60 protein-coding genes (2 of these 60 cut by a window edge) are annotated in these 55,961 nt (G+C 57.9%); 12 read left to right on the plus strand and 48 right to left on the minus strand.

Annotated features, from left to right (window positions below):
• Positions 1-678 carry the 3' end of a diguanylate cyclase gene (locus ACRZ9U_RS15935; protein WP_480902368.1) on the plus strand. Its footprint begins 729 nt before the window's first position, so the window shows 678 of its 1,407 coding nt (coding positions 730-1,407); its start codon lies beyond the left edge, outside the window; it ends in the stop codon at positions 676-678.
• Between the two features lie 4 nt (positions 679-682).
• Here the strand turns inward: ACRZ9U_RS15935 and ACRZ9U_RS15940 are convergent, their stop codons facing one another.
• From ACRZ9U_RS15940 to ACRZ9U_RS15955, 4 genes are read right to left on the minus strand one after another with little or no spacing between them, the layout of a single operon-like run.
• Entirely contained in the window at positions 683-1,156 is a 474-nt protein-coding gene (locus ACRZ9U_RS15940) for a periplasmic heavy metal sensor (RefSeq protein WP_170403951.1), read from the minus strand.
• Positions 1,153-1,497, minus strand: coding sequence for a hypothetical protein (locus ACRZ9U_RS15945; RefSeq protein ID WP_170403955.1), 345 nt, complete (start codon positions 1,495-1,497; stop codon positions 1,153-1,155). Before ACRZ9U_RS15945 ends, ACRZ9U_RS15940 begins: the two co-directional genes overlap by 4 nt.
• The gene (locus tag ACRZ9U_RS15950) at positions 1,490-2,104 is read right to left on the minus strand and encodes an RNA polymerase sigma factor (protein ID WP_170403958.1); all 615 of its coding nucleotides are present in this window, start codon (positions 2,102-2,104) and stop codon (positions 1,490-1,492) included. The genes ACRZ9U_RS15945 and ACRZ9U_RS15950 overlap by 8 nt, the downstream gene beginning before the upstream one ends.
• Positions 2,105-2,110: 6 nt before the next feature.
• On the minus strand, positions 2,111-2,566 hold the full coding sequence (locus tag ACRZ9U_RS15955) for an EF-hand domain-containing protein (RefSeq protein WP_170403961.1): 456 nt from the start codon (positions 2,564-2,566) through the stop codon (positions 2,111-2,113).
• A 221-nt stretch (positions 2,567-2,787) separates the two neighbouring features.
• On the opposite strand from ACRZ9U_RS15955, the gene ACRZ9U_RS15960 reads away from it, so the two are divergent.
• Both ACRZ9U_RS15960 and ACRZ9U_RS15965 read left to right on the plus strand, forming a co-directional pair.
• Positions 2,788-3,186 (plus strand): DUF983 domain-containing protein, encoded by a 399-nt coding sequence (locus ACRZ9U_RS15960; protein WP_170397024.1) that lies wholly within the window; start codon positions 2,788-2,790, stop codon positions 3,184-3,186.
• On the plus strand, positions 3,183-3,884 hold the full coding sequence (locus tag ACRZ9U_RS15965) for an NUDIX hydrolase (protein ID WP_170403964.1): 702 nt from the start codon (positions 3,183-3,185) through the stop codon (positions 3,882-3,884). Before ACRZ9U_RS15960 ends, ACRZ9U_RS15965 begins: the two co-directional genes overlap by 4 nt.
• Here ACRZ9U_RS15965 and ACRZ9U_RS15970 read toward each other — a convergent pair.
• From ACRZ9U_RS15970 to ACRZ9U_RS16130, 33 genes are all read right to left on the minus strand, one after another.
• A complete protein-coding gene (locus ACRZ9U_RS15970) occupies positions 3,881-5,548 on the minus strand; it encodes a ribonuclease J (protein WP_170403967.1) in 1,668 nt (555 codons plus the stop codon). The genes ACRZ9U_RS15965 and ACRZ9U_RS15970 overlap by 4 nt on opposite strands.
• Positions 5,545-6,324: a type III pantothenate kinase gene (locus tag ACRZ9U_RS15975; protein ID WP_170397028.1), complete on the minus strand. Its 780-nt coding sequence runs from the start codon at positions 6,322-6,324 to the stop codon at positions 5,545-5,547. Before ACRZ9U_RS15975 ends, ACRZ9U_RS15970 begins: the two co-directional genes overlap by 4 nt.
• Positions 6,325-6,336: 12 nt before the next feature.
• Positions 6,337-7,086, minus strand: coding sequence for a biotin--[acetyl-CoA-carboxylase] ligase (locus tag ACRZ9U_RS15980; protein WP_170403973.1), 750 nt, complete (start codon positions 7,084-7,086; stop codon positions 6,337-6,339).
• A 56-nt stretch (positions 7,087-7,142) separates the two neighbouring features.
• Positions 7,143-8,585, minus strand: a complete 1,443-nt coding sequence (gene nuoN, locus ACRZ9U_RS15985) for an NADH-quinone oxidoreductase subunit NuoN (protein ID WP_170397032.1) — start codon at positions 8,583-8,585, stop codon at positions 7,143-7,145.
• A gap of 15 nt (positions 8,586-8,600) precedes the next feature.
• Positions 8,601-10,145: an NADH-quinone oxidoreductase subunit M gene (locus ACRZ9U_RS15990; RefSeq protein WP_170403976.1), complete on the minus strand. Its 1,545-nt coding sequence runs from the start codon at positions 10,143-10,145 to the stop codon at positions 8,601-8,603.
• The gene (nuoL, locus tag ACRZ9U_RS15995) at positions 10,145-12,274 is read right to left on the minus strand and encodes an NADH-quinone oxidoreductase subunit L (protein ID WP_170403979.1); all 2,130 of its coding nucleotides are present in this window, start codon (positions 12,272-12,274) and stop codon (positions 10,145-10,147) included. Before nuoL ends, ACRZ9U_RS15990 begins: the two co-directional genes overlap by 1 nt.
• Positions 12,275-12,280: 6 nt before the next feature.
• The gene (gene nuoK, locus ACRZ9U_RS16000) at positions 12,281-12,586 is read right to left on the minus strand and encodes an NADH-quinone oxidoreductase subunit NuoK (protein WP_005984024.1); all 306 of its coding nucleotides are present in this window, start codon (positions 12,584-12,586) and stop codon (positions 12,281-12,283) included.
• A 4-nt stretch (positions 12,587-12,590) separates the two neighbouring features.
• The gene (locus ACRZ9U_RS16005; protein WP_170397038.1) at positions 12,591-13,193 is read right to left on the minus strand and encodes an NADH-quinone oxidoreductase subunit J; all 603 of its coding nucleotides are present in this window, start codon (positions 13,191-13,193) and stop codon (positions 12,591-12,593) included.
• Positions 13,190-13,600 carry a carboxymuconolactone decarboxylase family protein gene (locus ACRZ9U_RS16010; RefSeq protein WP_010442761.1) on the minus strand — a complete coding sequence of 137 codons (411 nt, stop codon included), beginning with the start codon at positions 13,598-13,600 and terminating at the stop codon, positions 13,190-13,192. The genes ACRZ9U_RS16005 and ACRZ9U_RS16010 overlap by 4 nt, the downstream gene beginning before the upstream one ends.
• Positions 13,597-14,091, minus strand: a complete 495-nt coding sequence (gene nuoI, locus ACRZ9U_RS16015) for an NADH-quinone oxidoreductase subunit NuoI (RefSeq protein WP_170397042.1) — start codon at positions 14,089-14,091, stop codon at positions 13,597-13,599. The genes ACRZ9U_RS16010 and nuoI overlap by 4 nt, the downstream gene beginning before the upstream one ends.
• Position 14,092: 1 nt before the next feature.
• On the minus strand, positions 14,093-15,130 hold the full coding sequence (nuoH, locus tag ACRZ9U_RS16020) for an NADH-quinone oxidoreductase subunit NuoH (RefSeq protein WP_170403982.1): 1,038 nt from the start codon (positions 15,128-15,130) through the stop codon (positions 14,093-14,095).
• A 204-nt stretch (positions 15,131-15,334) separates the two neighbouring features.
• Positions 15,335-17,356: an NADH-quinone oxidoreductase subunit NuoG gene (gene nuoG, locus ACRZ9U_RS16025; RefSeq protein WP_170403985.1), complete on the minus strand. Its 2,022-nt coding sequence runs from the start codon at positions 17,354-17,356 to the stop codon at positions 15,335-15,337.
• A gap of 2 nt (positions 17,357-17,358) precedes the next feature.
• A complete protein-coding gene (locus ACRZ9U_RS16030) occupies positions 17,359-17,763 on the minus strand; it encodes a DUF5333 domain-containing protein (RefSeq protein ID WP_255612031.1) in 405 nt (134 codons plus the stop codon).
• A gap of 98 nt (positions 17,764-17,861) precedes the next feature.
• On the minus strand, positions 17,862-18,218 hold the full coding sequence (locus tag ACRZ9U_RS16035; RefSeq protein WP_255612030.1) for a hypothetical protein: 357 nt from the start codon (positions 18,216-18,218) through the stop codon (positions 17,862-17,864).
• A 79-nt stretch (positions 18,219-18,297) separates the two neighbouring features.
• Positions 18,298-18,801, minus strand: coding sequence for a DUF3291 domain-containing protein (locus tag ACRZ9U_RS16040; RefSeq protein WP_170403991.1), 504 nt, complete (start codon positions 18,799-18,801; stop codon positions 18,298-18,300).
• Positions 18,798-19,214: an MAPEG family protein gene (locus ACRZ9U_RS16045; RefSeq protein ID WP_170403994.1), complete on the minus strand. Its 417-nt coding sequence runs from the start codon at positions 19,212-19,214 to the stop codon at positions 18,798-18,800. The genes ACRZ9U_RS16040 and ACRZ9U_RS16045 overlap by 4 nt, the downstream gene beginning before the upstream one ends.
• A 5-nt stretch (positions 19,215-19,219) precedes the next feature.
• Positions 19,220-20,518, minus strand: a complete 1,299-nt coding sequence (nuoF, locus tag ACRZ9U_RS16050; protein ID WP_170403997.1) for an NADH-quinone oxidoreductase subunit NuoF — start codon at positions 20,516-20,518, stop codon at positions 19,220-19,222.
• Positions 20,519-20,524: 6 nt separating this feature from the next.
• Positions 20,525-20,752: a DUF5337 domain-containing protein gene (locus ACRZ9U_RS16055; protein ID WP_170404000.1), complete on the minus strand. Its 228-nt coding sequence runs from the start codon at positions 20,750-20,752 to the stop codon at positions 20,525-20,527.
• 30 nt (positions 20,753-20,782) lie between these two features.
• Positions 20,783-21,883, minus strand: coding sequence for an NADH-quinone oxidoreductase subunit NuoE (gene nuoE / locus ACRZ9U_RS16060; RefSeq protein ID WP_170404003.1), 1,101 nt, complete (start codon positions 21,881-21,883; stop codon positions 20,783-20,785).
• On the minus strand, positions 21,883-23,106 hold the full coding sequence (locus ACRZ9U_RS16065; protein WP_010442773.1) for an NADH-quinone oxidoreductase subunit D: 1,224 nt from the start codon (positions 23,104-23,106) through the stop codon (positions 21,883-21,885). Before ACRZ9U_RS16065 ends, nuoE begins: the two co-directional genes overlap by 1 nt.
• Positions 23,106-23,231 carry a hypothetical protein gene (locus tag ACRZ9U_RS16070; RefSeq protein ID WP_480570709.1) on the minus strand — a complete coding sequence of 42 codons (126 nt, stop codon included), beginning with the start codon at positions 23,229-23,231 and terminating at the stop codon, positions 23,106-23,108. Before ACRZ9U_RS16070 ends, ACRZ9U_RS16065 begins: the two co-directional genes overlap by 1 nt.
• On the minus strand, positions 23,231-23,404 hold the full coding sequence (locus tag ACRZ9U_RS16075; RefSeq protein WP_170404006.1) for a hypothetical protein: 174 nt from the start codon (positions 23,402-23,404) through the stop codon (positions 23,231-23,233). Before ACRZ9U_RS16075 ends, ACRZ9U_RS16070 begins: the two co-directional genes overlap by 1 nt.
• Before the next feature lie 3 nt (positions 23,405-23,407).
• Positions 23,408-24,010 carry an NADH-quinone oxidoreductase subunit C gene (locus ACRZ9U_RS16080; RefSeq protein WP_170404009.1) on the minus strand — a complete coding sequence of 201 codons (603 nt, stop codon included), beginning with the start codon at positions 24,008-24,010 and terminating at the stop codon, positions 23,408-23,410.
• Positions 24,011-24,022: 12 nt separating this feature from the next.
• Complete coding sequence (locus ACRZ9U_RS16085) at positions 24,023-24,556, minus strand: NuoB/complex I 20 kDa subunit family protein (protein ID WP_010442777.1); 534 nt, start codon at positions 24,554-24,556, stop codon at positions 24,023-24,025.
• Entirely contained in the window at positions 24,547-24,912 is a 366-nt protein-coding gene (locus ACRZ9U_RS16090; protein WP_170404012.1) for an NADH-quinone oxidoreductase subunit A, read from the minus strand. The genes ACRZ9U_RS16085 and ACRZ9U_RS16090 overlap by 10 nt, the downstream gene beginning before the upstream one ends.
• Before the next feature lie 182 nt (positions 24,913-25,094).
• The gene (locus ACRZ9U_RS16095) at positions 25,095-25,877 is read right to left on the minus strand and encodes a crotonase/enoyl-CoA hydratase family protein (protein ID WP_170404015.1); all 783 of its coding nucleotides are present in this window, start codon (positions 25,875-25,877) and stop codon (positions 25,095-25,097) included.
• A 3-nt stretch (positions 25,878-25,880) separates the two neighbouring features.
• Positions 25,881-26,735, minus strand: coding sequence for a hydroxymethylglutaryl-CoA lyase (locus tag ACRZ9U_RS16100; RefSeq protein WP_170397063.1), 855 nt, complete (start codon positions 26,733-26,735; stop codon positions 25,881-25,883).
• Positions 26,736-26,814: 79 nt separating this feature from the next.
• On the minus strand, positions 26,815-28,743 hold the full coding sequence (locus ACRZ9U_RS16105; protein ID WP_170404019.1) for an acetyl-CoA carboxylase biotin carboxylase subunit: 1,929 nt from the start codon (positions 28,741-28,743) through the stop codon (positions 26,815-26,817).
• Between the two features lie 3 nt (positions 28,744-28,746).
• Positions 28,747-29,172, minus strand: coding sequence for an ASCH domain-containing protein (locus tag ACRZ9U_RS16110; protein WP_170404023.1), 426 nt, complete (start codon positions 29,170-29,172; stop codon positions 28,747-28,749).
• Positions 29,169-29,450 (minus strand): elongation factor Tu, encoded by a 282-nt coding sequence (locus ACRZ9U_RS16115; RefSeq protein ID WP_170404026.1) that lies wholly within the window; start codon positions 29,448-29,450, stop codon positions 29,169-29,171. The genes ACRZ9U_RS16110 and ACRZ9U_RS16115 overlap by 4 nt, the downstream gene beginning before the upstream one ends.
• A gap of 2 nt (positions 29,451-29,452) precedes the next feature.
• Positions 29,453-31,060, minus strand: coding sequence for a carboxyl transferase domain-containing protein (locus tag ACRZ9U_RS16120; protein ID WP_170404030.1), 1,608 nt, complete (start codon positions 31,058-31,060; stop codon positions 29,453-29,455).
• Complete coding sequence (locus ACRZ9U_RS16125; protein WP_170404033.1) at positions 31,057-31,521, minus strand: lysozyme inhibitor LprI family protein; 465 nt, start codon at positions 31,519-31,521, stop codon at positions 31,057-31,059. Before ACRZ9U_RS16125 ends, ACRZ9U_RS16120 begins: the two co-directional genes overlap by 4 nt.
• Positions 31,518-33,044, minus strand: coding sequence for an AMP-binding protein (locus tag ACRZ9U_RS16130; protein WP_170404036.1), 1,527 nt, complete (start codon positions 33,042-33,044; stop codon positions 31,518-31,520). The genes ACRZ9U_RS16125 and ACRZ9U_RS16130 overlap by 4 nt, the downstream gene beginning before the upstream one ends.
• Before the next feature lie 136 nt (positions 33,045-33,180).
• Here ACRZ9U_RS16130 and ACRZ9U_RS16135 point away from each other — a divergent pair, with 136 nt between their 5' ends.
• Entirely contained in the window at positions 33,181-33,786 is a 606-nt protein-coding gene (locus ACRZ9U_RS16135) for an OmpW/AlkL family protein (RefSeq protein ID WP_170404039.1), read from the plus strand.
• Between the two features lie 47 nt (positions 33,787-33,833).
• Here the strand turns inward: ACRZ9U_RS16135 and ACRZ9U_RS16140 are convergent, their stop codons facing one another.
• From ACRZ9U_RS16140 to ACRZ9U_RS16150, 3 genes are all read right to left on the minus strand, one after another.
• On the minus strand, positions 33,834-34,997 hold the full coding sequence (locus ACRZ9U_RS16140) for an isovaleryl-CoA dehydrogenase (protein ID WP_170404042.1): 1,164 nt from the start codon (positions 34,995-34,997) through the stop codon (positions 33,834-33,836).
• Positions 34,998-35,160: 163 nt separating this feature from the next.
• The gene (locus ACRZ9U_RS16145; protein WP_170404045.1) at positions 35,161-36,351 is read right to left on the minus strand and encodes an aminotransferase class I/II-fold pyridoxal phosphate-dependent enzyme; all 1,191 of its coding nucleotides are present in this window, start codon (positions 36,349-36,351) and stop codon (positions 35,161-35,163) included.
• 39 nt (positions 36,352-36,390) lie between these two features.
• The gene (locus tag ACRZ9U_RS16150; protein ID WP_170404048.1) at positions 36,391-37,062 is read right to left on the minus strand and encodes an HAD-IA family hydrolase; all 672 of its coding nucleotides are present in this window, start codon (positions 37,060-37,062) and stop codon (positions 36,391-36,393) included.
• A 134-nt stretch (positions 37,063-37,196) separates the two neighbouring features.
• Here ACRZ9U_RS16150 and glmU point away from each other — a divergent pair, with 134 nt between their 5' ends.
• Genes glmU through ACRZ9U_RS16165 form a run of 3 tightly spaced genes read left to right on the plus strand, consistent with a single transcriptional unit; the run spans position 37,197 to position 41,066 of the window.
• Complete coding sequence (glmU, locus tag ACRZ9U_RS16155; RefSeq protein WP_170404051.1) at positions 37,197-38,549, plus strand: bifunctional UDP-N-acetylglucosamine diphosphorylase/glucosamine-1-phosphate N-acetyltransferase GlmU; 1,353 nt, start codon at positions 37,197-37,199, stop codon at positions 38,547-38,549.
• Positions 38,550-38,552: 3 nt separating this feature from the next.
• Complete coding sequence (glmS, locus tag ACRZ9U_RS16160; protein WP_170404054.1) at positions 38,553-40,376, plus strand: glutamine--fructose-6-phosphate transaminase (isomerizing); 1,824 nt, start codon at positions 38,553-38,555, stop codon at positions 40,374-40,376.
• Between the two features lie 6 nt (positions 40,377-40,382).
• Positions 40,383-41,066: a DNA alkylation repair protein gene (locus ACRZ9U_RS16165; protein ID WP_170404057.1), complete on the plus strand. Its 684-nt coding sequence runs from the start codon at positions 40,383-40,385 to the stop codon at positions 41,064-41,066.
• Here the strand turns inward: ACRZ9U_RS16165 and ACRZ9U_RS16170 are convergent.
• A complete protein-coding gene (locus ACRZ9U_RS16170) occupies positions 41,054-41,467 on the minus strand; it encodes a hypothetical protein (RefSeq protein WP_170404060.1) in 414 nt (137 codons plus the stop codon). The genes ACRZ9U_RS16165 and ACRZ9U_RS16170 overlap by 13 nt on opposite strands.
• A gap of 91 nt (positions 41,468-41,558) precedes the next feature.
• On the opposite strand from ACRZ9U_RS16170, the gene moaA reads away from it, so the two are divergent.
• Both moaA and ACRZ9U_RS16180 read left to right on the plus strand, forming a co-directional pair.
• Positions 41,559-42,566 carry a GTP 3',8-cyclase MoaA gene (gene moaA / locus ACRZ9U_RS16175; protein ID WP_170404063.1) on the plus strand — a complete coding sequence of 336 codons (1,008 nt, stop codon included), beginning with the start codon at positions 41,559-41,561 and terminating at the stop codon, positions 42,564-42,566.
• 1 nt (position 42,567) lies between these two features.
• Positions 42,568-43,866, plus strand: a complete 1,299-nt coding sequence (locus ACRZ9U_RS16180) for a 3-deoxy-D-manno-octulosonic acid transferase (protein WP_170404066.1) — start codon at positions 42,568-42,570, stop codon at positions 43,864-43,866.
• A gap of 74 nt (positions 43,867-43,940) precedes the next feature.
• Here ACRZ9U_RS16180 and ACRZ9U_RS16185 read toward each other — a convergent pair whose 3' ends face one another.
• From ACRZ9U_RS16185 to ACRZ9U_RS16205, 5 genes are read right to left on the minus strand one after another with little or no spacing between them, the layout of a single operon-like run.
• Positions 43,941-45,104, minus strand: coding sequence for a M20 aminoacylase family protein (locus ACRZ9U_RS16185; RefSeq protein ID WP_170404069.1), 1,164 nt, complete (start codon positions 45,102-45,104; stop codon positions 43,941-43,943).
• Positions 45,105-45,121: 17 nt separating this feature from the next.
• Entirely contained in the window at positions 45,122-46,285 is a 1,164-nt protein-coding gene (locus tag ACRZ9U_RS16190; RefSeq protein ID WP_170397097.1) for a M20 aminoacylase family protein, read from the minus strand.
• A gap of 14 nt (positions 46,286-46,299) precedes the next feature.
• Complete coding sequence (locus tag ACRZ9U_RS16195; RefSeq protein WP_170404073.1) at positions 46,300-47,466, minus strand: M20 aminoacylase family protein; 1,167 nt, start codon at positions 47,464-47,466, stop codon at positions 46,300-46,302.
• 22 nt (positions 47,467-47,488) lie between these two features.
• Positions 47,489-48,655, minus strand: a complete 1,167-nt coding sequence (gene argE, locus ACRZ9U_RS16200; RefSeq protein WP_170404076.1) for an acetylornithine deacetylase — start codon at positions 48,653-48,655, stop codon at positions 47,489-47,491.
• Between the two features lie 5 nt (positions 48,656-48,660).
• Positions 48,661-50,481: an ABC transporter ATP-binding protein gene (locus tag ACRZ9U_RS16205; RefSeq protein WP_170404079.1), complete on the minus strand. Its 1,821-nt coding sequence runs from the start codon at positions 50,479-50,481 to the stop codon at positions 48,661-48,663.
• A gap of 285 nt (positions 50,482-50,766) precedes the next feature.
• Here ACRZ9U_RS16205 and ACRZ9U_RS16210 point away from each other — a divergent pair, with 285 nt between their 5' ends.
• The 3 genes from ACRZ9U_RS16210 to ACRZ9U_RS16220 all read left to right on the plus strand — a co-directional run bounded on the left by ACRZ9U_RS16210 (position 50,767) and on the right by ACRZ9U_RS16220 (position 54,548).
• On the plus strand, positions 50,767-52,473 hold the full coding sequence (locus ACRZ9U_RS16210; protein WP_170404084.1) for a peptide ABC transporter substrate-binding protein: 1,707 nt from the start codon (positions 50,767-50,769) through the stop codon (positions 52,471-52,473).
• 94 nt (positions 52,474-52,567) lie between these two features.
• Complete coding sequence (locus ACRZ9U_RS16215; RefSeq protein WP_170404089.1) at positions 52,568-53,575, plus strand: ABC transporter permease; 1,008 nt, start codon at positions 52,568-52,570, stop codon at positions 53,573-53,575.
• Positions 53,568-54,548, plus strand: coding sequence for an ABC transporter permease (locus tag ACRZ9U_RS16220; RefSeq protein WP_170397109.1), 981 nt, complete (start codon positions 53,568-53,570; stop codon positions 54,546-54,548). The genes ACRZ9U_RS16215 and ACRZ9U_RS16220 overlap by 8 nt, the downstream gene beginning before the upstream one ends.
• Before the next feature lie 6 nt (positions 54,549-54,554).
• Here ACRZ9U_RS16220 and ACRZ9U_RS16225 read toward each other — a convergent pair whose 3' ends face one another.
• The gene (locus tag ACRZ9U_RS16225; protein ID WP_170404093.1) at positions 54,555-55,691 is read right to left on the minus strand and encodes an MFS transporter; all 1,137 of its coding nucleotides are present in this window, start codon (positions 55,689-55,691) and stop codon (positions 54,555-54,557) included.
• A 69-nt stretch (positions 55,692-55,760) separates the two neighbouring features.
• A protein-coding gene (locus ACRZ9U_RS16230; RefSeq protein ID WP_170404096.1) for a DUF3422 family protein crosses the window boundary here: on the minus strand, positions 55,761-55,961 show its 3' end. 1,077 nt of this gene lie beyond the right edge of the window; only the last 201 of its 1,278 coding nucleotides appear in the window; the start codon falls outside the window, past its right edge — the gene reads right to left on this strand; its stop codon occupies positions 55,761-55,763.

A 55,961-nucleotide genomic window follows, 5' to 3' on the forward strand; every position in this document is an offset into this window, starting at 1 on the left:
CTTGCGGCCGAGGCGCTGGACCGAGGTGCTGATGCGGTCTGCATGGGCGGGTTTCAGACAGATGAGATATGCTTGCGGCTTGAAACTTTGATCGCCCGCAAGACCCGAGACGACAGATTGCGAGCGACATTGCGCAGGGATTTGGCCGAATCCCTGATCGATCCGCTGACCGGACTGTTCAATCGCCGCTATGCGATGCGCGCGCTGGACCAGATCGCGCATCAGGCCCCAGAAACGGAAAACGGATTCGCCGTGATGCTGGCCGATCTGGACCACTTCAAGGCAATCAATGACCGTTACGGTCACGCCGCGGGGGATTTGGTTCTGACCGAAACCGCGAAAAGGCTGCGAGTCGTGATAGGAAAAACCGGTTTTGTCGCGCGTATCGGCGGCGAAGAGTTCATGATCGGGCTACCGAATACCTCAACCAACCAAGCGCTGAAGCAAGCGAAACAGATTTGTGAAACAATTTGCGAAAAACCTTTTCAGCTGCCGGATCGTCCGGCCCCAGTACCCGTAACGATCAGCGTGGGGGTGAAATTATGTACCCCGCCCGAACTCTCTCATCCAGGCGAAACAGACCCGGTTGATCGATTGATCAGCTCGGCGGACAAAGCACTTTATGCCGCCAAAAAAGCGGGCCGCAACCAGGTACAGATTCGGCAAAGCGCAGCATGACTAGTCAGTCCCGTTTTTTTTGTTTGCGCGGGCCGCGTTTAACCACGTCCTCCAGCCGGTCCGCGTAAGCGGCACGTTGGTCATCATTCATGGCCGAGATCTGGGCCAGCCATTGCTGATGAAGCGCAGTCTGCAGATCAGCAGTTGCCTTCGACTGCTGTGCCAAAAGACTCGCAACCGCTGCGGGATCGAAGGGCACGGCCCTGAGCACTTGACTGAGAGCAGTAAAATCCTGCTTGCGCCGATGTGATCCTTTTCCGCGCAGGTCCGACAACTCACCCCTCAGAGCCTTTCGATCCGACTTTGGCAGCGCATAATACAGCGCCGGGCCAAATCCCGGAGGCGCATCGGCATGAGCGCTTCCTTTAAAGCGCAATGCCGCACCCAAAATGACTCCGACAATCAGCAGATTCAAAGCAAGAGAGACAACCAGCAATATCGGCATCCATTTGCGTTTGGGTGCGGGATGATCGCTCATTCTGCGTCCTCCAGATAGTTTTCGTCTAAATTCAGATCGGCCATCAGATAGGTCGTCTCTTGTGAGATGAAGTAGTCAACAGGGTCCGGCAAGAAGGCCGGAGCGGAGAACCCGATCCAGACGCCAGCTGCGCTTGCCGCCACAAGACCGCTCAACCCTTGCCACCCCCCGATAACGCCTATCTTTTGCCGCCATGTCCGCCGCTGCGGTCTTGCAATCCGGGCCAGACGTATGGCTTCGGCATCAGTTTCGATGCGAACCGCAAGATCGTCAGGAAACGTATCCCGCGCCGCACGCGCCCGTGCAAACAGATGGTCGAGTTCGTTATCTTGATCAGCCATGTTCGTACCCCAGTTCATCCCGACGCCCCGCCAGTATCGCGGTCAGAGATCGTTTGCCACGCGCGGTCAGGCTTTCAACCGCCTCGACCGAAATATCCATGATCCCCGCGATTTCGGGATTGGACAATTCTTCGATGTGCCGCAGAACCACCGCCTGCCGCTGCCGGTCCGGCAAATGCTCCAATGCAGCCTGCAACGCGTCCTTGCGGGCACTCTCCTGCATCTGGTCGACCACACTGGCAGTCTCATCTTCGGGTTCGGCCACATTGTCCAACGCTTGAGGCCGCTTTTTCCGGCGCAAGTCCACACATAGATTCAGTGTTACGCGATAGAGCCAAGTCGATAACTGCGCCTGCCCCGGCACCCAGTCAGGTGCCATCTTCCAAAGGCGCATCATCGCTTCTTGCGTCACGTCCTCTGCTTCGGCTGGGTTTCCCAGCATTCGCAAAGCCACGGAATAACTTCGCGGCCCCAACCGCCCGGTCAGCAGGCGGGCCGCCGTAGCATCGCCATCAGAAAACCGGCCCAGCAACTCTTCGTCGCTGGGCTCGGGCATGGCAGGTGTTCCGCCATGCTCGATGTCGGGATAAGAGGTCAGATCCTCCATCCCGTATCAGTTGTTGTCGGTGTCCGACTTCTGATGCCGCTTGTGTTTCCGGCCCATTTTGTCTTTTGCATCCGCGTATTCCTGCTCTGAGATCGAACCGTTGCCGTCGGCATCGATGCGCTCGAACATCTTGGAGGCGCGGCGCGGTTTCGGCAATTCATCTTCGCTAAGGAAACCATCCGCATTTGCGTCGTGCTTTTCGAACATCTTGGTGACACGCTCGTTGGCCTTGGTCTGCGCCGCAGCCTGCATTTCTTCGACGCTCAGTTGGCCGTCGCCATCTGTATCGGCAGCGGTGAATTTCTGGTTGCGATGTGTCTCGATCTCGGCCTGAGTCACCTGCCCGTCCCCGTCGGCATCCAGTTCCTGAAATGTCGCACGCGGGCCCTTGGCCAAAGCGGAAGTGCCGGTCACAGTAACTGCAGCTACGACGATTGCCGAAATGAAGCTTTTGGTTTTCATTACATAGTTCCCTGAATTTGGCGGCCATTTGCCGCTGTTGATACCTATTCAAACGCGGCTTGGGCGGGTTTCCGTCGCTTCCGGCACAACTTTTTTTGCTTTATTTGAAACGCCAATAGAAAATGATACGCTAAGCAGCAGCGCCACAAAGCGACGCACCCCCCTTTTCCGTTGGGTTTGATCCTGCCTATATGCCTCCAGGAAAGATGCGCGAGATACATATGATTGACCAAACTATTGACAGTTCGCTCGAAGAAGACCGCCCAACAAAACCCGCATTGATCCGAGGGTTCCGGTGCAAATGCCCGAATTGCGGTGAGGGTGCGCTGTTGCACAGCTATCTCAAGGTGAATGACACCTGTTCGGAATGCGGGCAGGAATTGTTCCATCATCGCGCTGATGACGGCCCGGCCTACCTGACGATCCTGCTGGTGGGGCACCTTCTGGCACCCGCCCTTCATGTCTCTTACGTGCAGTGGCGTCCCGATCCATGGACCATGGCGATTGCATTCTCGATCGGATGCGTCGCGCTGTCCCTGTTCCTTCTGCCCCGTCTCAAAGGGGCCGTGGTCGCCTATCAATGGGCGCGGCGGATGCACGGGTTTGGCAAGGCCGGATGACGGCGGATAAAACCGCAATCCGGGATGCTGCTACCGTAATCGTATTGCGTGATCGGTTCACAGACCCGTCGATCCTGATGGGCCAACGCGGTGCCAAGGCTGCGTTCATGCCGAACAAATTCGTGTTCCCGGGCGGCGCGGTTGATGCTTCCGATGCGGGCATCCCGCTTAGCGCGCCATTGCCCGATCTATGCACCGATCGCCTGTCACAACAATCAGCGCCAAACTTGCAGACCTCTCTGGCTGTCGCGGCGATCCGAGAGTTGTGGGAAGAAACCGGGCTTGTTCTGGGGCAACAAGGGGATTGGCAAGGCGCGATCCCGGCCGATTGGCAAAGCTTTGCGGCGATGGGCTACCTGCCGTCTGCAGAAGCACTGCAATTTGTCTTTCGCGCAGTCACACCGCCGGGGCGACCCCGCCGGTTCGACGCCAGGTTCTTTCTGGTCGATGCGGACGCGATTCAGGGGGATCTTGACGACTTCACCCATGCCTCGGACGAGCTATCGCATTTGCAATGGGTCAAGATCAGCCAAGCGCGAGAGTTCGACCTGCCCTTCATCACCGAAGTTGTTCTGGCCGAAGTCGCTGCCCGTGCAGAGGACCCGAACCCGCCTGAAACCGTTCCCTTCTTTCTCAACAACGAAGAGGCCAGCCTTTTCCTGCAGCTTCGGGGCTATCCGATGCCCTATGCAGATTAACGCATTCGGCTAACAACCACTGTTACCTCGGGTTTCTTGCCGATCTCGGCCTGCGCGGTCTGACGTGCGATCCGGCGCAACCCTTCTTCCAGTTTGTCGTCATCACGCAGCGTCTTTGCGCCCGCACGCATCAGGAACTGGTTCAGGTCCTCTTCCAGCACCTCAATCAGCCCCGCGCGGGATGATCCCATTTCGGGCAGGCCCATCGTATCGCACCACGGCTCACCCAGCGGTTCGTCTTCTTCGTCCAATATCACCGTGATGGTGATATGGCCGTTCAGCGCCATGCGAATCCGGTCGCGCACCACGCCGTCCAAGGCGCCGATTTTGACTGTACCATCCAGATAGGTCCGGCCAGTCTCGATATAATCCGCCACTTTGGGCGCATTCCCAGTCAGATCCAGCATAGTGCCGTTAACAGCGAGAATCCCAGTACGTCCGCCCGTTTCGGCCAGTTTGGCATGCTCACGCAAGTGGCGGTGTTCGCCATGCATCGGGATGACCATCTGCGGATCGATCAGAGCGTGAACCTTCTCAAGATCAGGCCGGTTGGCGTGACCCGAGACGTGATACAGACCAGAGCTGTCATCGACCACATCCACGCCCTTCTCACTGAGCTGGTTCATGATGCGGATCACGCCACGTTCATTGCCGGGAATAGTCTTGGACGAGAACAGAAACAGATCGCCCTCTTTCGCTTCTAGCCCGCGATACTTACCGCGCGCCAGTTGGGCGCTGGCTGCGCGGCGTTCGCCTTGGCTGCCAGTCACAATCAACATCAGGTTCGCGCGCGGCACGTCGACGGCCTCTTCGGCGCTGATAACTTTTGGAAAATCGGTCAGGATGCCGGTCTCGGTCGCCGCCTCGATCATACGCCGCATCGCGCGACCCAGCAGAACGACCGAACGGCCGGCTTTCTGTCCCGCCTCTGCCAGCGTTTTCACGCGTGCCACGTTCGAGGCAAACGTGGTTGCGATGACCATGCCGCTGGCCTCTTGAACCAGACGGGTGATCTCGGGGCCGACTTCGGATTCCGAACGCCCGGGATGGCTTGAGAACACATTGGTACTGTCACAGACCAACGCTTTGACGCCGGGCTTTGCCACCTCGGCCCACAGATCGGGATCGAATGGTTCGCCCACGACCGGGTTGGAATCGAGCTTGAAATCCCCCGTATGCACCACGCGTCCGGCAGGCGAGTCGATAACGAGCCCTGCACTTTCAGGGATGGAATGCGAAACCGGCAGGAAACCAACGGTAAACGGGCCAGCCTTGATCTGTTCGGGCCATGGAGACGCAGTTTGCACCGCCTCGGTCGGGTGGCCGCGTTCTTCCATCTTGCGACGCGCGATATTGGCGGTAAAAGCGCGCGCGTAGACCGGCGCGCCCAAAGCCTCATAACAGTGGGCCACCGCCCCGACATGATCTTCGTGCGCGTGGGTGACAAAAACTGCTTCCAGCTGATCGGCACGCTCTTTCAGCCAGGTGATGTCTGCAAAGATCAGATCCACGCCGGGCGAGGTGTCCATGTCCGGGAAGGCAACGCCAAGATCCACAAGGATCAACCGCTCTTGGCCCGGCTTACCGTAACCATAGACATAGGCATTCATGCCGATTTCGCCTGCACCGCCCAGCGGCAGATAGATCAGTCGTTCACTGCTCATGTTGAGCCATTTTCCTTGTTATAGCGATGTATCACGGTCAACCCGTGCATCGTCAGATCATCCTCGATAGCGTCAAAACCCACGTCAGCCTGATCAAAAAGAGGCGCCAGACCCCCGGTACCGACGACTTTCATCGCCATTCCGTATTCAGCTTTCACGCGCGAGATCAGCCCTTCGATCAGGCCGGAATATCCCCAATACACGCCGGACTGGATACAGCCAACCGTGTTTGTTCCAATCACTTTTTCGGGCCTCGTGATGTCGATATGCGGCAACGCCGCTGCACCCTGATGCAGTGCCTCAAGGCTCAGGTTCACGCCAGGGGCGATGATACCACCGACGTAGGCGCCGTCGGCTGCGACCACGTCGAAATTCGTGGCCGTCCCAAAGTCAACCACAACCACATTGCCGCCATGGCGGTCGAACGCCGCCGCCGCGTTGGCCAACCGGTCCGGACCGGGCACGGTGCCTTCGTCCACGCGCGGATTGACCGGCAGCAGGCAATCTGGCTTGCCAACAACAATCGGCCGGCATCCAAAAAAGCGATCAGCAAAGACCCGCAGGTTGAACACCACGCGTGGCACGGTTGAGGCGATGATCACATCCGAGATATCAGCTTCGATACCGTAGTGTTTCACCAAGGTTGAATACCAGGTGAAATAGGCATCCGCTGTGCGGGCATGATGAGTTGAGGTGCGCAGGGTGCACAGAAACTTTTCGCCATCCCAGATCGAGAAAACGGTGTTGGTATTGCCGCAATCAATCGCCAGAAGCATCCCGCGCCCCTTTCAGAAGTACACATCCGCAGCCGGAATGCTGACCCGGCCCTTGGCGGTGTTTAGGACAAGGCTGCCACCCACGTCTACCGTTTCGAAGGTTCCAACCGTTTCGGACGTGGCTGTACGAGCGGTTATGACTTCGCCCAACCGCGCTGCTCGGGATAGCCAGGCGGTGCGGATCGGTTCGAACCCGTAGGTCATGAACTGGGTCTCATAATGCGCATAAGCTACCGCCAGTTCGGTCAGAAAATCCTCGGGGGTGGTGAGCGCGCCGGTTTCCGAGAGCAGAGAAACCGGTCGCACCGCTCCGGCTTCGACGCGATCAGTGCCCGGTGCCTCGGACAGGTTCACCCCAACCCCTATCGCCAGATGTGACACGCCCCGGCCCTGCCCCGTGCTTTCTAGCAGGATACCCGCTAGTTTTCCGCCGTTGAGCAGCACGTCATTGGGCCATTTCAGTGCCAAACCTACTGCGCGCCCTGTTACCGCCACACAGGCATCATACAGGGCGAGCGCTGCGACAAAACTTCGAAGCGCCGCCTGTTCCGGATCACCCGGCGGGCGCATCAGCAAAGTCGCTGCCAGATTACCTTTGGGGTTGGCCCAGGCTCGCCCGCGCCGACCACGCGCGGCGGTCTGATGATGTGCCATGATCCAGACCGGACCGGTCGCTGTTGGCGCAAGCCGCACCGCCTCATTCAGAGTACTGTCGACTTCTTTCAGTATATGCAGGCCATATCCCTGCGGCCATTCGCTCATGTCAAAAAGGCCCGGTCGCGCGAGACCGAGCCTCGGTTGTTCGAAACGCGGCAGTATCAGTTGACAAGCGTCGCCGCAGCAGCTGCAGCTGCCCCTTCCACACCGAACTGATAAAATACGCCAATCAACATCAGAGCCGCAGAGCCCATCAGCGCTGCCCACAAAACCGGGGTCGAGCGGATCTCGATCGGGTCTTCATTCTCCGCCCCGAAATACATGTAGAACACGATCCGCAGATAGTAGAACGCACCAATGACCGAGGCGATGGCCGAGACGATCACCAGCCCGAACAGGTCGGCATCGATACCCGCTTGCCAGACGCCGAACTTGGCGAAGAAGCCCAGCATCGGTGGCACGCCCGCCAGACTGAACATCAAGATCAGGACCGCCAGAGCTTTGCCCGGATCGCGCTTCGAGAACTGACGTAGCGCATCAATATCAGTGACCGGTTTGCCATCACGCTCCATCATCAGGATGAATGCGAAGGTTCCGATATTCATCGTCACATAGATGGCCAGATACATCAGCATTGCCTTGATGCCCATCTCGGTCCCGGCGGCCAGTCCGATCAGAGCATATCCCATATGGGCAATCGACGAAAACGCCATCAGCCGCTTGATGTCACGCTGCCCAATGGCCGCAACCGCGCCCAGCAGCATCGACAGGACCGAAAGCAGCACGATCACTTGCTGCCAATCCTTGATCACGCCTCCGAAGGCATCATGCATCAGGCGCGCGAACAGGGCCATCGCAGCCACTTTCGGAGCGGTGGCGAAGAACGCGGTAATCGGGGTCGGAGACCCTTCATACACATCCGGCGTCCACATGTGGAACGGCACGGCCGAGACCTTGAAGGCCAGACCCGAGATCATGAACACCAGGCCAAACAGGAGGCCAATCGAGACATCTCCATGATGCACCGTTTGGATGATGCCCGAAAACAGCGTGGTGCCAGTGAAGCCGTAAACCAGCGACGCACCATAGAGCAGCAAGCCAGAACTCAACGCGCCCAGCACGAAGTATTTCAGACCGGCTTCGGTGGATTTGGCACTGTCGCGCCGCAAGGCGGCGACGACGTAAAGTGACAGCGATTGCAGCTCAAGCCCCATATAAAGCGACATCAGATCGCCTGCGCTAACCATCATCATCATGCCTACAGCCGCAAGTGCGACCAGCAGAGGATATTCAAAGCGCAGCAGATCGCGGCGCGCCATATATTCCTGGCTCATCAGCAATACCGCAGCGGCAGACAGCAGAATCGCAACCTTTGCAAATCGAGCAAAGCCGTCATCCACAAACATGCCGTTGAAGGCCACGTTAGTACCTTCGCCATTCATCGCAATCCAGATTGCCAACACCGCCATCAGACCTGAAGTGGCCCAGACCAGCATGGGAGCCAGAGCATCCTTGGTGGTGTAGACAGCCCCGATCAGCGCCGCCATCGCATAAATTGCCAGAACAATTTCCGGCAGGATGATTGTCAGATCAGCCTGGATCATGTCTCCAAAGCCCCCTTAATGCGAAGCGGCTGTCTGGGTTGCGGCTTCAGCCGCGGCCAGAGCCGTGTCATAGTTCGAGATTAGCGCTGCGGTGGATTGCCCGATCACATCGGTCACCAGCGAGGGATAAACCCCAAGCAGAATGGTCATCACGATCAGCGGCGCGAAGATCAGCCGCTCGCGCGAGCTCATGTCTGTGATGGCCTTGAGGCTTTCCTTGATCAGATCTCCAAAGACTACCCGGCGATAGAGCCATAGCGCATAGCCCGCCGAGAAGATCACACCGGTTGCAGCCACAGCCGTCACCCAGGTGTTGACCTGGAATGCGCCCATCAGGGTCAGGAATTCCCCGATGAAGCCCGATGTACCAGGCAAGCCGACATTGGCCATGGTGAACAGCATGAAGACCAGAGCGTAAGCCGGCATCCGGATGACCAAACCGCCATACGCCTCGATATCGCGGGTGTGCATCCGGTCATAGATCACGCCAACACACAGGAAGAGCGCTGCGGAAATGAACCCATGACTGAGCATCTGGAAGATCGCGCCATCAATGCCCTGCTGGTTCGCTGCAAAGATACCCATGGTCACAAAGCCCATATGCGCGACCGAGGAATAGGCGATCAGCTTCTTCATATCCTCCTGCACCAGCGCGACCAGAGAGGTGTAGACAACAGCAATCGCCGACATCCACAGCACCACATCGGTCATCACCGCAGACCCCACCGGGAACATCGGCAGGCTGAAGCGCAGGAAGCCATAGCCGCCCATCTTCAACAGGATCGCCGCCAGCACGACCGAACCTGCCGTCGGCGCCTGAACGTGCGCATCCGGCAGCCAGGTATGCACCGGCCACATCGGCATCTTCACCGCGAACGACGCGAAGAAGGCCAGGAACATCAGCGTCTGCATGCCGCCGACGATATAGATGCCCAGTACGCTGAACCCTTCGGACGAGAACTGATGGCTCATCAGCGCCTCGATATCCGTGGTGCCCGCATCCGCATACATCGCAACCATCGCCACCAGCATCAGCACCGAGCCGAGGAAGGTGTATAGGAAGAACTTGAAGCTCGCATAGATGCGGTCCTTGCCACCCCAGATACCGATGATCAGGAACATCGGGATCAGGCCCGCCTCGAAGAACAGGTAAAACAGCACGAGATCCAGCGCCATGAACACGCCCAGCATCAGCGTTTCCAGCAGCAGGAATGCGATCATGTATTCCTTGACCCGGTCCGTGACCTGCCAGCTGGCCAGAATGGTCAGCGGCATGATGAAGGTGGTCAGCAGCACGAAAAGAACGCTGATCCCATCGACACCCATCTTGTACTTCAGGCCCAGCAGCCACTCGCCCTCTTCCACCATCTGGAAGCCGGTGTTGGACGGATCAAAGCCGGTATAGATGCCGATTGAGACCAGAAAGGTCACGGTTGTGGCAACCAGCGCAACCCATTTGGCGTTGCGCTGCGCGGCTACGTCCTCGCCATGCAGAAACAGGGCCAGAATGCCTGCTGCGATGGCGGGGATGAAGGTGACAATAGATAGGATATTGTCCATTAGTTTGCGCCTCCGCCGATCGACATCCAGGTGACAAGAGCGGCGATGCCCAAAACCATCCAGAAGGCGTAAGTAAAGATGTAACCCGTCTGAGCTTTGCCTGCGAGGCGGGTAAAGAAGGGCACGACGCCCATCGAAACCCCGTTCAGGAAGCCATCAATCGTGTTGCCGTCACCGCGTTTCCACAGGAACCGACCCAGCGCAATGGTAGGTTTGACAAAGATCGCGTCGTAGATCTCGTCAAAGTACCACTTATTCTTGAGAAACAGGTACAGCGGCCGCTGGTTCGCCGCCAGACGAGCGGGCAGCGACGTGTTCACGATGTAGAACCAATAGGCGACGACAAAACCCAGCAGCATAGCAACAAAAGGCGATACTTTGACCCATTTCGGAGCCTCATGCGCATCGTTCAGGACATTGTTGTCAGGTGCCATATACAGCGCGCCTTCGCCTGGCTCACCGCCAAAGCTGGCATGCTTTTTGTCCGCCTTGTAGCCACCCTCGCCTTTATCAGCCTTCGCGTCGCCTTGGTCGTCATCTGCCTTGGCCTCACCATGAGATGCGTCTGCGGCAACTTCGCCATGACCGCCAGTCTCTTCCGCCAGCGGAATACCGTAGAACTTGGCCACTTTATCGGTGTAGCCGAAGAACTGGTTGTACCACAGCATCCCCGAGAACGCCGCGCCCAGAGACAGTACCCCCAGCGGGACCAGCATGACCATCGGACTTTCATGCGCGTGCTCATGCGTATGCTTGTCGCCACGCGGCTCGCCATAGAAGGTTAGGAATATCAAACGCCAGCTGTAGAATGAGGTGAACACCGCTGCGATCACCAACATCCAGAAGGCATAACCTGTGCCACCTACAAAGGCGCTTTCGATGATGGCATCCTTCGACAGAAACCCGGCGAAGCCAAACGTGGTCAGCGGGATGCCCACACCGGTAATGGCCAGCGTGCCGATCATCATCGCCCAGAACGTATAGGGGATTTTCTTCCGCAGACCGCCGTACTCGGTCATCTCTTGCTCATGATGCATCGCATGGATCACTGAACCAGCACCAAGGAACAGCAGCGCCTTGAAGAACGCGTGCGTCAGCAGATGGAACATCGCGGCTGAGTACATGCCAACGCCGGCGGCGACAAACATGTAACCCAATTGCGAACAGGTCGAATACGCAATGACCCGCTTGATATCGGTCTGCACTAAGCCCACGGTTGCTGCGAAAAACGCAGTCGAAGCGCCAAGGAAGGCTATGAACCCGGTGGCCCCCGGTGCGAACTCCATCAGCGGCGACATACGGCAGACCAGGAACACACCTGCGGTAACCATGGTCGCAGCGTGGATCAGCGCGGACACAGGGGTCGGACCTTCCATCGCATCCGGCAGCCAGGTGTGTAGTATCAACTGCGCCGATTTACCCATCGCGCCGATGAACAGCAGAACACAGATCACCTCGATCGCGGTCCACTCACCCCAGAGGAAGCTCAGTTTTTCCTCCGCCAATGCCGGGGCCGATGCGAATATGTCTGAGAAATTGATGCTGTCGGTCAGGAAGAACAGCGCGAAGATCCCAAGCGCAAAGCCGAAATCGCCCACTCGGTTCACGATGAACGCTTTCATCGCCGCTGCATTGGCGCTGGGCTTGCGATAATAAAACCCGATCAGCAGGTACGAGGCGACACCCACGCCTTCCCAGCCAAAGAACATCTGAACCAGATTGTCCGCCGTCACCAGCATCAGCATGGCGAAGGTGAAGAACGACAGATAGGCAAAGAAACGCGGCTTATAGCTTTCGCCTTCACGCCATTGCGGGTCGTGATCCATGTAGCCGAACGAATACAAGTGAACCAGCGCCGAAACGGTCGTCACCACGATCAGCATGATCGCCGTCAGACGGTCCAGACGAATGGCCCAGCTTGTCGACAGCGAACCACTTTCGATCCAGCGCATGATCTCAATCTGCTGGGTGTGGCCATCAAATGAAAGGAAGACGATCCAGCTGAGCAGGCAGGCCAGAAACAGCAGGCCCGTTGCGGTCCACATGGCGGCTTTCTCACCAATGAAGCGCCAGCCAAAACCGCAGATCAACGCACCCACGAGCGGGGCAAAGAGGATGGTGGTTTCCATATTCTCTTACCCCTTCATCATATTGACGTCTTCAACCGCGATGGTGCCACGGTTGCGGAAGAAGCAGACCAGAATGGCAAGACCAATCGCCGCCTCAGCCGCCGCAACTGTCAACACGAACAGCGTAAAGACCTGCCCGACCAGATCGCCGAGGAAACTAGAGAACGCAACGAGGTTGATATTCACCGCCAGCAGCATCAACTCGATGCTCATCAGCAGGATGATGACGTTTTTGCGGTTCAGAAAGAGACCGAAGATGCCGATGACGAATAGCGTCGCCGCGACCGTAAGATAGTGTTCAAGTCCGATCATCGTCTCAAAGTCCCTGCCCCGGTTTCACGTCCTTCAACTCCATCGCTTTGGCCGGGTCGCGCATCATCTGGCCGATGATGTCCTGACGCTTGATGTCCTGACGGTGGCGCAGTGTCAGCACAATGGCACCGATCATGGCCACCAGCAGGATCAGGCCCGCCAGTTGGAACAGAAGGAAGTATTGATCGTATAGAATGACGCCGAGCGCCTCAGTGTTGTGGCGGTCGCTCGGTACCGGCTGCGCCAGATTGGCGGCGGCACCCTGCGCGCTGTCCCATGCTCCGATGGCCATGACGAACTGCATCAGGATCACCAATCCGATCAACAGCGCCAGCGGCATGTAGCGCGCCATCTCGGCCTTCAGCTCGGCAAAGTCCACATCCAGCATCATCACCACGAAGAGGAACAGAACCGCGACCGCGCCGACGTAAACGATAATCAGCAGCATCGCCACGAACTCGGCCCCCAGCAGCACGAACAGGCCCGCCGAGGACAGAAAGGACAGGATCAGCCACAGCACCGAATGCACCGGCTGGCGGCTGATCACCGTGAACAGCCCGCCGGTGATGGCGCTGATGGCAAACAGATAGAAGGCAAAGACGGTCATTGATCCTCATCCTCGTTATCACCCATGACCTCTTGCGCCAGATCCAGCGCACGGGTCATGGCCGGGATGCCGGCAAAGACCGACATCTGACCGATCGTTTCCACGATCTCTTGTTTCTTCGCGCCAGCTTCCAGCGCGTGGCGCACGGTCTGACGCACCGCCGAGTCTGCCTGAGCGCCCTGACAGGTCAGCCCGGCCAGCGTAAGCAGCAGGCGTGTCTTGGCATCCAGCCCGTCCTTGTTGACGGTATTGCCGAACATCATCTCCATGACCTCTTTCGGCATGGTCGGCCACAACGCCTCAAACCCTTTGGGCGAGAAATTCTCCATCGCCGGGTTCATCGCCTTGGCCATGTCCTGAGCTTGCTTCATCATCAGCTCGAACGGATTTGTCGGACTGTCACTCATCTGTACGGCGCGTCCATTTCCAGATTGCGAGCAATTTCGGCTTCCCAGCGTTCGCCGTTATCCAGCAGTTTCTGCTTGTCGTAGAACAACTCTTCCCGGGTTTCGGTGGCGAATTCGAAATTCGGGCCCTCGACGATGGCATCAACCGGACATGCCTCCTGGCAGAAACCGCAATAGATGCATTTGGTCATGTCGATGTCATAGCGCGTGGTGCGGCGGCTTCCGTCTTCGCGCGGCTCGGCATCGATGGTGATGGCTTGTGCAGGACAGATCGCTTCGCACAGTTTGCAGGCGATGCAGCGTTCCTCACCGTTCGGATAACGGCGCAGGGCATGTTCACCCCGGAACCGCGGGGACAAGGGCCCCTTTTCATGCGGGTAGTTCACGGTGGCTTTTGGGGCGAAGAAGTATTTCAAGCCCAATTTCATTCCGACCCAGAAGTCCTGCAGCAGGAAATATTTGGCGGCGCGGGTGTAGTCGATTTGAGTCATATCAGCCTCCTACGCTCCAACGGGCAAACGCGCCCCAGAACCAGTCGAATTTCGCCGCGAAGGCCACGAAGACGACCCAGACGAGGCTGAACGGCAAGAACACTTTCCAACCCAGGCGCATCAACTGGTCATAGCGGTAGCGGGGTGTGATCGCCTTGACCATCGCGAAGATGAAGAAGAAGAACGCCATCTTGGCAACCATCCACAATACGCCGTCAGGCAGGCCTGGGATCGGGGACAGCCAGCCGCCAAAGAACAGCAGTGTGGTCAGAGCACACATCAGGAAGATGGCGATGTATTCACCGGCCATGAAAAGCAGGAAAGGCGTGGCCGAGTATTCGACCTGATAGCCTGCAACCAGTTCCGATTCCGCCTCGGGCAGATCGAAGGGTGGCCGGTTGGTTTCAGCCAATGCCGAGATGAAAAACAGGAACACCATCGGGAAATGCGGCAGCCAGTACCAGCCGAAGAACCCGAACGAGCCATCCTGTGCGCGGACGATATCACCAAAGTTCATCGAACCGGTCGAGATGATGATGCCGATGATGATCAGACCGATGGATACCTCGTATGAAATCATCTGCGCGGCAGAGCGCAGCGACCCAAGGAATGGATACTTTGAGTTCGACGCCCAACCACCCATAATCACGCCATAAACCTCAAGCGATGAGACTGCGAAGACATAGAGGATGGCGACGTTGATGTCCGACAGGACCCAGCCATCGTTGAACGGGATCACCGCCCAGGCGATCATCGCGAGGACAAAACTGGTCAATGGTGCGAGGATAAACACTGTACGGTCGGCACCTGCGGGAATGACGACCTCTTTCACCACATATTTCAGTGCGTCCGCCACCGATTGCAGCAGGCCGTATACGCCGACAACGTTGGGGCCGCGACGCATCTGGACGGCGGCCCAGATCTTGCGGTCGCCGTAAACGAGGAACAACAGCGAGATCATCACGAACGCAACAACAGCAAGCACTTGCGCCAGAATGATGATGGCTATTCCGCCTGGGGTGTTAAAGAAGTCAGCCATTGGTCCTCACACCGTGGGTATTTTGGTTTCCGCGTGCGATGCAAAGGCCAGATGCCTGCGCAATCTGCGGCTGGGTCGGCGCGTTGGTGTAAACAGCATCTGCCGTCTGTACGCCACCCTTAATCTTCAATTTCACACGCAAATCCGGCGCGGCTATCTGCCACCCGGGCACCGCGTACGTCTGCGATATGAAACGTTTCTGGTTCATTCAGCCGCAATCTTCTCAGTCTTGCGGGTCTGCGCCTGTGCCGATAGTTCGGCCATCAATTGCGAGGCGCGGGCAATCGGGTTGGTCAGGTAGAAATCCTTGATTGCGTTGCGGAAGCTGACTTCACCCAATTTTCCGGCTTGTAGCGCCACTGCTTCATTCTCAATCACCTCATCAATGCGCGCCAGATGCGGAACAGATTCGAGCAAGGAGGTGCGCAATTGAGCCAATGTATCGTAGGGCAGAGCGGCCCCCAGCTCGGCAGATAACGCCCTTAGGATTGCCCAGTTTTCCTTGGCCTCTCCCGGTGCAAAGCCTGCGCGCATGGCGAGTTGAGGACGCCCTTCGGTGTTCACGAACAGACCGTTTTCTTCTGTGTAAGCCGCCCCCGGCAGGATCACATCTGCGCGGTGCGCGCCACGATCGCCGTGACTACCCTGATAGATCACAAAAGCACCCTCGCCGATCTCGACCTCATCGGCACCGAGGTTATAGATCACATCGGCCGCGTTGACCGCCTCCATGCCACTTTCGTTGGTCGCATCCACATCCATCGCACCCACGCGCGATGCTGCGGTGTGCAGAACGATCAGCCCACTTTCGGTATTTCTTGCAATGGCTTGCGCGGCGGCCAGAACGGCAGAGCCATCGGCCTCCTGCAGCGCGCCCTGCCCGACGATGACAAGAGAGCGCTTGCTCTTGATCTCATCGTCACCACCCATATCAACGACGGTCTGCAGCGCGGCACGGTCGCCGCCTAAATGGTGATACTCATAGGTCAGATCGACGGCAGGCCCGACCAGGGCCACCTCGGCACCGTGTGCCCAGGCCTTGCGGATACGAGCATTCAAAACCGGAGCCTCGTCACGCGGGTTGGTCCCGATCAACAGGATACGTTCAGCCGCATCAATATCTTCGATTGCCGCGGTCCCGGCATAGGCTGCTCGGTTACCCGCAGGCAGTTTGGCGCCGTCGGTGCGGCACTCAACGATACCGCCTTGCCCTTCGATCATCTGTTTCAGCGCATAGATGGCCTCAACCGAAGCCAGATCACCTACGATCCCAGCCGGTTTCTCGGCCCCCTTAAGAACCTCAGCAGCTTTGTTCAGTGCTTCTGGCCATGTGGCAGGACGCAGCTTGCCGTTTTCGCGCACATAAGGCCTGTCCAGTCGCTGACGCCGTAAGCCGTCCCAGACAAAGCGGGTCTTGTCGCTGATCCATTCCTCGTTCACACCGTCATGGTTGCGCGGCAGAAAGCGCATCACTTCACGCCCTTTGGTATCTACACGGATGCTTGAGCCCAAAGCGTCCATCACGTCGATACTCTCGGTTTTGGTCAGTTCCCAAGGGCGAGCGGTGAATGCATATGGCTTCGAGGTCAACGCCCCTACCGGGCACAGATCGATGATGTTGCCCTGCAGGTTCGAATCCAGCGTCTGGTTCAGGTACGAGGTGATCTCGGCATCTTCGCCGCGTCCGGTCTGACCCATCTGGGTGATCCCGGCGACCTCTGTGGTGAAGCGCACGCAACGAGTACAACTGATGCAGCGAGTCATCGCGGTGCCAACCAGCGGACCAAGGTCCAGATCATCCACGGCACGCTTGGCTTCTTTGAAGCGCGTCCCTGACAGACCATAGGCCATGGCCTGATCCTGCAGGTCACACTCACCGCCCTGATCGCAGATCGGGCAATCCAGCGGGTGGTTGATCAGCAGAAACTCCATCACCCCTTCGCGGGCCTTCTTGACCATGGGCGAGTTCGTCTTGACCACCGGTGCCTGCCCTTCCGGACCCGGACGCAGATCGCGCACCTGCATCGCGCAGGAGGCCGCCGGTTTCGGCGGGCCGCCCACGACCTCGACCAGACACATCCGGCAGTTCCCGGCAATCGACAGACGCTCGTGATAGCAAAAGCGCGGCACCTCGACCCCGGCCTGCTCGCAGGCCTGGATCAGTGTCATCGCGCCATCGACTTCGATTTCCTGCCCGTCGATATTGACTTTGCGGAGGTCAGACATCGCTAGTTCGCCCTCAAATACACGCCTATGGCGCTGTTTCTTTCAATCTCTTTCCGCCCTAACGTGCAGAAAGAATTGGGATTTTCATAAGACACGCCGTTTTGGATCAGATACGCCTCACCCTTGGCGCGCATCCTGTCTTTTTCGGCATCCGAGTCCACATAGGCGCGGATTTCCTTGTCCGAATATCCCAATTTGTTCGCCTTGGACCGCAGATCCCACATCACCCCAATCGCCTTAAGTCGACGCCCGCTGATCGACGGACAGTACTCCGAAATCTCATTTGCGATCGCGATGTAGTAGAGTTCGTTGTCGATCTCTTTGACATCCCTCAAGGGTGGTTTGGCTTCGGCCATTACAGGCATCGAAATCGCGCAAATCGCGGCCAGAAGTCGTACAACGGTCATGACATTTCCTTTCGTCTTGGGATTCCCAAGACGGCGGTCAGCCGGGCTGCTATGCAATAACAGCCCATGGGTTTTGCCGTGATATGCGATACGGTGGCTCATGGTCGCTGACAGCTTCCGGCATATGTGAGCTTATCGTTTTCGATCCGTAGATTTTGCGGCTCGGTCTCCGGCCCAACCTTCCATACAATTCTGGACGATCCAAAATTCTGAATGCAGAATTTTGTGCCCTCATAACGGCCTGCTTCGCGTGCGCCTTCCAATGACTGCGAAACGCCATTCACAGTCACAGTGAAATCGGTAGGTGTCGTCTTCTTATCCACGTGTTTAGCGTTGGCGTTGAAGAAAATGCCGTCAAACGCCACGCGGGTCGCCCTCGATTTCGCTGTACCGCAGGCAGATACAAGTAAGCTTCCCACCAATACCATTGTCATTACGAATACGCGTTTCGCCATCATGACCACTCCTGTTTCGTGGCTGGCGCTTGTGGCATCCGCTGATGCGCAGGAGAAAGCGTATGAATCAACATCCCGTTCACTCCGCCGCGACCTGTACGCAACGATTGTCGCGCCACTTGCTGGCCTGTTTCAATTCTGCCCACCCAAAGGCATGCTCGCTGGGTCCTTCCGAGCGCAGCTTTTCCAGACGATCCAGCGCTTCGGCCAAACTGGGGCAATGCCCTTCCCGCACCCACCACATGACAAAATGTTGTTCGCCAAGGATTTCGAACCACTCTTGCCGACGCTCGTAGAACTGTTTGTGGATAGTCCCCCAAACAAATTTCTCAAGGCTGGCGACGTCTTCCCAAACCGTCAGGTTCGCGACGAATTGCGGATCATCCCCGATGCTGTTTTCGGTGTTGCCTGTTCCCGGTTCTCCGGACCCTTCCATCATCCAGACAAAGCCGGACATCCGCTTGCCAAGCCCGTTGACGCGATCCAGGTTGGCCATGAATTCAGCCACGCGCGGATCGTCTGTTGGCGCCAACAAACGGCCGACATTCAACTCGGCCAGATGATATCCTTCGGGCTGGATCAAAACGCGGCCACCAACGCAATAAGGCCAAGAATGAACATGCAGGCCCATCCAACCACATAAGCAACAGACCGGACCCCGCTATGCGGCTTGCCGATCCCGCGCAGGTGAATCACCAACATAACAACCCGCGCCAGCAGCGCTATTGAGGCCAGCAGGTTCACCCAGAACGGGCTGGCCCCCAACAGGATCGCCGCGACTGTAACAGTCGAAAAGGCAGGCAGAGTTTCAGTGCCGTTCAGATAAGCGCGGTTCAAACGATAGGCCCTGTCCGAATAATCCTGATCCGGAGTGGCCCCCGGTGCCAGCCCCTTGCCCGCTTTTGCAAGCGCCGAGAACGGCGACATGAACAGAACGATCAGGGTAAAGATCACCAAAGCGGCGATCGCGTGGGAATATTCGGCATAGACTTCCATCGATTTTACTCCGCTGCCATCGCACCCATGCGGCCCGATTTCTGGGCCTTGATGCGGTCCTCTATTTCTTCTCGGAAATTGCGGATCAGACCTTGGATCGGCCAAGCGGCGGCATCGCCAAGGGCGCAGATTGTGTGGCCTTCAACCTGTTTGGTGACGTCAAACAGCATGTCGATCTCTTCCAGTTCGGCTTCACCGCGTACAAGACGGTCCATCACGCGCATCATCCAACCAGTGCCTTCACGACATGGCGTACACTGGCCGCAACTTTCGTGCTTGTAGAACTTCGACAACCGCCAGATTGCCTTGATGATGTCGGTGGACCTGTCCATCACGATGACCGCTGCCGTGCCCAGACCCGAACCCAGTTCTCCGCGCAGATAGTCAAAATCCATGATCGCGTCGCGCATGTTCTCACCGCGCACGCATGGCACCGAAGACCCGCCGGGTATTACCGCCAGCAGATTGTCCCAGCCGCCACGAATGCCGCCGCAATGGGTTTCAATCAGCTCTTCGAAGGAGATCGACATCGCCTCTTCGACGACACAGGGGTTGTTCACATGGCCCGAGATCGCAAACAGCTTGGTGCCCGCGTTGTTCTGACGGCCAAAGCCTGCGAACCAGTCGGCACCACGCCGCAGAATCGTGGGTACAACGGCAATCGATTCCACATTGTTCACCGTGGTCGGGCAGCCATAAAGACCCGCTCCCGCCGGAAACGGAGGCTTCATGCGCGGCATACCCTTCTTGCCCTCAAGGCTTTCGATCAGAGCAGTTTCCTCGCCGCAGATATAAGCCCCAGCGCCGTGATGCAGGAACAGGTCGAAATCCCAGCCGGAACCAGCAGCATTCTTCCCGAGCAGACCCGCGTCATAGGCTTCGTCAATCGCGGCCTGCAGAGCCTCACGCTCGCGGATGTATTCGCCGCGCAGGTAGATGTAGCAAGTATGCGCGTTCATTGCGAAAGACGCGATCAGGCACCCCTCGATCAGCGTGTGCGGATCATGACGCATAATCTCGCGGTCTTTGCACGTCCCGGGTTCGGATTCATCCGCGTTCACCACCAGATAAGCCGGGCGACCATCGCTTTCCTTGGGCATGAAAGACCATTTCAGACCGGTCGGGAAACCCGCACCACCACGGCCGCGCAGACCTGAGTCTTTCATTGTCTGGATGATCCAGTCGCGGCCTTTCTCGATCAGGCCAGCGGTGCCGTCCCAATGCCCGCGGGCCTGCGCGCCTTTCAACGTGCGCTCATGCATCCCGTAGATGTTGGTAAAGATCCTGTCCTGATCCTTCAGCATCGCGTGTTACCTTTGGCTGTCCTGACGCATGCGCCAGAGTTGAAATATGTTGACGCCCGCATAGATGAATCCTGCCAAAGCGGCAAAATCAAACAGCAGCGCATAACGCCCCGGCAATCCGATTGCAGGGCCAATGAACAAGGTCATTCCAAGCCAAATCACCATCGTCACCGCAATGACGATGCCGATATGTCGGCCCTTGCGGGCTATGGCCAGTTCCTTGTCCGTATCCATCTTGTCCTGATGCCCTAGGCGGGCACTCGTTTAATCTTCGTAAGTGCCGTCTTCTTTGGCACGTTTGGCAAACTCGGTTTCTTCACCTGCAGCCAGTTTCGCGGCTTGTTCGATCCACCCGTCCCGCTCGATCCGGCCTTTGAATTTCAGCCGTGCATCGACCCAGGCCACCTGCTCAGGCGTCCATGCAGCGATCTGGTCATAATGATAAAAGCCCAGCCCGTTCAGGGTTTCTTCCAGCTTCGGACCAACGCCCTTGAGCATCTTGAGATCATCCGGCTTGCCACCCCGCGCTTCTTTCAGCGTTTCCGGCTGATCCTCTTTCGCTGCTTTCGCTTCTGCGGCCTGTTTCACAGCTGGTTTCGCGGGGGTCGGCGCTTTGGGTGGCTTCGGCGCGGCTTTGGTCGCTGCTGCTTTGCCATCCTTGCCCAGCCACGGGGTCAGGATCGGAACCTCGGTCCCGTCGATGCGCTTGACGGTATCACCCAGATCGCTCGCTAGCTGGACGCTGGCGTTATACTGCGTTCTGCCGCTGTCATATTCTGTCAGGCTTGTCAGCCCTTTGAGGGGTTCCGCCGCATAGCGCCCGTTCTGAGGACCCGGAGTCGGCACTTTGCCCGCCACCAGATCATCGAGAATCTTGCCAAAGCTCTCGGTCGTCAGATCTTCGTAATAATCCTTACCGATCTGCGCCATCGGGGCATTGGTGCAAGATCCGAGGCATTCCACCTCTTCCCAGCTCAGCTTACCGTCAGCAGACAGTTCATGCGGCTTGGTCGCGATCTTTTCCTTGCAGACCGCAATCAGATCCTCGGCCCCGCAGATCATGCAGGATGTCGTGCCGCACACCTGAATATGTGCCACCGATCCAACCGGCTGCAGCTGGAACATGAAGTAGAACGACGCGACCTCAAGCACGCGGATATAGGCCATACCCAGCATGTCGGCGACGGATTCAATCGCCGGACGGCTCAGCCAGCCCTCTTGTTCTTGCGCACGCCACAGCAGCGGGATCACCGCGCTGGCCTGACGGCCTTCGGGGTATTTGGTGATCTGCGCTTCGGCCCATTGCTGGTTGGCAGCGGTAAAGGCAAAGCTTTCGGGTTGTTCGGGGTGAAGACGGCGGAGCATTAGCGGTCAATCTCTCCAAATACGACGTCCATGGTGCCGATGATGGCGGCGACGTCGGCCAGTTGGTGTCCTCCGGCAACGTGGTCCATGGCTTGCAGGTGCAGGAAACCCGGCGCGCGGAGTTTGGCGCGGTAGGGCTTGTTGGTGCCGTCGGCGACCAAATAGACGCCGAACTCGCCCTTGGGGGCTTCGACAGCGGCATAGACCTCGCCCGCAGGGACGTGGAAGCCTTCGGTATAGAGCTTGAAGTGATGGATCAGACTTTCCATCGAGGTCTTCATGTCCGAACGTTTCGGCGGGGTGATCTTGCCGCGTGCCAGAACGTCACCGGGGCAGTCACGGATTTTGGCGATGGCCTGACGGATGATCAGCAGCGACTGGCGCATCTCTTCCATGCGGACGAGATAGCGGTCATAGCAGTCGCCGTTTTTGCCGACGGGGATCTGAAACTCGAACTCGTCATAGCACTCATAGGGCTGCGCGCGACGCAGGTCCCAGGCCAGACCCGATCCACGCACCATCACGCCCGAGAAGCCGTATTTCTGAATGTCATCCTCGGTTACGACGCCGATATCGGCGTTGCGCTGTTTGAAGATGCGGTTTTCGGTCAGCAGTCCGTCAATGTCGTCCAGAACGGCAGGGAATTCATGGCTCCACGCCTCGATATCATCCAGCAATTCCGGCGGCAGATCTTGGTGGACACCGCCGGGGCGGAAATAGGCGGCGTGCAGGCGCGCGCCGCAAGCCCGCTCATAGAACACCATCAACTTCTCGCGTTCCTCGAACCCCCACAAAGGTGGGGTCAGCGCGCCCACATCCATCGCCTGCGTGGTCACGTTCAGCAGGTGGTTCAGGATGCGGCCGATCTCGGAATACAGCACCCGGATCAGCGATCCGCGACGCGGTACTTCAACACCGGTCAGTTTTTCGATGGCCAGACACCAGGCATGTTCCTGGTTCATCGGTGCCACGTAATCAAGACGGTCGAAATACGGCAGATTCTGCAGATACGTCCGGCTTTCCATCAGCTTTTCGGTACCACGGTGCAATAGGCCGATATGCGGGTCGCAACGTTCGACGATCTCGCCGTCCAGCTCAAGCACAAGTCGCAGAACTCCGTGCGCCGCAGGGTGTTGCGGGCCGAAGTTAATGTTGAAGTTGCGGATCTTCTGTTCTCCGCTCAGCGCGTCCGTGCTGCCGTCATCGTATCTTGAGCCGTCCATCAACGCCCTCGTTTCTTCTTCGCTTCGGCCCGTACCCGGACCTTTTCCGCCTCAGCTGCCTTGGCAGCGGCCCCAGCCAGCAGAACCCCAAGCGCCCCAAACGCAATCAGTTCCCCCAGACCCATCAGCGGTGCTCCATCTCTTGCAGTTTCATGGCCATGATCCAAATCAGGATCAGCGTTCCAATCGGGATGACGCAGGCTACGACCCAGTATTTCTCGATCCCGAAATGCGGTAGCAGTTTCAGCATCGGGATAATCGTGGCAACCGTGACGGCAATCCAGATCAGGAACTCCATGACTTACGACTCCTGTTTTTCATCCCCCGGAAGAATGTAGTTCGCACCTTCCCACGGGGACATGAAATCAAATTGACGGTATTCCTGAACCAATGAGACCGGTTCGTAGACCACGCGCTTTTGCGCTTCGTCATAGCGGACTTCAGTATAGCCAGTGGTCGGGAAATCCTTGCGCAGCGGATAGCCGCGGAAACCATAATCCGTAAGGATGCGTCGCAAGTCTGGATGACCTGAGAACAGGATGCCGAACATGTCGAACACCTCGCGCTCGAACCAATTGGCAGAGGGGTGCACGTCCACGATTGAAGGCACCATGTCATCTTCTCGGATCGAGACTCGCAAGCGAATGCGCTGGTTCTGATACATTGACAGGAAGTGGTAGACCACATCGAACCGCTTGGCCCGTTCGGGGTAGTCGACGCCGGTGATGTCAACCAGGGTCGAGAACTGGCAGGTCCGGTCACTTTTGAGAAACTCAATGAATTCCACCAGATTCGAAGGAGCCACATCGACGTTCAGCTCACCATGGGTGACATCCCAAGACAGAACGCAATCGGCCCGTTTCAGTTCCAGCTGCGCGCCGAGTTCTTTGAGTGCTTCGCTCATCTGCCCTCTCCCTTAGCGCACAATGGTGCCGGTGCGGCGGATTTTGCGTTGCAACTGCATCAGACCGTAAAGCAGCGCCTCGGCGGTGGGGGGGCAACCGGGGACATAGATATCCACCGGAACCACGCGGTCACAGCCGCGCACCACGGAATAGGAATAGTGGTAATACCCACCGCCATTCGCGCAGGACCCCATCGAGATCACATAGCGCGGCTCGGGCATCTGGTCATAAACCTTGCGCAGCGCCGGGGCCATCTTGTTGGTCAGCGTTCCAGCGACGATCATCACATCAGACTGGCGCGGAGACGCACGAGGCGCGATGCCGAACCGTTCCGCGTCATACCGTGGCATCGACGTGTGCATCATCTCTACCGCGCAGCAGGCCAGACCAAAGGTCATCCAGTGCAAGCTACCGGTCCGCGCCCAGTTGATGATGTCTTCGGTCGAGGTCAGCAGAAACCCCTTGTCCTGCAGTTCCGCGTTCAGGGCCTGGGTGGCGACTTCCTTGTCGACGCCGGCGGTGTTTGCGCCCGTCATCACTCCCATTCCAGGGCCCCTTTCTTCCATTCATAGGCAAAGCCGATGGTCAGCACCGCCAGGAACACCATCATCGACCAGAACCCAACATCGCTGATGTCTTTGAAGCCAACGGCCCAGGGGAACAGGAAGGCGATTTCCAGATCGAAGATGATGAAGAGAATCGCGACCAAATAGAATCGGACGTCGAATTTCATCCGCGCATCGTCGAATGCGTTGAAGCCACATTCATAGGCGCTGACCTTTTCGGGGTCGGGATTGCGGACAGCCAGGACCACAGAAGCCAGAATCAGTACGATTCCAAGGCCCACGGCAACGGCCAGAAACACCAGAATCGGGAGGTACTCCCGCAGCAGGTCTTCCACGTATAGCTCCTTTCCTGCGCAAGTCCCGAAAGGGTGCGCCGTCAATTGGCGATTTGACTGGACATTCTCTATCCCTGTGGGGTCAGAGGGTCAACCGAACAGAAACGCGCAGGTCGGCATTGTTACAATCATCCAGCGGGCTATTGCGGAGAATACTTCTGGAACAAAGCGATCGGCTAAACCTAACTAATCCATGTAGGTTTTCGTTTGTCGAAAAAGGCGCCGATTCCCTCTTGCGCCTCATCAGTTTCCCAACGCGCGACAAGCTGTCGAATGGTGTGGTCAATCACCGCGTCATCAATTCGCGGCCCAAGTGACTGGATCAGCTGCTTGGCCGAAGACACCGCACCGGGTGCACAGGACAGATAGGGTTGCACCTCAGCTTCGACCGCCTCGGCCAACGCCACAGCGGGCACCGCGCGGGTCAACAGGCCCAGTTCGACCGCTTCCGCCGCTTCGAACAGGCGGGCAGACATAAAGACGCGCCGCGACCGTGCTTCGCCCATTCGGGCAATGACATAGGGTCCAATCGTCGCCGGGATCAGGCCAAGCCGCGTCTCGGTCAGACCCATCTTCAGGCTTTCCACACCGATCGCCACATCGCAGACCGAGGCCATCCCGACACCTCCACCAAACGCGTTTCCCTGCAACGCGCCGATCAAGGGTTTGGGCAGCGTATTTAAGGCATTCAGCATCTCAGCCAGCTTGCGCGCTTCGGCAAAACGCGTCTCGGGATCGGCAGCCATCTGCGCCTGCATCCAACCCAGATCTCCCCCGGCGCAAAAGCTCTTGCCCGAGGCGGCCAGAACCACCACCCGCACCGCATCATCATTTGCCAATTGCCCAGCGGCCTGGGTTAGCTCTGCAATCATCTGAGCCGACAGTGCGTTGTGCTTCTCGGGTCGATCCAGCGTCAGAGTGGCCACGCCACGCGCGTCTGTGTTCAGCGTAATGGTCTCGAACATATCTTATTCCGCCCGCATTGCCCGCGCCATGCGCGCCGCCTGTTCCAGAACCGGCACATCCAGACCGGTCTCATATCCCAACCGTTCCAGATGTGCGGTCACGGCTTCGGTTGCGACATTACCGGCCGCACCCGGCGCATAAGGGCAACCACCCAGCCCGCCCACGGCGGTATCAAATACCCGCACACCCAAGGCAAGCGAAGCGTCTATGTTGTCGATTGCCCGCCCGTTGGTGTCATGAAAATGTCCTGCAAGTCGGGTAACCGGCACTCGTTCGCGCACGGCCAGCAGCATATGAGCAATCTTGTCCGGCGTTCCCTGCCCAATTGTGTCCCCCAGCGAAATCTCATAGCAGCCATGGGCAAACAGCGCGTCCGCTACCTCGGCCACCTTCTCGGGCGGGGTCGGGCCGTCATAGGGACAGTCGGTCACGCACGAGACATAGCCCCGGACGGGCAGATCAATATGTCGTGCTGCTTCGAGAATGGGCACAAAGCGTTCGATGGATTCGGCAATCGTTGCGTTTATGTTCGCTTTCGAGAACCCCTCGGACGCCGAAGCAAACACCGCGATCTCATCTGCCTTGGCTGCCAACGCGTCCTCATACCCGCGCATATTCGGCGTCAGCGCAGCGTACCGCACGCCTTCGGTCCGTGTGATTCCAGCCATAACTTCACCGCTGCCCGCCATTTGCGGGACCCATTTCGGTGAGACAAAACTGGCAACTTCGATCCGGTTGAAACCGGCCCGGCTGAGGCAATCGACCAAGGCGACCTTCTCGGCCACCGGGATCTCGCGCTGTTCGTTCTGCAGGCCGTCGCGTGGCCCGACCTCGAATATTTCGACCCGTTCTTTCATCAGCGCATCCCTTCCCGGTTTCTTATCGTTTCAATTGCGGATGGCCCGACTGTGCCACGCAATCCGCGGGCCGAACAGATCAATCCTCGGCCAACCGAACCAACGCTGCACCGGCCTCGACCTGTGCACCTGCCTCGGCCAACACTTCCGCGACCACCCCATCTCGGGCGGCCAACAAAGAATGCTCCATCTTCATCGCTTCCAGAATGGCCAGCCGGTCGCCCTCTTTCACCTCCTGTCCCGCCGAGGCGAAGACGGCCTTGACCAGCCCGGGCATCGGCGCCTCGATCACGTTGGTGTCACCTGCAGCACTTGCATCGCGATCCAGAGGATCGATAACGTCAAACACCTGCCCGTAATCGTCGAACACGGTGACCTGAGATCCTGCGATGGCGACGTTGGGCATTGGCTTTCCGTCAATAATCCAACCGCCATTTCGCTGCGCAATCACCTGCGCGCCGTTAACAGTCCAAACCTGCCGATGCGGGTTTTCAACCTGCACGTCCAAATCAATGACCTCTCCGTCGCGCATTAGCTGCACAGCCCGGTGCAATGCCCCCCAAAGGGTGAAGCCTGTCTCAGAGGCAGTCTCTATCAGGCCCAGCGCCGTCATCGCCGCAGCCACCGTTGACGCATGACCTGAATCAGCGACCTCTACCAGAGCCTCAAGATCCCGCCCGATCAGCCCGGTATCCACGTCGCCCGATGCAAACCCGCTGTGCCGCGTCAGAGCACCAAGGAAGGCGAGATTTGTGACAGTCCCGGCGACCTCGGTCTGGCGCAAGGTCCGGTGGAGATTTTCCAAAGCGACCGCGCGTGTCGGGCCATGCACCACGACCTTGGCGATCATAGGGTCGTACCATGGGCTGATCGTATCCCCGGCGCGCACGCCACTGTCGGCACGGCAGCCTTCCGGGAACTGTAGATGAGTCAGCGTACCCGTCGCAGGCAGAAAGCCTTTGGGCACATCTTCGGCATAAAGCCTCGCCTCAAAGGAATGTCCGCGGATCGACAAATCGCCCTGCCGCTTCGGCAGGCTTTCACCCGCTGCTACGCGCAACTGCCATTCGACCAGATCAACGCCGGTAATGGCCTCGGTCACCGGGTGCTCGACTTGCAGGCGCGTGTTCATCTCCATGAACCAGAACCGATCCGGGCGCAGCCCGTCCGAGGCATCGACGATGAACTCAACCGTCCCTGCACCTTTGTAGCCAATCGCCTCAGCCGCGCGCACGCCCGCCTGCCCCATCGCCTCACGCATCTCGGCAGTCATTCCAGGGGCTGGGGCCTCTTCGATCACTTTCTGATGTCGCCGCTGCAACGAGCAGTCGCGTTCAAACAGATGCACCGCATGGGTGCCATCGCCGAACACCTGCACCTCGATATGGCGGGGCTTGGCGACGAATTTCTCGACAAGTACAGCATCATTACCGAACGCCGTCTTTGCCTCACCGCGCGCGCTGTCCAATGCAGCCGAGAACTCCTCGGGCGCCTCGACCAGCCGCATCCCCTTGCCACCACCACCTGCAACGGCCTTGATCAAAATGGGATACCCGATTGTGTCTGCCGCGCCAGCCAGATGTTCAGGGTCCTGATTGTCGCCATGATAGCCGGGGACGACGGGAACTCCTGCGTCCTCCATCAATACCTTGGCTGCATCCTTAAGGCCCATCTTGCGGATCGCGTCCGCCGATGGCCCGATGAAGGTCAGACCTGCAGCCTCGACTGCATCCACAAAATCCGGGTTTTCGGACAAGAACCCATAACCAGGATGGATCGCCTGCGCTCCTGTATCCAGCGCCGCCTGAATGATCACATCACCCTTCAGATAGCTTTCGGCTGGGGCCGCGCCACCAATATGCACCGCTTCATCCGCCATTTGCGCATGCTTGGCCGATGCATCAGCATCCGAATACACAGCCACACAATATACGCCCATCTTCTGAGCAGTTTCCATGACCCGGCAGGCGATCTCGCCGCGGTTGGCAATCAGGATTTTGTTAAACATAGCTTACCCCTTAACCGCCAGATCTTCGACAAGGCGGAAGCGTTCGCACAGCAATTCCATCTCGGGATCGAACCCGCCATTGCGTTCGAAATACCGGCGATGATCCTCGCGCCATCCCTCAAGCGTTTCATTCTCACCCTCGGCCAACGCAAAGTCTTCGGTCACATCGCAATATCGGCAGGTCGAGACCTCGACCGTTTCGATCACCAAAGCGGGGCGATCATCCCATTCCAGCGCAATATCCTGACGCCCAACGACCGGGGTATCAGCACTGCCTTCTGGGTAGTCTCGCAAAGCACCACATGTCGCTGTTTTTCGGCCCTCCCGCACGAGGGCCAGCAGTTCGGCACTCAGCTGGGCATTGTCGCCAAACTTGAAGGTCTGGGCACCCGGGTAGCGAGCCATCACTTGCTTTAGACTACGGTTCATGTTGCCCCCTCAACTGTTTGAATAGTCGTATTGTGGAGCGACCTTGCTTCCGGCATCGGTAAATCTGTCAGAATACCTCCGTACGGAGAGACCTCTTTGCCGGTAAGACAAGCACGATTGCGAATCCCAGGCGCACCGATTGCGAGAACCGTCGCTTCACCTAGTTCTGTTTCAAACCGATCGCCTTCCAATGGCTCTCCGACTACGGCCGTTAGCCAAAGTACGGTTCCCTTTCCGGATATGGAGAACACATCCTCAATCTTGGCAGAGAACGCCATCATCACATCCTGAACACGCCGAAACGTGTCTCCTCGATCGGGGCGTTTAGCGCGGCGCTCAGCGATAGGGCCAGCACGTCGCGGCTTTTGCGCGGGTCGATGATGCCGTCATCCCAGAGCCGGGCCGAAGCGTAAAGCGGGTGGGATTGTTCTTCGAACATGCCCAGCGTCGGGCGCTTGAATTCAGCTTCTTCCTCAGCCGACCATGTGCCGCCCTGTCGTTCGATCCCGTCGCGTTTGACAGTCGCTAGGACACCTGCAGCTTGCTCGCCCCCCATCACTGAGATACGCGAATTCGGCCAAGTCCACAGGAACCGAGGCTGATAGGCGCGTCCTGCCATGCCGTAGTTTCCAGCTCCGAAGGACCCTCCGACAAGCATTGTGATCTTTGGAACGCTCGTCGTCGCCACCGCCGTCACCATCTTGGCCCCGTGCCGCGCGATGCCTTCGTTTTCGTATTTGCGGCCGACCATGAAGCCGGTGATGTTCTGCAGGAAGACCAGCGGGGTTTTGCGCTGCGAGCACAGTTCGACAAAATGCGCACCCTTCTGCGCGGCCTCAGAAAACAACACACCGTTGTTGGCAATGATCCCGACCGGGCAACCTTTGACATGGGCAAAACCGGTCACCAGCGTCTCACCAAATCGCGGTTTGAACTCGTCGAACCGAGAGCCATCGACCAGCCGCGCAATCACCTCGCGGATATCATAGGGCGTCCGCAGATCGGCCGGAACTACGCCCAAAATTTCCTCGGGATCATAGGCAGGCTCTTCCGGTGTTTCGAACTGTAGGCCAGGCTTCAGCCCGGCACCCCCCAACGACCCGACGGCCCGCCGAGCCAAGGCCAACGCATGCGCATCATCCTCGGCCAGATAATCCGCCACACCGGACAGGCGCGTATGCACATCGCCGCCACCCAGATCTTCGGCTGTCACAACCTCCCCCGTCGCAGCCTTGACCAAAGGCGGTCCGGCCAAAAAGATCGTCCCCTGCTCTTTCACGATGATCGTCACGTCGGACATCGCCGGAACGTAAGCCCCGCCCGCCGTACACGACCCCATTACAACGGCGATCTGAGCAATCCCCTTCGCGCTCATCCGCGCCTGATTATAGAAGATGCGGCCAAAGTGATCGCGGTCGGGGAAAACCTCATCCTGATTGGGCAGGTTCGCACCGCCACTGTCGACCAGATAGATGCAGGGCAGATGATTTTCCTCGGCAATCTCCTGCGCGCGGAGGTGTTTCTTGACCGTCATCGGATAATAGGTGCCGCCCTTTACTGTGGCGTCATTGCACACCACCATGACCTCGCGCCCTTGCACCCGGCCAATCCCGGCGATCACCCCAGCACAGGGCGCGGCATCCCCATACATCCCATGCGCCGCCGTCGCGCCGATTTCCAAGAACGGAGAACCCGGATCGAGCAGGTTCGCCACCCGACGACGCGGCAGCATCTTGCCCCGCGATTCATGCCGCGTCCGCGATTTTTCACCGCCACCCATGCGGGCCGCTTCGGCGGCATCCGCAATATGTGCCAGCGCATCCAGATGTGCGGCTCGGTTCGCCTTAAACCCCTCAGAGGTTGGTATGGCTTTGGATTTTATTTTCATTCCATCTTCCCCAAGTCGCGCAATTCCACAGCGCGTTCAGCGGTTTCGGTCAGCAGGCAATTTGCGGCAACAATCGAGCGTATCGTTCCATCAGACCATATGCCGTAGGCTAGAGCACATTCAGCATCCCGAAATCCGATCCATGCGCGTTGAGCATCTCGCAACTGGTCCGAAAGTTCGGGACTTTGTTCAGCCAGTTCTGCTCGACGCTGTTTATACTGTTCGTTTAGAAATGAATCCCAAATTTGGGTTTCGGCTTGAATACACTCGGTGATGCCAAGGGTTGTTTCATTTCCCGGTATAGTTTGGCAGGCATTGGCAGCTGTACCGAGACATGATGACAAGCTATCGCCATGCTGCGTCTGAGAAAAACATTGTTGAATATACGACTGGTCTACCCAAGCGCCCTGAGCGGAAACAAGCGATGGTACTAGCATCGCAGCAAATGCAATTCGCATCATGTAATTGCCTCCCCTGCAGCCCGCGCCTTCAATTCCTTCCGGATCACCTTTCCCGTCACCGTCATCGGCAACTCTTCCAGAAAGGACACCTCACGCGGATAGGAATACTGCGCCAAACGGTCCTTAACCCAATTCTGCAACTCAGCGCCCGACGCCTCAGCCCCCGGCTTCAATACCACATAGGCCTTCACGATCTCGGTCCGCAGCTCATCGGGCTTGCCGACCACGCCCACCGTTGCCACTGACGGATGGGTCAGCAGGCAATCCTCGATCTCAGCCGGGCCAATCCGGTATCCTGCCGAGGTAATCACGTCATCATCACGACCGACAAAGCGCAGATAATCGCCCTCCCACACGCCACGGTCACCGGTGATCAGCCAATCACCTCGGAATTTCTCAGCCGTTGCTTGCGGATTATTCCAGTATTCCAGCAGCATTGAGGCCGAACCGCGCCGGATGGCGACGTCACCTTCCTCCGTCGTCGGTTGGCCATGATCGTCAATTACCGCCACCTCATGACCCGGCAACGGTTTACCGATACAGCCGGGGCGAACGGAGAAGTCCTCGGCGCAGGAGGATACGACCATGTTACACTCGGTCTGGCCATAAAACTCGTTGATCGTCAGACCAAACGCCTGCTGGCCCCAAGCCAACATCTCCGCGCCCAAAGGCTCGCCCCCAGACGCCACCGACCGCAATCCCGGTATCGACTGATCCGCAGCTTTGAGCATCCGTAAAGCCGTCGGTGGAAAGAAGACGTTCCGCACCCCCGCCCGCGCGATCACATCGGCGCAGGCCTGTGGGGTGAATTTGTCCAACCGCGTGGCGACCACCGGAACGCCCAGCGCAAGCCCGGGCATCAGAACGTCGAACAAACCGCCGATCCACGCCCAGTCTGCTGGCGTCCACAGGCAATCCCCATCGCGCAAGTGATTGTGGCTGATCGAGACGCCCGGCAGGTGGCCCGTCAGCACGCGATGGCCGTGCAGCGCACCCTTGGGGCTGCCAGTAGTGCCGGACGTGTAGATTAGGACTGCCGGATCCTCGGGGCCGGTATCAGCAAAGGGCACCGGTTCCCCTTCCTGCCTAATCTCATCAACCAAAAGCGGTTGGGCCAATTCACCCAGTAACGCAGACCCTTCCGCATCGGTCAAAACGATCCGCGCACCTGCATCTCTGACACGCGACGCCAGCGCATCGTGCTTGAACAGCTTGAACAGCGGCACCGAAATCGCGCCGATCTTCCAGATCGCCAGATGCGCGGCGGCACACCACGGCGACTGGCTGAGCAAGACGCCAACCCGGTCTCCTGGCTGGACCCGAGCTATCAACGCGCGAGCGATGCCATCAACCATAAGCTCCAGTTCGCCAAATGTTACCACGCTCGGATCGCCCCGGGTCAGATCCAGCAAAGCAACCCGATCGGATTGTTGCGACAGGCATTGCTGCGCCATGTTCAGCCGATAAGGCATCGCCCAGCTTTGGTCGCCGCGCAAACCCGGTATGCGCTCAGCGGGATGCATGCTGATTTTCCCTTATTTCATTAGCGGTTGCAGCTAGCCTCCCCGCTTCAGCAATTTCCGGAGTTTGATGCAGATCAGAGCATTTCTGCGCCGCGGCATCCAAAACATCGGCATCAACGCAAGCAAAGGCACGAATATGACAAAGAAACTCGCCGCTTTGACCCTTTCTACCGCACTTGTCGCTCTGGCTGCCCCAGCCTTCGCCCAATCCCAAGGCGATTGGACAGTCGGTGTTGGTGTCGGCTATCTGGACCCCAAATCCGACAATGGGACTCTGGCCGGGTTCGACGCCGAAATCGACTCGGACACCCGTCCGATTTTCACCGTCGAATACTTCGTTCAGGACAATCTCGGGATCGAGCTCTTGGCCTCGACCCCCTACAAGCATGACGTCACTCTCGGTGGCAGCGTTGACGCGGGCAGCGTCAAGCATCTTCCGCCTACTCTGTCGCTGAACTATCACTTCCCGACCAATAGCGCGTGGAAGCCCTATGTCGGCGCCGGTCTGAACTACACCATCTTCTTCGAGGAAGACTCGCCTTTGGGCGATCTCGATCTGGACAACTCCTTCGGCGTTTCTCTGCAGGCCGGTCTGGATTACATGGTCACGGAAAAAGGCGCGGTGCGTCTGAATGTGCGCTGGTTCGACATCGACTCGGACGTCAAACTTGACGGCAACGACATCGGCACCGCCGAAATCGACCCGTTCCTGATTGGCCTGTCCTACGTTCATCGTTTCTGATCCAATCGCAAAAAGCCCCGTGGTTCAATGAACTGCGGGGTTTTCCATCACAACATCTCGTTCATCATTTCGCGCCCAATCAGCATGCGGCGGATTTCGCTGGTGCCCGCGCCGATCTCCATCAGCTTTGCATCTCGGAAAATCCGGCTGACTGGCGAATCCGACAGGAATCCGGCACCACCCAACGCCTGAACGGCTTGATGCGCCTGCACCATCGCCTGTTCCGAGGCATATAGGCAGCACGCTGCAGCATCCTGACGGGTTACATCCCCGCGGTCGCATGCCTTGGCAACTTCGTAGACATAGGCCCGCGCCGAATTCATCGCTGTGTACATATCCGCGATCTTGCCTTGCATGAGCTGGAAGCTCCCGATCGGTTTTCCGAACTGCTTACGCTCGGCCAGATAGGGCATCACTTCATCCAAGCAGGCGGCCATGATCCCGGTTCCAATACCCGCAAGAACCACACGCTCATAGTCCAGACCGGACATCAGAACGGCTACACCCCGCCCTTCTTCGCCCAGAACATTCTCGAACGGCACTTCAACATCTTCAAAGATCAACTCAGCGGTGTTCGAGCCGCGCATGCCAAGCTTGTCGAAATGAGGCGAAGTCGAAAACCCGGTCATCTCTTTCTCGATCAGAAAAGCCGTGATCCCCTTTGACCCGGCGTCCGGATCGGTCTTGGCATAGACGACCAGAGTGTCTGCATCCGGCCCGTTGGTGATCCAATATTTGTTGCCATTCAGCCGATAGTGATCGTTTCGCTTTTCTGCACGTAGCTTCATGGAAACCACATCCGACCCAGCCGAGGGCTCGGACATAGCCAACGCCCCGACGTGTTCACCCGAAATCAGACCGGGCAGATATTTTTTCTTCTGCTCTTCTGTTCCGTTCAACTTGATCTGGTTCACGCACAAGTTCGAATGCGCCCCGTAGGACAAAGATACCGAGGCCGAGGCGCGCGCCACTTCCTCAACTGCCACCGTATGCGCCAGATAGGACATACCGGCCCCGCCATATTCTTCAGGGACTGTAACGCCCAACAAACCAAGCTCACCCATCTCTTTCCACAGCTCATTCGGAAAGGCATTGGACGCGTCGATCTCGGCCGCCATCGGCTTGACCCGTTCCTGAGCCCAGCGGTGCACCATCTCACGCAGGGCGTTCACGTCCTCGCCCAGATCGAATTGCATTGTGGCCATAAACATGCAGGGCTCCTCCGATTGCATTAATGAACAAGCGTTCAATAATCAGATAGCAGCGTTTCCTCCTCGGGTCAATGACGACACGCAGGCCAACGCAAAACGCCGCCCGGCAAGGGGCGGCGTTTTCAGATAAATCGAGCGTGCGCTGAGAGCGCACTCCGCTGGACTATGACTGATAGACAGCGCTGACTTCAGCCCGGATAATGCGCGCAATTTGGGCACAATCCTCTAGCGAGAAGGTCAGCGGAACGCGCATATCCATGATCCCGGCCAATATCCGATCACTGACCGGCATCGGGGCGCTGTCGGCATAACGCCAACTGTCATAGCGTGATGTAAATCCCGACGGTTCAGCCCCCCCGAACCACTTCAGTTCAACCCCGCGCGCGGCGCAGCGCTGGATTACCTCGGCAATGCGCTCGGGTGTCCAGTCCAGCAACAGGAATTGTATCGATGAACCGACATAGGTCTCAGCATCAGGCCGCTCCACCATCGTCAAACCCGGCGTTTCACGCAGGCCATGCTCAATCACAACATAGCGTTCATTCCAACGCTGTACCTGCCGATCAAGATCACGCAACTGCGGACGTAAGATCGCTGCACGCAAATTATCCATCCGACCCGAGACATTGGGGGTTGTGTATTTGATCTGCTCGAACACCTCCGGCCCGGGCGCGGCCAGATGGCGTTCATACAGCATATATGAGCCAGAGAGCATCGTTGCCTTGGCCGCCAGCTTCGGATCATCCGTGATCAGCAACCCGCCCTCGCCCGAATTGACATGTTTATAGGTCTGGCACGAGTAACATCCGATGGCCCCCTGCCGCCCAGACAGCTGCCCGCGCCAGGCGGCACCCATGGTATGGGCGCAATCTTCGATCACGATCACACCCGCCGTATCACACGTCTGCATCATGCGATCCATATCGCATAGATGCCCTCGCATGTGGCTCAGCATCAACACCTTCGCCTGATCCAGCTTGGCCTCAAGATCATCCAGATCGATGGTCAGGGCTTCGGTCACACCAACAAAGACCGGCTTTGCCCCAACCGACGCGATCGCCCCGGGCACCGGGGCCAGAGTGAACGCGTTGGTCAAAACCGGATCGCCCGACTTAACCCCCACCGCCCGCAGAGCTGTGGCCAGAGCGTAGCCACCCGACGAGACCGCCAGACAGTATTTCGCTCCCATCTGGGCAGCGAATTCCTGCTCCAACAAAGCCGTCTCGCTCAACTCGCCAGGGGCAACATTGTAGCGGTGCAAACGACCATGGCGCAAAACGGCCAAGGCAGCCTCGATCGCCTCTTCGGGAATGGGTTCTTGCTGGGTGAAATTACCTGTGAATGTCTCAGTCATGAATCCGTTTTTATGCTGAGTGTTAAGCGGGTCAAGGGATCAGGCCGCCGCTCCGATCAAATCGGAGACCAGTTTCGGTAAATCATCAAAATGATGCAACAACGCCTCGGGCTCCAGCGCAGCCATCTCATCGCCCGACGGGCCGAATGTCACCAGTACCGACGGCACTCCCGCAGCCCGCGCCGTATTTCGGTCGGTATCTGAGTCGCCGATCAATACGCAGTGGTCAGGGTGCCCTCCGGCGCGACGCGCTGCTTCGCGTAACGGTTCAGGGTCGGGTTTCCGCACCGGTAATGTGTCTGCACCGATCAGTGAAGCAAAGTGATCACGGACACCCATCCGGGTCAGCAGCAAATCAGCCAGGCCTTCGGGCTTGTTGGTGCAAATCCCCACGCCATAACCTGCATCTTTCAGTGTTTCGACGGCTTCAAGCGCACCGGGATAGAAATAGGTATGCGTATCGATCGCCTGCCCATAGACGTCCAAAAAGACCGGATAATAGGCTTCGACAACATCCGCATCATAGGCGCCGACCCGCTTCAATCCATGGGACAACATCAAGCGTGCACCGCGTACCGATACCGCCGCATCAAGCTCGGGCGACAGAACATCCCCATGACCCATCTCGCGAAAACAATGGTTTGCAGCGGCCAGCAAATCACCAGATGTATCCGCCAAAGTTCCATCCAGATCAAAGATTACCGTTCGCATGCTCACCTCCTGAACCGGCGGGATTCCGCCATGTCGTGTTGCAAACGGCAATCTTCTTTGATGGCTGAACCGCTTGCGCCTTTGCCCACAGCGGATAAAACGGGCGGCGACAAAACAAAAGAGAAAACGATTTCATGAGCACTGCCCTTGTCATTCTTGCCGCCGGAAAAGGCACAAGGATGAACTCTGATATTCCCAAAGTCCTGCATCCGATCGCTCAGGCTCCAATGCTGGTTCACGCCATGCGGGCCGGTGCTGTCCTGTCGCCCGAGCGCACGGTGATTGTTACCGGCCACGGTGCGGAAGCAGTCGCGTGTGTGGCTGAAGCCGAAGATGAAAACGCCAGCATTGCGGTGCAGGAAGAACAACTTGGCACCGCACACGCGGTTGCGCAGGCGCGTGCAGCGCTGGAGGGCTTTCAGGGGGATGTGGTCGTCCTCTATGGTGATACCCCGTTTCTACAGCCCGACACCCTGCAGCGGATGATCGAAGCGCGCGCAAAAAACGATCTGGTCATTCTAGGATTCGAAGCTGCAGACCCCGCCCGTTATGGCCGCCTTGTGATGAACGGAGATGCCTTGGAGCGGATCGTCGAGTTCAAGGATGCCACAGATGAAGAGCGCACTATAACCTTCTGTAACTCAGGACTTTTGGCATGCGATTCCGAGACCTTGTTCTCACTGATCGATGCAGTTGGCAATGATAACGCCTCGGGTGAATACTATCTGACCGACGTAGTCGAGATCGCCCGCAGCCAAGGGCTGTCCGTAACTGCGGTTGCCTGCGACGAAGCTCAGACGCTGGGCATCAATTCGCGCACTGACCTGGCGGCTGCTGATGCGGTGTTTCAGGTGCAAGCACGGTCTGCATTGCTGGATCTGGGGGTCACTCTGATGGCCCCTGAAACCGTGTATCTGGCCGCAGATACCGTCATTGGCCGCGACACGGTCATTGAACCCAATGTGGTTTTCGGCCCCGGAGTGACCGTGGAAAGCGGCGCAACGATCCGGGCGTTTTCACATCTCGAAGGCTGCCATGTCAGCCGAGGTTCGGTGGTCGGACCCTATGCCCGGCTGCGTCCGGGTACAGAGCTGGCTGAAAACGCCAAAATTGGCAACTTTGTCGAGATCAAAAATGCCGAAATCGCCGAAGGCGCAAAGGTGAATCACCTTAGCTATATCGGCGACGCTTCGGTCGGGGCGGCGACCAATATCGGCGCGGGAACTATCACATGTAACTATGATGGCGTGATGAAGCATAAAACAACCATCGGGGAAAACGTGTTCATTGGATCGAACACGATGCTGGTGGCCCCGGTCACTCTGGGTGATGGCGCGATGACCGCCACGGGGACCGTAGTGACCAAGGATATTGAGCCAGACGCATTGGCCGTAGCGCGTTCCAAGCAGGAAAACAAACCCGGCTATGCGCGTAAATTGTTTGAAATGTTGAAGGCGAAGAAGGCTCGCCGCGACAAAGGAGCCTGAGTTATGTGTGGAATTGTTGGTGTTCTGGGCAGTCACGAAGCTGCCCCTATCCTGGTCGAAGCACTGAAGCGGCTTGAGTATCGCGGTTATGACAGCGCCGGTATCGCGACTGTGAACGATGGAGCTTTGGGCCGTCGGAGGGCTGTCGGCAAGTTGGTGAACCTAAGCGACCTTCTGGTTCACAACCCCCTTCCAGGTAAATCCGGTATCGGTCACACACGCTGGGCCACCCATGGTGCCCCATCGGTTAACAATGCACATCCGCACAAGGCCGGGCCTGTCGCCGTAGTGCACAACGGCATCGTTGAAAACTATCGTGAACTGCGGGCCGAACTGGCCGATAATGGGGTCGGTTTCGTGACGGATACCGACACTGAAACCGTCGCCCTGATGACGGAACGCTACATGTCCGAAGGGCTGTCTCCGGTCGACGCCGCGTTTAAAACCATTGATCGACTCAAAGGTGCATTTGCGCTCGCCTTTCTGTTCGACGGTCAAGAAGACCTGATTGTTGCGGCGCGCAAGGGCTCGCCCCTTGCAATTGGTCACGGCGATGGTGAGATGTTTGTTGGGTCTGATGCGATCGCGCTGGCCCCCCTGACGGATCGCATCACCTATCTTGAGGAAGGCGATCGGGCGGTTCTGACCCGCACTTCGCTTGAGATTCGAACCGAATCGGGAGAGCTTGCCAACCGCGAAATTCGGCAAATTCAAATCGATCAGACCCGTGCCGACAAAGGCGGCCACAAGCATTATATGGCCAAGGAAATTGCCGAGCAGCCTGTTGTGGTGGCCGAAGCCATCCGCTCGTATCTTCCGACCGGAGGCGATCAGGTTGTATTGCCCGGCGACGGTCTGGATTTCACCAAGCTGGACCGTCTGACCATGGTGGCCTGCGGCACGGCATTCTATGCTTGCCTGACGGCAAAATACTGGTTCGAGCAGTTGGCCAAGATGCCGGTTGAAGTCGATATCGCCAGCGAGTTCCGCTATCGTGAGCCTCCAATCTCGGACCGGACGTTGGCGCTGTTTGTAAGCCAGTCGGGCGAAACCGCCGACACGCTTGCTGCCCTGCGCTATTGCGAAGGCAAGGCGGACAAGATTGTCTCGGTCGTGAATGTCGCGGAAAGCTCGATTGCGCGCGAAAGCGATGTGGCGTTGCCGATCCATGCGGGCGTCGAGATCGGTGTTGCCTCGACCAAGGCGTTCACCTGTCAGCTTAGCGTGTTGCTGATGCTTGCCCTCAAGGCCGCTGCAGATCGAGGCACGCTTAGCGATGAAGAGATCGCCGATCACGCGGCCGCCCTTCGCGGTTTGCCGACTGTTCTGAATGCTGCGCTGGATCAGAACGACGCTATTCGCCAATCCGCCCAACGCCTGTCCGAAGCGCGCGACGTGCTGTTCCTGGGCCGTGGCCTCATGTACCCGCTGGCGATGGAAGGCGCGCTGAAACTCAAGGAAATCAGCTATATCCACGCCGAAGGCTATGCCTCGGGTGAGTTGAAGCACGGCCCCATCGCCCTGATCGACAAGCATATGCCGGTTGTTGTCATGGCACCACGCGACGCAGTTTTCGACAAGACAGTTTCAAACATGCAGGAGGTGATGGCGCGCAAGGGCAAGGTTATCCTTGTCTCGGATGATGACGGTATCGCTGAGGCAGAAGAAGGAGTTTGGAGCACGATCCGTATGCCACATGTGCACACCAGCCTTGCCCCGATTCTCTATTCGGTGCCCGCGCAATTGCTGGCCTACCACACGGCGGTGGCCAAAGGCACAGATGTTGATCAGCCCCGTAATCTGGCAAAATCCGTCACGGTTGAGTGATCGGGCATGCGAGCCTATCTGGATCAGATCAAAGCCCATGCCGATCCTGAACGCGCAGAACAGGTGGCGGCCTACCATAAGGTAGACCGCCCCTATCTGGGCGTTCCGAACCCGGTTTTGAATGATCTGACCAAGGCTTGGCGGCGCGAACTTGAAGTCATCGACCGCATCGCTGTCGCCGATGGCTTATGGCAGACCAACATTCATGAAGCGCGGGTCGCGGCAGCAAAGCTGCTGACCCAAGCCCGTATCCGACCGGATGACGCGGTGTGGGACCTGCTGCAAGGCTGGCTACCGGATTTTGACGCCTGGGCCGTGGCCGATCATGCCTGTATGGCGATGCAAAAGCGTCTTTCGGCTGATCCAACCCGGCTGGACCAGGTCGAACGTTGGACCACGTCGGGCCACATGTGGACCAAACGCGCCGCGCTGGTCGCCACCTTGCCCTGGACCAAACAGAACCATCCCAAACCGGAAGACCTGGCATGCCGCGACCGTATACTCGGCTGGGCTGCCACGTATGTCTCCGATCGGGAATGGTTTATCCAGAAGGCCATCGCATGGTGGCTGCGCGAATTGTCAAAGCATGATCCAGAGCGCGTAGTCGCGTTTCTGGAAACGCACGGCGCAAACATGAAACCCTTTGCCCGCAAAGAGGCTGGGAAATACCTGCGCGCTCAGTCGGAATAGACTTCCAGTTCCACCAACTCGTCATATGGCACCAACAGCGCGCGCATGGCTTCAAGCGACAGCCGTCCGCCACCGCCTTCGGGGCCTGGTGCGGGAACAAGCGTCACATAGGCCTGCGCACCCGTGCGCGGCACAACCACGCGGCCGTTGATCTCAGTTTGAACCAGAGGCGTCTGCAACCAGCGCCCCGGTGTGTTGGGATCGCCCAGCCCGGCAACGGTCGTTTTGGCGCCAGACCACCCTGCGGCAGCCACAGGTTCAGGAGTTACCTCCGTCGCCTCTGCTGTAACGGGTTCAGCCGCCGTCTCGTTGGATGAACTTCCGAACACCCGATCCGTCGTGGACCGAACGGCATCGCAACCGGCAACGAGGCTAAAAGCTAAAACCAAAGCATATTTCATAACACAAAACCTAGAGCGCTGCGCCTAACTGTACCAGTCCAAAACGCAGATGGCACTTGCCGCGAACATGCCTCCGCTTTACCTATGAGCCATGACAGCTCCGCTAATAGACCCGTTTGCCCGCGCCATCACCTATCTTCGCGTCTCCGTTACGGATCGCTGCGATTTCCGCTGCGTCTACTGCATGTCCGAAGATATGAAGTTTCTTCCCAAGAAAGACCTTCTGACTCTGGAAGAGTTGGATCGTATGTGCACGACTTTCGTCAATTTGGGCGTCGAGAAATTGCGCATCACCGGGGGCGAACCACTGGTTAGGCGAAACATCATGTCATTCTTCAACAGCATGACCCGACATCTGGACAGCGGCGCCCTGAAGGAGTTGACGCTGACAACCAACGGATCACAATTGCACCGATTTGCGGATGATCTTTACGCAGCGGGCGTGCGGCGCGTGAATGTATCGCTCGATACGCTGGATGAAGACAAATTCGCCAAGGTCACCCGATGGGGCCGCCTGAAACAGGTGCTGAACGGCATTGACGCAGCGCAGAAGGCTGGCCTGCGGATCAAGATCAACGCTGTCGCTCTGAAAGGGTTCAACGAGCCCGAGCTACCCAAGATCACCGAATGGTGTGCCGAACGTGATATGGATCTGACCTGGATCGAGGTGATGCCCATGGGCGACATCGGCAACGAAGACCGGCTGGATCAGTATTGGTCGCTCAAAGACGTCCGCAAGGAATATCAGAACCACTATACGGTCACTGATCTGGCCGAACGGACAGGTGGTCCGGCGCGGTATGTCAGGCTTGAGGAGACCGGTCAAAAGATCGGTTTCATAACGCCACTCAGCCATAACTTCTGCGAAAGCTGCAACCGCGTGCGCCTGACCTGCACTGGTGAGATCTACATGTGCCTTGGCCAGGAAGATATGGCTGATCTGCGCGCACCCCTGCGCGATCATCCCGATACCGAGAAACCGTTGGAAGACGCGATCCGCGCAGCCATCAATCTCAAGCCCAAGGGCCATGATTTCGACTATTCCCGGCAAGCCGTCGACGGTCAGATGAGCCGCCACATGAGTCATACGGGCGGCTGAGATGCCCGATAGATCCGCGCAGCCGACGCTGCTGTACAAACTGTACTGCGGTCTCATATCTATTGCCGAACCCCTGATTTGGCGGAAAGTACGCAACAAACTGCACGCTGCGGGTGTTCCCGAAAGCCGCCAGCAAGAACGGCTTGGCCATGCCAGTTTGCCGCGCCCAGATGGGCAGCTGATCTGGTTTCACGCGGCCAGTGTGGGTGAAAGCCTATCGGTTCTAAGCCTGATCAACCGTCTGGGGCAGCGCCTGCCGAATGCTGAGTTTCTCATCACCTCAGGCACCCCGACCTCGGCGACGTTGATTGCTAAGCGCTTGCCTGCCCGGACGCGCCACCAGTATCCGCCATTGGACAGCGCCGCTCCGGTGCGCGAGTTTCTGGACCACTGGAAACCCGATGCAGGCATCTTTGTAGAAAGTGAAATCTGGCCCCGGCTGATCGTAGAGGCCGCAAATCGCGGCACGCCACTGGCGCTCTTGAATGCCCGGCTATCTGACAAATCAGTGGATAGTTGGAACAAGCGCCCGAACACGGCGCGCTTCATTCTGGATCATTTCAAGGTATTTCTGACCCAGAACGACAAAACCGCCGCTAATCTGATCGCAATTGGTGCCGACGCGAATCGCGTACAGCCCGGCACCAACCTCAAGGCCATGTCTGACCCGCTGCCCGTAAATCAGGATGTCCTGACCGAAACCCAAGCGCAGATAGATGGTCGCCCGATATGGATTGCCAGTTCGACCCATGCAGGGGAAGAAGAAACGGTTCTGGCAGCCCACAAAGCGTTGCTACAGCGCTGGCCCGACCTGCTATTGCTGCTGATCCCTCGCCATCCGGAGCGTGGAGACGACGTTGCTAAATTGGTGAGTGATGCTGGTCTTTCGCATGCACGACGCAGCGCTGACCAACAGATAGCATCAGACATACAGGTCTATGTCGCGGATACATTGGGTGAAACTGGAACCTGGTACGCCCTCTGCCCCATCGTTTTCCTAGGGGGATCGCTGAAAGAGATCGGCGGCCATAACCCGTTTGAACCGGTTCAGGCGGGGGCTGCGGTGATCACCGGCCCTGGTTATTTCAATTTTGCCGAGACATTTGAGCCGCTCATCAAAACGGGCGGCGCCGTCCGGATCAACTCGGCCAACGCATTGTCAGATGCTGTCACCCTCTGGCTGTCGGACAAAGCCGAACTGCACACCGCTCGAATGGCAGCCGATGCCTGCGTGAAAACACAGAGTTCGGCGTTGGATGCGGTGATCGAAACGCTCTGCTCCCGCCTGTCTCTCGGCTGACAAAACACACCGATCCCTCGTCATCTGGCTAAAAATACCTCGGGGGTGTGGGGGCAGAGCCCCCACCCTTCCGATCAAGCAGCAGGCATCCGCTGCTCAACAATCTCGGCCCACCAACTACACCCGGCAGGAATGGCCTCGTCGTTGAAATTATACTCGGGATGATGAACCATGGCCGTATCGCCATTGCCCACCAGAATATAAGCCCCCGGACGCTCTTCGAGCATAAAGGCAAAATCCTCACCCCCCATGACAAGGGGCGCCTCGTCACAGCTGCCCGAGACCGATTTCGCCACCTCGGCCGCGAAATCGGTCTGCTCGTCACTGTTCACCATCACCGGATAGCCACGAATATAGGTCACATCCGCCGTGCCACCAAAGGTCGCTGCAACTCCTGCGCAAATCTCGTTGATCCGTTTCTCGGCAAGATCGCGCATCTCTTTGCTCATGGTGCGTACGGTGCCTTTGATCTGCACCGTTTGCGGGATCACGTTGAACGCCTTCGAAGAAGTCTCGAACGACGTCACCGATACCACCACCTGATCAATCGGATCAGCATTACGCGAGGCAATCGTCTGCAGCGCCAGAACCGCCTGCGCCGTCATCACGGTTGTATCCACGGTCTCCTGCGGTTTCGCGGCGTGGCCACCGCGTCCTTCAAAGGTGATGTCGAACTGATCGGTCGCGGCAAAGAACGAACCCGGACGGATCGAGAAACTGCCGACCGGACGGCCCGGCCAGTTGTGCATGCCGTAGACTTCCTGAATATTCCAGCGCGCCATCATGCCGTCTTCGCACATTTCGCGACCACCGCCGCCACCTTCTTCAGCGGGCTGGAAGATGACCACTACAGTGCCGTCAAAATTACGCGTTTCCGAAAGGTATTTCGCCGCCCCGAGCAGCATCGCCGTATGTCCATCATGGCCACAAGCATGCATCGCCCCATCGGTTTTCGAGGCGTAATTCAACCCCGTCGCCTCGTGAATCGGCAGCGCATCCATATCAGCACGCAGACCGATGACTTTGCCACTCGAGTCTGATTTGCCCTTGATCACACCGACAACCCCGGTGCGACCGATCCCGGTAACGACCTCGTCGCAGCCGAACTCTTTCAGTTTGTCCGCGACCAAAGCACTGGTGCGGTGGGTTTCAAACAGAATCTCGGGGTTTTCATGAATATCCCGTCGCCATTCGGTGATTTCGGCCTGCAATTCGGCAAAGCGGTTCTTAACTGGCATGTCTTCTCTCTCCTAATTCAAGCCGCCGGCATCCGGCGCTCGACCATTTCGGCAAACCATGAGCATCCCATCGGGATGATCTCATCGTTGAAATTGTATTCAGGGTGGTGCAGCCCGGCGCTGTCGCCATTGCCCAGCACGATGAAGGCCCCGGGGCGTTCTTCCAGCATGAACGAGAAATCCTCGCCCCCCATCACCATCGGCGCTTCATCACAGCTGCCACCTACGGAAATGGCGGCCTCAGCGGCAAATTCCGTCTGTTCTTCGGCGTTGATCGTCACCGGAACTCCACGCGTGTAGGAGACTTTGACAGTGCCACCGAAGGTTTCAGCAATACCCTCAGCCACCTCGCTTAGCCGCGTCTCGATCAGGTCGCGCATTTCGTTCGAATGCGTTCGTACAGTACCGCGCACCTGCGCCGATTGAGGGATCACATTGAACGCTTTGGATGAGGTCTCGACCGAAGTCACAGACAGAACCGCCTGTAAAATAGGGTCCGCGTTACGCGACACGATGGTCTGAAGTGCCACGATCAGTTGCGACAACATCACTGTAGTATCAATTGTTTCATGCGGTTTCGCCGCGTGGCCGCCTCGACCTTCCAGATGAATGTCGAACTCATCCGCAGCCGCCAGCAGCGGGCCAGACCGGATCGCGAACTGCCCCGTCGGCACACCTGGCACATTGTGCATGGCATAGACTTCCTGAATGCCGAACCGATCCATCAGACCGTCTTTGCACATCGCCTCGGCCCCATTGCCGCCTTCTTCCGCTGGTTGGAAAATCACAATGGCCGTGCCGTCGAAGTTCCGCGTCTCAGACAAGTATTTCGCCGCGCCCAACACCATCGCCGTATGGCCATCATGGCCACAGGCATGCATGGCGCCATCGGTTTTCGAGGCATAATCAAGGCCCGTCTGCTCCTGCATCGGAAGCGCGTCCATATCGGCACGCAGGCCGATCACACGACCCTGCGTGTCGGTCTTGCCCTTGATCACGCCAACAACACCGGTGCGGCCAATGCCCGTCACAACCTCATCGCAACCGAACTCTTTCAGCTTTTCAGCCACCAAGGCGCTGGTGCGGTGGGTGTCATAGAGGATCTCAGGATGTTGATGAATATCCCGCCGCCAACCGGTGATTTCTTCGTGCATTTCGGCAAGTCGGTTCTTGATTGGCATCTGATCCTCCCAAATCAGGCGACGGGTAATCGTCGTTCCACCAGCTCGGCAAACCAGCTGCAACCGGCGGGAATGGCGTCGTCGTCGAAGTTGTATTCCGGGTGATGGCACATGGCCGTGTCCCCGTTTCCGATAAAGATGTAGGCTCCGGGCCGTTCTTCAAGCATGTAAGCAAAATCTTCTGACGGCATGATTGGATCGGTGCTGTCATTGACCTTGCCTGCCACGGCCTGCGCGGCCTCAGCAGCATAGATGGTTTCATCGTCCGAATTCACCGTCACCGGATAGCCCGGTGTCCACGTCATCTTAGCCGAAGCTCCAAAGGCCGAGGCAGTGTCCTCGGCGATCCGGCGCACGCGTTCTTCAGCGACCTTTCGATATTCTGGGTCAAGTGTACGAACAGTTCCCCGCAACCGCACCGTATGGGCAATCACATTCGAGGCCACACTATCGGTTTCAAAGGTCCCGACGGTCAGCACCACCCTTTTGATAGGATCCACGGTACGCGACACCACTGATTGCAAAGCTACAACAATGTGCGACGCAATCAGCGTTGTATCTAGCGCCTCATGCGGGGCGGCAGCATGACCGCCTTTACCCGTTACAACAATTTCGAATTCATCCGAAGAAGCCAGCAATGCGCCTGGTCGAATGGCAAACTCACCAACCGGCATCCCGGGCATGTTGTGCATGCCGTAGACTTCCTGAATACCCCAGCGCTCCATCAGCCCGTCCTGACACATGGCCAGACCACCTGCCCCGCCTTCTTCGGCAGGCTGGAAAATCAACACAACGGTACCGTCAAAATTCCTCGTCTCAGCCAGATACTGCGCCGCGCCCAACAGCATCGAGGTATGACCGTCATGACCACAGGCATGCATCTTACCAGAAACCGTCGAAGCATAGTCCAGCCCCGTCGCCTCTTCTATGGGCAGCGCGTCCATGTCGGCACGCAGCCCGATAACACGGCCTAGCGTATCCTGACGTCCCTTGATGACGGCAACCACGCCAGTCTTGCCGATGCCGGGCGTGATGTCATCCACACCGAACTCCTTCAGTCGGTCGACCACAAACCCTGCCGTTTCCTCAACATCATACATCAGCTCGGGATGCATATGCAGGTGACGACGCCATTTGGTGATCTCGCCATGCATTTCGGCGAGCCGGTTCTTGACGGGCATCTTTAACCTCTCCTTTGAGATGTTATTCGCAGAGCCTCTTTACCAGACGCTCCATAAATTTTTGACCTGCGTTGAATTGAGAAATCGTAATGAACTCATTCGGCTGATGGGCCTGCGCGATATCACCTGGGCCGCAGATAACAGCGGAATAACCGGCTTCCTGAAACTGCCCCGCCTCAGTGCCATAGCTTACCACATGTGTCGCATTGTCACCGGTGAGCGCGCGCACCAGCGTCTCGGCCTCGCCATCTTCTTCAGGCACAAGACCTGGGATCGAAAAATGCTCGGACAGCTCGATCCGGGCGTCGGGATGAACCGCTTGCATCCGCGCCTCGACCTCACGAACCCTATCGAAATAGGCCTTCTGCCAGACCGATTTTTTATCGTCCGGAACGGTGCGGAAATCCATCATAAAGCGACAGTCTTTGGCGGTGATATTATGCGCGGTTCCGCCTTCAATCATTCCCACGTGGCAGGTTGTCCAAGGGGGGTCGAAGACCGCTGCAATATCCGAAGGTTGTGCCGCCATGCTCTCGGCATTGCGCTGGTTGGCCCAATTGATCAGCGGCGCGGCCTCCATAATTGCGTTGACACCCGTATGCATGATCGAGCTATGCACCTCAAAGCCAACGATATGAGTGTCATAGCCGAATCCGCCCTTATGGCCAGTAACGGCCTGCATCATCGAAGGTTCACCCACAATCACAGCCGAGCCCTTGGGTAATACGTCCTGCATGCGAGCGATCATTGGCGGCGCGCCGGTGCATCCGACCTCTTCATCAAAGCTCAGCGCCAGTTGAAGCGGACGTTTGATACCTGAATGATGTGCCTCGACCAAAGCCCAGATCGCCAGCGCGTCAAAGCCCTTCATGTCGCAGGTGCCACGCCCGAAATACTTGCCATCTTTCTCGGTCACGACAAATGGATCGGTGTCCCAAGGCTGGCCATCGATGGGAACAACATCAGTGTGACCTGATAGAACAATCGCGCCCTCTTCCCACGAGCCGACATGTGCGAACAGAGCCGCCTTATGCGGCTGATCCGGATCAGGCCAACGATGCGGTTCGATCCCGTGGCTTTGCAGATACGCCTCGACCCAATCCACCAACGGTAAATTCGTATCGCGACTGACAGTCGGGAATGAGATCAGCTTAGTCATGATCTCTAGCGGAGACAGGCGCTCAGCCATGAGGGTCAATATCCGCTGTCAGTGGTCAAAACAAAATGGCCCGGTTCAACCTCGTTGTATTGCGAGGGTTCGGGCGCGTATCCAATCGGATGAATTGGCGACGGAATCGGTTTGAAGTTCAAGTCTTTTTCCGACTTGCGCTTGTTCGGATCGGCTATCGGAACCGCCTTCATCAGCGCCTGCGTATAAGGGTGCTGTGGGTTCTCAAACACCCGAGCACGCGAACCCAGTTCGACAATGCGGCCCAGATACATCACACCGACATGGTGACTGACCCTCTCGACCACCGCCATGTCATGGCTGATGAACAGATAGCTTAGGCCAAGTTCCGATTGCAGCTCCATCATCAGATTCAGCACCTGCGCCTGAACCGAGACGTCCAGCGCCGAAACAGCCTCATCCGCGATGATTAGCTTGGGATTCAGCGCCAGTGCTCGCGCAATCGCAATCCGTTGCCGCTGACCACCCGACATCTCATGCGGGAAGCGGCGCATGAAGCTGCGCGGCAGTTGCACCTTGTCGAACAGTTGCGCTACCCGGTCCTGCAGTTCTGACCCCGAGGCAACCCCATAGTTCCGCATCGGTTCAGCGACCTGATCAACCAACTGCATCTGAGGGTTCAGCGAGGCGAACGGATCCTGAAAGATCATCTGCATGTCCAGCCGCGCTTTGCGCAGGCCGGCCTGGTCCAGCTTCATGATGTCGACACCGTCCAGATCAACCTCACCCGCCATCGGCTCCACCAATCGCAGGATCGAGCGCCCTGCCGACGACTTGCCACACCCAGATTCGCCAACGAGGCTGAGAGTCTGCCCCCGGTTCAGCGTGAACGAGACATCTTCGACTGCATGCACGTTCGAGATGGTCCGACGCAGCAATCCGCCTTTCACCGCAAATCGCGTGGTCAGGTTCTTGACCGTCAGCAACACTTCGTTCGTACCCGGGATCGGAGCGATCTTCTGGCCTTCCTCACCCAGCAGTTTCATTGGCTCGGGCGCGGCTTTACCCTGCATCTCGCCCAATTTCGGAACCGCCGCCAGCAACGCCTTGGTGTAATCGTGCTGCGGGTTTTCGAAGATTTCTTTGACGGTGCCTTCCTCGACCTTGTTGCCGCGGAACATAACCACCACGCGGTCCGCCATCTGCGCGACCACAGCCATGTCATGGGTGATAAACATTACTGCCGTTCCGGTCTCGCGCTTCAGGCGGTCCATCAGCGCCAGAATCTCGGCCTGGATGGTCACATCCAGCGCGGTGGTGGGCTCGTCCGCAATCAGCAGGCGAGGCTCACACGCCATGGCCATGGCGATCACCACACGCTGGCGCATGCCACCGGACAGTTCATGCGGATATTGCTTTAAACGTCGCTCGGGCTCGGGGATGCGCACCTGACGCAATAGTTCTAGCGCGCGCTCTTCGGCCTGCGCTTTGTTCATGTCCTTGTGGATTCGCAATCCTTCGGTGAGCTGCCGTCCGACGGTGAAAACCGGGTTCAAGGCCGTCATCGGCTCCTGAAAGATCATTCCGATCTCATTTCCGCGAATCTGCTTCATCAGATCTTGATCGGCGTGGGACAGATCCATTTCCTCGCCGCCGCGGCGATCGAAAAGCAGTTGTCCGCCAGCAATTTCACCGCCGCCGAACTCGACCAAGCGCATCAGCGATAGAGATGAGACTGATTTGCCCGACCCCGATTCGCCCACGATACAGACGGTTTCGCCTGGGTTAACCTCGAACGAGACGTCCTCGACGCCCACCACTGGGCCATCTTTAGTTTGAAATTCGACCCGCAGTTTTTTGATCTGGGCAATTGGCTGATCCAGCACGCGCGCTCTCCCCTTGGCGGCTTTTCGGATTGGGTGCCAAACGCTAAGGCGGGCAGATGTGAAAAGTCAAACCGATAGGTCAAATTTCGCAAGGCAAGGCTTGCAATTTTCCAAAACTCTGTTTCGATACGCCGCGTAACCGTTCTGGGGAGAGGTCTGAATACACGAAGGCGATACAGTCGTTTCCGTTTGATTCCAAATCCTTATCCCTTTTGACGGCCACGCCTAACCCGCGGGCATCGCGGAGATAATCGAGACACGTATGTGTCCAACATGGAGTGTATGATGAAAATCAAAACCCTTTTGCTTGGTGCGATTGCAAGCACGGCAATGGCCCCGATGGCCATGGCCGAGCGTGGATCGGACGGCAATGTCAGCATCATTTACTGGCAAGCCCCATCGATCCTGAACCCGTTCCTTTCGGGTGGCACCAAGGATGTGGAATCCGCGTCGCTAGTGATTGAGCCGCTCGCCCGGTACAATCAAGATGGCGAAATGGTTCCGTTCCTGGCATCCGAAATTCCGACAGTTGCAAATGGTGGCGTCAGCGAAGACCTGACCTCGATCACTTGGAAAATCGCGCCGGGAATCACCTGGTCAGACGGCACGCCATTCACCTCCGCTGATGTTGTGTTCACTGCAAACTATTGCATGGACCCAGAAGGCGGTTGTGCGCAGGTGACCAAATTTGAAGGTGTCACCAATGTCGAAGCTGTCGATGATCTGACCGTCAAAGTCACATTCGATGCGCCGACCCCGTTCCCTTACGGCCCGTTCGTGGGTGGTGAGAGCCCGATCATCCAGGCGGCACAGTTCGCGGATTGCATGGGAGCCAAAGCGCCCGAATGCACCGAGCAGAACTTTAACCCGATCGGCACAGGCCCATTTGTTGTCACCGAGTTCAAGCCAAATGACGTGATCACTTTCAAGGCCAATGATAACTACCGTGACCCGGCAAAGCCTGCGTTCGCAACGGTGACATTCAAAGGCGGTGGCGATGCAACTGCTGCTGGTCGTGCGGTCATGGAAACCGGCGAATTTGACTATGCCTGGAACTTGCAGCTTGCGCCTGAAGTGATCGCGCAGATGCAGGAAGGCGGCAAAGGTACTCCGGTCGCAGGCTTCGGCCCGCTGGTGGAACGCATCATGCTGAACCAGACCAACCCGTCGCCAGATCTGCCGGAGGGCGAGCGTTCGACTGCAAAGCATCCGCACCCGTTCCTGCAGGACCCTGCTGTTTACAAGGCCATGTCGCTGGCCATCGACCGGCCGCTGCTGGTTGAAATCGGCTACGGTCAGGCCGGTAAGGTTACCTGCAACTGGGTACCTGCGCCTGCCGCGGTGAATTCCGACACATTCAGCTGCGATACTCAGGATATAGAAGGTGCCAAGAAGCTTCTGGATGACGCGGGTATCGTTGATTCCGATGGCGATGGCATCCGTGAAAAAGACGGTGTACCGCTGAAGATTGTCTACCAGACCTCTACCAACGCAGTTCGCCAGGACTTCCAGGCGCTGATCAAAGAATGGTGGAGCCAAATCGGTATCGAAACTGAGCTGCGCAACATCAATGCTTCGGTCTTCTTTGGTGGTGATCCGGGTTCGCCTGACACCTTCCAGAAGTTCTATGCCGACGTTGAAATGTATGCCAACACCTTCAACGGCACTGACCCGCAGTCCTATCTGGGCAATGGCCTGTGCGACAAGGCACCCAAGCCTGAAAGCCAGTGGCAGGGCGAGAACATCAGCCGTTTCTGCAACGAAGAGTTCGACAAGCTGCATGGCAAACTGGCCGAAACCGCAGGTGCGGATGAGCGCGCGCAGATCGCGCGTCAGCTGAACGACATCATGGTTGAAAATGGCGGCATGATCCCGCTGGTGCACCGTGGTCGTCTGTCGGCACACGCCAACACGCTGGGTGGCGTTGTCCTGAACGTTTGGGACAGCGAGCTGTGGAACATTGCGGACTGGTACCGCAAGACCGGTTCCTAAGCGTTAATCTTGCAAAACCGCGCCCCGACCCATATCGGGGCGCGGTCATTTGCAGACCACTCCAACAAGAAGACGCATATAAAGGCGCCTCTTAATGCTCAACTTTACCATCAGACGACTGGTGCTGGCCGTTCCCACGCTACTGTTCATCAGCCTCGTCATCTTCCTGCTCCTCGAACTCGCACCCGGCGATCCGATGGCGCAGGTTCCACTTACCGTCCCCCCCGAAGTCAAAGAGAAGATGCGCGAGGCACTGGGCCTCGGTCAGCCGATGCATATCCGGTTCTGGAAATGGATCGTGCAGTTCTTCTGGATCGAACCGCAGGTTCTGGTCGACTCGATCTTTGGTACAACCTTCTCCGAAGGTGACCTGCGCGTGATTTCGTGGCAGACCCGCTCACCCGTCATGGACATCGTCGTTCAGCGCATCCCGCAGACCCTGTGGGTTGTTGGCACCGCTTATGTAGTCGCCATCCTGATCGCCCTGCCCATCGGTATCTATTCGGCCTATCGCCAGTATTCCTGGTTCGACCAAATGGGCACATTCGTGTCGATGGTCGGCTTCTCGGTACCGCCGTTCTTCTCGGGCGTATTGGTGATCGTGATCTTCTCAGTCCAGCTTGGGTGGTTCCCGTCGATCTATGACACTACCCATGCGGTCAACAGCTGGGACAGCTTTGTTGTACAGCTGAAACAGATGATCATGCCGGTCATGGTTCTGGCTCTGCAGATCACCGCGCAGCTCAGCCGATTCATGCGCGCCTCGATGCTGGACAACCTTAATCAGGATTATGTCCGCACCGCCCGCGCCAAGGGCCTCAGCGAATACACGGTCGTCATGGTCCACGTCCTGCGCAACTCGATGATCCCTGTGGTCACCGTTATCGCGCTGGGTATTCCGGCCATCTTCGGCGGAGCGATCATTACCGAGCAGGTGTTCAAAGTGAACGGCATCGGCCAGTTGCTGATCGGGGCTATTCAGGCCAATGACTTGCCGATGGTCCAAACCCTGACCTTCATATTTGCCGTGCTGATCGTCCTGTTCAATCTGATCGCCGACGTTCTCTATGGCATTCTGGACCCGAGGATTCGTTATGACTGATCATGATCGTACCGATACACTGGTCCCGGACGAAGGGCTTGCGCCCGCCTCGACAGCGCTGCCAACCACCGATGTGATGGAAGAACTGGCCACCCCACCGCGGAGCCAATGGCGCGATGTCTGGGATCAGTTCAAGACCCACAAAGGCGCGATGATCGGAGCGATTCTGTTCATCTTCATCGTCGCAGGCGTCTATCTGGGCCCATACTTATGGAGCATCGACCCTACTCAGATCGACATCCGTTCGCGCAATCAGGGCCCCAGTTGGGCGCATCCCTTTGGCACCGACCAGTTGGGCCGCGATATCCTAGCTCGCATGATGTCAGGCGGTCAGACATCGGTGTCAGTCGGCATCACCGCGATGCTGTTGGCGCTGTTTCTAGGCTCGTTCATCGGTGTTCTGGCCGGGTTTTTCAAACGGCTGGATGGCCCACTGATGCGCCTGACGGATCTGTTCTTGGCCTTGCCGTTGCTACCGCTGCTGCTGGTCATGATGCTGCTCTTCCGCGAGCCGCTATCTGCTGCCTTCGGGTTAGAGCGTGGAATCTTCATCCTGATCGTCTGCGCCATCGGCATCACCTCATGGATGCCCACAGCGCGGATCGTGCGCGGCGATGTGCTGGCGATCAAAGAGCGTGAGTTCGTTCTGGCCGCCCGGTCCATCGGCACCAGCAATGGCCAGATCATCACCCGGCACATCCTGCCGAATGTTCTGTCTCCGATCATGGTCTCGGCCACGCTGGGGATTGCAACTGCGATCATCACCGAAAGCGCGCTTTCCTTCCTCGGCCTCGGATTTCCGCCGGACTTCCCGACATGGGGTCGGCTGCTCTTCGATGGCGTCGACTATCTGCAGCAATACCCCGAGCGCGTGTTCTGGCCCGGACTGGCGATCTCACTAACCGTCCTCAGTGTAAATTATCTGGGTGACGGCCTGCGCGATGCGCTGGATCCACGTATTCGCGGACGTTAAGCGAACTTAGTCGGCGCGCTTCAGCGCGCCGGCCAATACGATGATCAGAACGGCCAGCGGTAAAAGAACTGCAAAGGCAAATCTCAGCGTCATCAACTCGGCCAGAAATCCGATCAGAGGCGGCCCAATCAATAAACCTCCGTATCCCAAAGTCGCGACGCTTGCGATCGCCTGTCCGGGCGGGACATGCGGGTCGTTGGCCGCGCGGCTAAAGGCCAGAGGCATGATTACCGCATAGCCCACTCCCATCAGAGCAAAACCCGCCAAAGCCAATCCTGCCCCTCCCGCCGATACCACGCCAAACACGCCCAGCGCGGCGCAAACGCCGCCAAATCGTGCTGTTGCAACAGGCCCGAAACGCGCGATCACCACCCCGCCCGCAAGCCGGAACGCAACCATCGTGACCGAGAAGACCGCATAGCCCAACGCCGCGATACTCTCAGCCGCACCGGTGACATCGCGCAGGAAGATCGCACTCCAATCCGCAACAGCCCCTTCGCCCAAAGCGCCGCACAGCGCTGTGAAACCCACAAGGATCAGGGCACCCGATGGCAAGGCGAACACCGATCCAGGTTTCGAAGCCGATCGTTTCGAAGTCCAGCGTACCCAAGACAAAACAAGCGCAAGCGCGACGACAACGCCACCCGCTAGCAGAAAATGTTGCAACACCGACAGCCCCATCTGTACGGCACCGTATCCGCTGAGCGCCCCCAGCCCGGCTCCAAGGCTCCACATCGCGTGAAAGGACGACATGACCGGCTTGTCATAGGCCTGTTCGACCTCTGCCGCCCAAGCGTTCATCGCAACATCCATCGAGCCATGGAAGGCTCCGAATACAAACAGAAACGCCGCAAGCGACCAGAACCCGCCGGCGAGAGCCAAAAGGATCAGGGAAGAGGTGTAGAGAACCGCGATCACCCGCGTGATCGCCACTGCCCCAAACTTGTCGGTCAAACGGCCTGTGATCGGAAACGAACACACGGCCCCTGCAGCCATGAACAGCAAACCAAGCCCTAGCGCCTCGTGCGTCAGATCCAGCCTGTCCCGAACCGCAGGTATGCGCGATGCCCAGATGCCGAACAGCGCACCGTTCAGGATAAACATGGCGGCCACAGCCCGCCACGCCGCAACAATACCGATCACAGGGAACCCTCATAAAATCTGCCAAACGCCACCCGTTCTACAGATCATTCGTCGCCCGGCATAGACCGCTTATTCAATTCGCTTCCGGATCTGGCGCACCCCGAACCAAACGGCAAGGATGACAGGCACGGTCACAATTGCCGTCAGCATCCCTTTGCTAATCCCGGCCTGCGTCAGTGGGTAGAGCAAGTAGCTGACCAGAGACACCGCATAGTAGCTGATCGCCACCACAGATAATCCCTCGACTGTGTGCTGCAATCTAAGGGCCAG

Source organism: Ruegeria sp. D7 (assembly GCF_056534355.1).

Coding starts and splice junctions, on each gene's coding strand:
- ACRZ9U_RS15945 (WP_170403955.1), bottom strand. CDS start 1,497: ATGGCTGATCAAGATAACGAACTCGACCATCTGTTTGCACGGGCGCGT.
- ACRZ9U_RS16005 (WP_170397038.1), bottom strand. CDS start 13,193: ATGACCGTCTTTGCCTTCTATCTGTTTGCCATCAGCGCCATCACCGGC.
- ACRZ9U_RS16180 (WP_170404066.1), top strand. CDS start 42,568: ATGCCCGATAGATCCGCGCAGCCGACGCTGCTGTACAAACTGTACTGC.
- ACRZ9U_RS16150 (WP_170404048.1), bottom strand. CDS start 37,062: ATGCGAACGGTAATCTTTGATCTGGATGGAACTTTGGCGGATACATCT.
- ACRZ9U_RS16190 (WP_170397097.1), bottom strand. CDS start 46,285: ATGCCAATCAAGAACCGACTTGCCGAAATGCACGAAGAAATCACCGGT.
- ACRZ9U_RS16145 (WP_170404045.1), bottom strand. CDS start 36,351: ATGACTGAGACATTCACAGGTAATTTCACCCAGCAAGAACCCATTCCC.
- ACRZ9U_RS16080 (WP_170404009.1), bottom strand. CDS start 24,010: ATGAGCGAAGCACTCAAAGAACTCGGCGCGCAGCTGGAACTGAAACGG.
- ACRZ9U_RS15980 (WP_170403973.1), bottom strand. CDS start 7,086: ATGAGCGAATGGCCGCAGGGATATGGCCTGCATATACTGAAAGAAGTC.
- ACRZ9U_RS16210 (WP_170404084.1), top strand. CDS start 50,767: ATGAAAATCAAAACCCTTTTGCTTGGTGCGATTGCAAGCACGGCAATG.
- nuoN (WP_170397032.1), bottom strand. CDS start 8,585: ATGATCCAGGCTGATCTGACAATCATCCTGCCGGAAATTGTTCTGGCA.
- glmU (WP_170404051.1), top strand. CDS start 37,197: ATGAGCACTGCCCTTGTCATTCTTGCCGCCGGAAAAGGCACAAGGATG.
- ACRZ9U_RS16140 (WP_170404042.1), bottom strand. CDS start 34,997: ATGTTTATGGCCACAATGCAATTCGATCTGGGCGAGGACGTGAACGCC.
- moaA (WP_170404063.1), top strand. CDS start 41,559: ATGACAGCTCCGCTAATAGACCCGTTTGCCCGCGCCATCACCTATCTT.
- ACRZ9U_RS16100 (WP_170397063.1), bottom strand. CDS start 26,735: ATGAAAGAACGGGTCGAAATATTCGAGGTCGGGCCACGCGACGGCCTG.
- nuoE (WP_170404003.1), bottom strand. CDS start 21,883: ATGCTCCGCCGTCTTCACCCCGAACAACCCGAAAGCTTTGCCTTTACC.
- ACRZ9U_RS16095 (WP_170404015.1), bottom strand. CDS start 25,877: ATGTTCGAGACCATTACGCTGAACACAGACGCGCGTGGCGTGGCCACT.
- ACRZ9U_RS16085 (WP_010442777.1), bottom strand. CDS start 24,556: ATGGGAGTGATGACGGGCGCAAACACCGCCGGCGTCGACAAGGAAGTC.
- ACRZ9U_RS16105 (WP_170404019.1), bottom strand. CDS start 28,743: ATGTTTAACAAAATCCTGATTGCCAACCGCGGCGAGATCGCCTGCCGG.
- ACRZ9U_RS16055 (WP_170404000.1), bottom strand. CDS start 20,752: ATGGATACGGACAAGGAACTGGCCATAGCCCGCAAGGGCCGACATATC.
- ACRZ9U_RS16110 (WP_170404023.1), bottom strand. CDS start 29,172: ATGAACCGTAGTCTAAAGCAAGTGATGGCTCGCTACCCGGGTGCCCAG.
- ACRZ9U_RS16120 (WP_170404030.1), bottom strand. CDS start 31,060: ATGAAAATAAAATCCAAAGCCATACCAACCTCTGAGGGGTTTAAGGCG.
- ACRZ9U_RS15975 (WP_170397028.1), bottom strand. CDS start 6,324: ATGCTTCTGGCGATTGATTGCGGCAATACCAACACCGTTTTCTCGATC.
- nuoF (WP_170403997.1), bottom strand. CDS start 20,518: ATGCTGAAGGATCAGGACAGGATCTTTACCAACATCTACGGGATGCAT.
- nuoK (WP_005984024.1), bottom strand. CDS start 12,586: ATGATCGGACTTGAACACTATCTTACGGTCGCGGCGACGCTATTCGTC.
- ACRZ9U_RS16075 (WP_170404006.1), bottom strand. CDS start 23,404: ATGGAGTTCCTGATCTGGATTGCCGTCACGGTTGCCACGATTATCCCG.
- nuoG (WP_170403985.1), bottom strand. CDS start 17,356: ATGTCTGACCTCCGCAAAGTCAATATCGACGGGCAGGAAATCGAAGTC.
- nuoL (WP_170403979.1), bottom strand. CDS start 12,274: ATGGAAACCACCATCCTCTTTGCCCCGCTCGTGGGTGCGTTGATCTGC.
- ACRZ9U_RS16070 (WP_480570709.1), bottom strand. CDS start 23,231: ATGGGTCTGGGGGAACTGATTGCGTTTGGGGCGCTTGGGGTTCTGCTG.
- ACRZ9U_RS16165 (WP_170404057.1), top strand. CDS start 40,383: ATGCGAGCCTATCTGGATCAGATCAAAGCCCATGCCGATCCTGAACGC.
- ACRZ9U_RS15955 (WP_170403961.1), bottom strand. CDS start 2,566: ATGAAAACCAAAAGCTTCATTTCGGCAATCGTCGTAGCTGCAGTTACT.
- ACRZ9U_RS16170 (WP_170404060.1), bottom strand. CDS start 41,467: ATGAAATATGCTTTGGTTTTAGCTTTTAGCCTCGTTGCCGGTTGCGAT.
- ACRZ9U_RS16215 (WP_170404089.1), top strand. CDS start 52,568: ATGCTCAACTTTACCATCAGACGACTGGTGCTGGCCGTTCCCACGCTA.
- ACRZ9U_RS15960 (WP_170397024.1), top strand. CDS start 2,788: ATGATTGACCAAACTATTGACAGTTCGCTCGAAGAAGACCGCCCAACA.
- ACRZ9U_RS16220 (WP_170397109.1), top strand. CDS start 53,568: ATGACTGATCATGATCGTACCGATACACTGGTCCCGGACGAAGGGCTT.
- ACRZ9U_RS16185 (WP_170404069.1), bottom strand. CDS start 45,104: ATGCCAGTTAAGAACCGCTTTGCCGAATTGCAGGCCGAAATCACCGAA.
- ACRZ9U_RS16125 (WP_170404033.1), bottom strand. CDS start 31,521: ATGATGCGAATTGCATTTGCTGCGATGCTAGTACCATCGCTTGTTTCC.
- nuoI (WP_170397042.1), bottom strand. CDS start 14,091: ATGACTCAAATCGACTACACCCGCGCCGCCAAATATTTCCTGCTGCAG.
- ACRZ9U_RS16035 (WP_255612030.1), bottom strand. CDS start 18,218: ATGGCGAAACGCGTATTCGTAATGACAATGGTATTGGTGGGAAGCTTA.
- ACRZ9U_RS16195 (WP_170404073.1), bottom strand. CDS start 47,466: ATGCCCGTCAAGAACCGGCTCGCCGAAATGCATGGCGAGATCACCAAA.
- ACRZ9U_RS16130 (WP_170404036.1), bottom strand. CDS start 33,044: ATGCATCCCGCTGAGCGCATACCGGGTTTGCGCGGCGACCAAAGCTGG.
- argE (WP_170404076.1), bottom strand. CDS start 48,655: ATGGCTGAGCGCCTGTCTCCGCTAGAGATCATGACTAAGCTGATCTCA.
- ACRZ9U_RS16135 (WP_170404039.1), top strand. CDS start 33,181: ATGACAAAGAAACTCGCCGCTTTGACCCTTTCTACCGCACTTGTCGCT.
- ACRZ9U_RS16065 (WP_010442773.1), bottom strand. CDS start 23,106: ATGGACGGCTCAAGATACGATGACGGCAGCACGGACGCGCTGAGCGGA.
- ACRZ9U_RS16010 (WP_010442761.1), bottom strand. CDS start 13,600: ATGAGTGACAGTCCGACAAATCCGTTCGAGCTGATGATGAAGCAAGCT.
- ACRZ9U_RS15950 (WP_170403958.1), bottom strand. CDS start 2,104: ATGGAGGATCTGACCTCTTATCCCGACATCGAGCATGGCGGAACACCT.
- ACRZ9U_RS16045 (WP_170403994.1), bottom strand. CDS start 19,214: ATGGAAGTCTATGCCGAATATTCCCACGCGATCGCCGCTTTGGTGATC.
- ACRZ9U_RS15990 (WP_170403976.1), bottom strand. CDS start 10,145: ATGGACAATATCCTATCTATTGTCACCTTCATCCCCGCCATCGCAGCA.
- nuoH (WP_170403982.1), bottom strand. CDS start 15,130: ATGGCTGACTTCTTTAACACCCCAGGCGGAATAGCCATCATCATTCTG.
- ACRZ9U_RS15940 (WP_170403951.1), bottom strand. CDS start 1,156: ATGAGCGATCATCCCGCACCCAAACGCAAATGGATGCCGATATTGCTG.
- ACRZ9U_RS16115 (WP_170404026.1), bottom strand. CDS start 29,450: ATGGCGTTCTCTGCCAAGATTGAGGATGTGTTCTCCATATCCGGAAAG.
- ACRZ9U_RS15965 (WP_170403964.1), top strand. CDS start 3,183: ATGACGGCGGATAAAACCGCAATCCGGGATGCTGCTACCGTAATCGTA.
- ACRZ9U_RS15970 (WP_170403967.1), bottom strand. CDS start 5,548: ATGAGCAGTGAACGACTGATCTATCTGCCGCTGGGCGGTGCAGGCGAA.
- glmS (WP_170404054.1), top strand. CDS start 38,553: ATGTGTGGAATTGTTGGTGTTCTGGGCAGTCACGAAGCTGCCCCTATC.
- ACRZ9U_RS16030 (WP_255612031.1), bottom strand. CDS start 17,763: ATGACCGTTGTACGACTTCTGGCCGCGATTTGCGCGATTTCGATGCCT.